This window comes from Novimethylophilus sp., from assembly GCF_036504375.1.
GTDB lineage: Bacteria > Pseudomonadota > Gammaproteobacteria > Burkholderiales > Methylophilaceae > Novimethylophilus.
In genome coordinates this window covers 1-41,770 of the sequence record NZ_DASXVH010000033.1, presented here as the reverse complement: position 1 = coordinate 41,770, position 41,770 = coordinate 1, and the positions used below count along the sequence as shown (strand labels likewise).

41 protein-coding genes, 1 tRNA gene and 1 pseudogene are annotated in these 41,770 nt (G+C 55.9%); 22 read left to right on the top strand and 21 right to left on the bottom strand.

Features of this window, described 5'->3' with window-relative positions:
• The 5 genes from VGK14_RS04425 to VGK14_RS04405 all read right to left on the bottom strand — a co-directional run.
• Positions 1-1,278 (bottom strand): DotA/TraY family protein (locus tag VGK14_RS04425; protein ID WP_331507717.1); only part of this gene is annotated, 1,278 nt, incomplete at its 3' end.
• On the bottom strand, positions 1,275-1,586 hold the full coding sequence (locus VGK14_RS04420) for a hypothetical protein (protein ID WP_331507716.1): 312 nt from the start codon (positions 1,584-1,586) through the stop codon (positions 1,275-1,277). The genes VGK14_RS04420 and VGK14_RS04425, both read right to left, overlap by 4 nt.
• The gene (locus VGK14_RS04415; RefSeq protein WP_331507715.1) at positions 1,583-1,942 is read right to left on the bottom strand and encodes a hypothetical protein; all 360 of its coding nucleotides are present in this window, start codon (positions 1,940-1,942) and stop codon (positions 1,583-1,585) included. Before VGK14_RS04415 ends, VGK14_RS04420 begins: the two co-directional genes overlap by 4 nt.
• Positions 1,943-1,974: 32 nt before the next feature.
• Positions 1,975-2,817 (bottom strand): hypothetical protein, encoded by an 843-nt coding sequence (locus VGK14_RS04410; protein ID WP_331507714.1) that lies wholly within the window; start codon positions 2,815-2,817, stop codon positions 1,975-1,977.
• 24 nt (positions 2,818-2,841) lie between these two features.
• The gene (locus tag VGK14_RS04405; protein ID WP_331507713.1) at positions 2,842-3,294 is read right to left on the bottom strand and encodes a hypothetical protein; all 453 of its coding nucleotides are present in this window, start codon (positions 3,292-3,294) and stop codon (positions 2,842-2,844) included.
• Between the two features lie 336 nt (positions 3,295-3,630).
• Between VGK14_RS04405 and VGK14_RS04400 the strand changes: the two genes are divergently transcribed.
• The gene (locus VGK14_RS04400) at positions 3,631-4,116 is read left to right on the top strand and encodes a helix-turn-helix transcriptional regulator (protein WP_331507712.1); all 486 of its coding nucleotides are present in this window, start codon (positions 3,631-3,633) and stop codon (positions 4,114-4,116) included.
• Positions 4,109-4,783 (top strand): nucleotidyl transferase AbiEii/AbiGii toxin family protein, encoded by a 675-nt coding sequence (locus VGK14_RS04395; protein WP_331507711.1) that lies wholly within the window; start codon positions 4,109-4,111, stop codon positions 4,781-4,783. The genes VGK14_RS04400 and VGK14_RS04395 overlap by 8 nt, the downstream gene beginning before the upstream one ends.
• Positions 4,784-4,908: 125 nt before the next feature.
• Here the strand turns inward: VGK14_RS04395 and VGK14_RS04390 are convergent, their stop codons facing one another.
• The gene (locus VGK14_RS04390) at positions 4,909-5,937 is read right to left on the bottom strand and encodes a site-specific integrase (protein WP_331507710.1); all 1,029 of its coding nucleotides are present in this window, start codon (positions 5,935-5,937) and stop codon (positions 4,909-4,911) included.
• A gap of 1,421 nt (positions 5,938-7,358) precedes the next feature.
• Here VGK14_RS04390 and hisC point away from each other — a divergent pair.
• The 9 genes from hisC to VGK14_RS04345 are packed head-to-tail and all read left to right on the top strand — an operon-like array spanning position 7,359 to position 17,359.
• A complete protein-coding gene (gene hisC / locus VGK14_RS04385) occupies positions 7,359-8,789 on the top strand; it encodes a histidinol-phosphate transaminase (RefSeq protein WP_331507709.1) in 1,431 nt (476 codons plus the stop codon).
• Between the two features lie 14 nt (positions 8,790-8,803).
• A complete protein-coding gene (locus VGK14_RS04380) occupies positions 8,804-9,787 on the top strand; it encodes a peptidase U32 family protein (RefSeq protein WP_331507708.1) in 984 nt (327 codons plus the stop codon).
• 27 nt (positions 9,788-9,814) lie between these two features.
• Positions 9,815-10,750 (top strand): peptidase U32 family protein, encoded by a 936-nt coding sequence (locus VGK14_RS04375; protein ID WP_331507707.1) that lies wholly within the window; start codon positions 9,815-9,817, stop codon positions 10,748-10,750.
• A 1-nt stretch (position 10,751) separates the two neighbouring features.
• Complete coding sequence (locus VGK14_RS04370) at positions 10,752-11,711, top strand: peptidase U32 family protein (protein ID WP_331507706.1); 960 nt, start codon at positions 10,752-10,754, stop codon at positions 11,709-11,711.
• Positions 11,701-12,627, top strand: a complete 927-nt coding sequence (locus VGK14_RS04365; RefSeq protein ID WP_331507705.1) for an ABC transporter substrate-binding protein — start codon at positions 11,701-11,703, stop codon at positions 12,625-12,627. The genes VGK14_RS04370 and VGK14_RS04365 overlap by 11 nt, the downstream gene beginning before the upstream one ends.
• Before the next feature lie 8 nt (positions 12,628-12,635).
• On the top strand, positions 12,636-13,589 hold the full coding sequence (locus VGK14_RS04360; RefSeq protein ID WP_331507704.1) for a peptidase U32 family protein: 954 nt from the start codon (positions 12,636-12,638) through the stop codon (positions 13,587-13,589).
• Positions 13,586-16,165 carry a PEP/pyruvate-binding domain-containing protein gene (locus VGK14_RS04355; protein ID WP_331507703.1) on the top strand — a complete coding sequence of 860 codons (2,580 nt, stop codon included), beginning with the start codon at positions 13,586-13,588 and terminating at the stop codon, positions 16,163-16,165. The genes VGK14_RS04360 and VGK14_RS04355 overlap by 4 nt, the downstream gene beginning before the upstream one ends.
• On the top strand, positions 16,140-16,967 hold the full coding sequence (locus tag VGK14_RS04350; RefSeq protein ID WP_331507702.1) for an SDR family oxidoreductase: 828 nt from the start codon (positions 16,140-16,142) through the stop codon (positions 16,965-16,967). Before VGK14_RS04355 ends, VGK14_RS04350 begins: the two co-directional genes overlap by 26 nt.
• 2 nt (positions 16,968-16,969) lie before the next feature.
• On the top strand, positions 16,970-17,359 hold the full coding sequence (locus VGK14_RS04345) for a tautomerase family protein (protein WP_331507701.1): 390 nt from the start codon (positions 16,970-16,972) through the stop codon (positions 17,357-17,359).
• Positions 17,360-17,374: 15 nt separating this feature from the next.
• Here VGK14_RS04345 and VGK14_RS04340 read toward each other — a convergent pair whose 3' ends face one another.
• Positions 17,375-17,776 carry a flagellar protein FlaG gene (locus VGK14_RS04340; RefSeq protein WP_331507700.1) on the bottom strand — a complete coding sequence of 134 codons (402 nt, stop codon included), beginning with the start codon at positions 17,774-17,776 and terminating at the stop codon, positions 17,375-17,377.
• A gap of 223 nt (positions 17,777-17,999) precedes the next feature.
• Between VGK14_RS04340 and rpiA the strand changes: the two genes are divergently transcribed.
• Positions 18,000-18,686 (top strand): ribose-5-phosphate isomerase RpiA, encoded by a 687-nt coding sequence (gene rpiA, locus VGK14_RS04335; RefSeq protein ID WP_331507699.1) that lies wholly within the window; start codon positions 18,000-18,002, stop codon positions 18,684-18,686.
• A gap of 12 nt (positions 18,687-18,698) precedes the next feature.
• Here the strand turns inward: rpiA and VGK14_RS04330 are convergent, their stop codons facing one another.
• Both VGK14_RS04330 and VGK14_RS04325 read right to left on the bottom strand, forming a co-directional pair.
• The gene (locus tag VGK14_RS04330; protein WP_331507698.1) at positions 18,699-20,303 is read right to left on the bottom strand and encodes a nitroreductase family protein; all 1,605 of its coding nucleotides are present in this window, start codon (positions 20,301-20,303) and stop codon (positions 18,699-18,701) included.
• 3 nt (positions 20,304-20,306) lie between these two features.
• Positions 20,307-21,530, bottom strand: a complete 1,224-nt coding sequence (locus VGK14_RS04325; RefSeq protein ID WP_331507697.1) for a GGDEF domain-containing protein — start codon at positions 21,528-21,530, stop codon at positions 20,307-20,309.
• Positions 21,531-21,652: 122 nt separating this feature from the next.
• On the opposite strand from VGK14_RS04325, the gene VGK14_RS04320 reads away from it, so the two are divergent.
• Positions 21,653-22,411 carry a DUF1223 domain-containing protein gene (locus VGK14_RS04320; protein WP_331507696.1) on the top strand — a complete coding sequence of 253 codons (759 nt, stop codon included), beginning with the start codon at positions 21,653-21,655 and terminating at the stop codon, positions 22,409-22,411.
• A 75-nt stretch (positions 22,412-22,486) separates the two neighbouring features.
• Complete coding sequence (locus tag VGK14_RS04315) at positions 22,487-23,497, top strand: Gfo/Idh/MocA family oxidoreductase (protein WP_331507695.1); 1,011 nt, start codon at positions 22,487-22,489, stop codon at positions 23,495-23,497.
• A gap of 101 nt (positions 23,498-23,598) precedes the next feature.
• Here the strand turns inward: VGK14_RS04315 and VGK14_RS04310 are convergent, their stop codons facing one another.
• The 3 genes from VGK14_RS04310 to VGK14_RS04300 form a co-directional block, all read right to left on the bottom strand.
• Positions 23,599-24,459 (bottom strand): PA4780 family RIO1-like protein kinase, encoded by an 861-nt coding sequence (locus VGK14_RS04310; protein WP_331507694.1) that lies wholly within the window; start codon positions 24,457-24,459, stop codon positions 23,599-23,601.
• A gap of 666 nt (positions 24,460-25,125) precedes the next feature.
• Positions 25,126-26,169, bottom strand: coding sequence for an IS481 family transposase (locus VGK14_RS04305; protein ID WP_331507693.1), 1,044 nt, complete (start codon positions 26,167-26,169; stop codon positions 25,126-25,128).
• A gap of 199 nt (positions 26,170-26,368) precedes the next feature.
• The gene (locus VGK14_RS04300) at positions 26,369-27,811 is read right to left on the bottom strand and encodes a P-loop ATPase, Sll1717 family (protein WP_331507692.1); all 1,443 of its coding nucleotides are present in this window, start codon (positions 27,809-27,811) and stop codon (positions 26,369-26,371) included.
• A gap of 491 nt (positions 27,812-28,302) precedes the next feature.
• Here VGK14_RS04300 and VGK14_RS04295 point away from each other — a divergent pair, with 491 nt between their 5' ends.
• Positions 28,303-28,578 carry a cupin domain-containing protein gene (locus VGK14_RS04295; RefSeq protein WP_331507691.1) on the top strand — a complete coding sequence of 92 codons (276 nt, stop codon included), beginning with the start codon at positions 28,303-28,305 and terminating at the stop codon, positions 28,576-28,578.
• Positions 28,579-28,771: 193 nt separating this feature from the next.
• Here VGK14_RS04295 and VGK14_RS04290 read toward each other — a convergent pair whose 3' ends face one another.
• From VGK14_RS04290 to VGK14_RS04270, 5 genes are all read right to left on the bottom strand, one after another.
• Positions 28,772-29,566, bottom strand: a complete 795-nt coding sequence (locus VGK14_RS04290; protein ID WP_331507690.1) for a hypothetical protein — start codon at positions 29,564-29,566, stop codon at positions 28,772-28,774.
• 26 nt (positions 29,567-29,592) lie between these two features.
• Positions 29,593-29,940 carry a hypothetical protein gene (locus VGK14_RS04285; RefSeq protein WP_331507689.1) on the bottom strand — a complete coding sequence of 116 codons (348 nt, stop codon included), beginning with the start codon at positions 29,938-29,940 and terminating at the stop codon, positions 29,593-29,595.
• 94 nt (positions 29,941-30,034) lie between these two features.
• Complete coding sequence (locus VGK14_RS04280) at positions 30,035-30,322, bottom strand: hypothetical protein (RefSeq protein ID WP_331507688.1); 288 nt, start codon at positions 30,320-30,322, stop codon at positions 30,035-30,037.
• A 134-nt stretch (positions 30,323-30,456) separates the two neighbouring features.
• On the bottom strand, positions 30,457-30,669 hold the full coding sequence (locus VGK14_RS04275; protein ID WP_414691702.1) for a glycine zipper 2TM domain-containing protein: 213 nt from the start codon (positions 30,667-30,669) through the stop codon (positions 30,457-30,459).
• 247 nt (positions 30,670-30,916) lie between these two features.
• On the bottom strand, positions 30,917-31,732 hold the full coding sequence (locus VGK14_RS04270; RefSeq protein WP_331507686.1) for a hypothetical protein: 816 nt from the start codon (positions 31,730-31,732) through the stop codon (positions 30,917-30,919).
• Between the two features lie 550 nt (positions 31,733-32,282).
• On the opposite strand from VGK14_RS04270, the gene VGK14_RS04265 reads away from it, so the two are divergent.
• The 3 genes from VGK14_RS04265 (at position 32,283) to VGK14_RS04255 (ending at position 33,791) form a co-directional block, all read left to right on the top strand.
• The gene (locus tag VGK14_RS04265) at positions 32,283-32,798 is read left to right on the top strand and encodes a GNAT family N-acetyltransferase (protein WP_331507685.1); all 516 of its coding nucleotides are present in this window, start codon (positions 32,283-32,285) and stop codon (positions 32,796-32,798) included.
• A 51-nt stretch (positions 32,799-32,849) separates the two neighbouring features.
• Positions 32,850-33,371, top strand: a complete 522-nt coding sequence (locus VGK14_RS04260) for a hypothetical protein (protein ID WP_331507684.1) — start codon at positions 32,850-32,852, stop codon at positions 33,369-33,371.
• A 156-nt stretch (positions 33,372-33,527) separates the two neighbouring features.
• Entirely contained in the window at positions 33,528-33,791 is a 264-nt protein-coding gene (locus tag VGK14_RS04255; protein ID WP_331507683.1) for a hypothetical protein, read from the top strand.
• A gap of 25 nt (positions 33,792-33,816) precedes the next feature.
• Here VGK14_RS04255 and VGK14_RS04250 read toward each other — a convergent pair whose 3' ends face one another.
• The 3 genes from VGK14_RS04250 to VGK14_RS04240 form a co-directional block, all read right to left on the bottom strand.
• Positions 33,817-34,524, bottom strand: a complete 708-nt coding sequence (locus tag VGK14_RS04250; protein ID WP_331507682.1) for a GNAT family N-acetyltransferase — start codon at positions 34,522-34,524, stop codon at positions 33,817-33,819.
• The gene (locus tag VGK14_RS04245) at positions 34,517-35,770 is read right to left on the bottom strand and encodes an adenylate/guanylate cyclase domain-containing protein (protein WP_331507681.1); all 1,254 of its coding nucleotides are present in this window, start codon (positions 35,768-35,770) and stop codon (positions 34,517-34,519) included. Before VGK14_RS04245 ends, VGK14_RS04250 begins: the two co-directional genes overlap by 8 nt.
• A gap of 148 nt (positions 35,771-35,918) precedes the next feature.
• A complete protein-coding gene (locus VGK14_RS04240; protein WP_331507680.1) occupies positions 35,919-36,467 on the bottom strand; it encodes a hypothetical protein in 549 nt (182 codons plus the stop codon).
• 191 nt (positions 36,468-36,658) lie between these two features.
• Here VGK14_RS04240 and VGK14_RS04235 point away from each other — a divergent pair.
• The 3 genes and pseudogenes from VGK14_RS04235 to VGK14_RS04225 form a co-directional block, all read left to right on the top strand.
• Positions 36,659-36,831: pseudogene (locus VGK14_RS04235) on the top strand (IS256 family transposase); the annotation flags it as partial.
• A gap of 49 nt (positions 36,832-36,880) precedes the next feature.
• Positions 36,881-38,935 (top strand): tetratricopeptide repeat protein, encoded by a 2,055-nt coding sequence (locus VGK14_RS04230; RefSeq protein ID WP_331507718.1) that lies wholly within the window; start codon positions 36,881-36,883, stop codon positions 38,933-38,935.
• Positions 38,936-38,983: 48 nt separating this feature from the next.
• Positions 38,984-40,030 carry a tetratricopeptide repeat protein gene (locus VGK14_RS04225; protein ID WP_331507679.1) on the top strand — a complete coding sequence of 349 codons (1,047 nt, stop codon included), beginning with the start codon at positions 38,984-38,986 and terminating at the stop codon, positions 40,028-40,030.
• 286 nt (positions 40,031-40,316) lie between these two features.
• Here the strand turns inward: VGK14_RS04225 and VGK14_RS04220 are convergent.
• A tRNA-Asn gene (locus VGK14_RS04220) sits at positions 40,317-40,392 on the bottom strand.
• Positions 40,393-40,457: 65 nt separating this feature from the next.
• Between VGK14_RS04220 and VGK14_RS04215 the strand changes: the two genes are divergently transcribed.
• Positions 40,458-41,770, top strand: a 1,313-nt coding sequence (locus VGK14_RS04215) for an AsmA-like C-terminal region-containing protein (protein WP_331507678.1), incomplete at its 3' end; no start/stop codon positions are given.

Here is a 41,770-nt window from a genome sequence, read left to right as displayed (position 1 = left end):
CGATACCCGGTTTTTGGCGTACTCATTCGCGACTGCCATGGCGTCCTGGTAGTTCTGCAGAGCCTCGGTCGTTTCCCGGCCGTCGCTGATCGAGATCGGGTCCGAGGTGGGCAGCGAGTTGAGTGTGGACTGCATGACGTCATTCATCTTGACGATATGGTTGTACCAGGTGCCGGCGAACAACCAACCACTGCTCTCTGCCGTTTTCAGGAAATCGGCGCGTGCCCGGTCATTGGTATTCTGTACCGCCGTCTTCGCGGCGTTACGCAAAGTGGTCAAATAATGTTCCGTGGCAGTCTCGATCGCGCCAGGCGCCGGTTTCTGACCGGCGACAATCTGTTGGGCTACCGGGCGCAGCTCGGTAATCATGGCTCGGACTGCTGCAGAGTGGGCCGCCAGGATAGGCTCCTTAATGACTTTGGTGTTGGCATTGCCCTCGCCCGACTCCCAAGACTCTTTCCATGAGATGCCGCCGCATACATCGGGATTGATGTAGGTATTGTCAGGATTGCCATTGCTGTCGACTGCCCGCCAGCGGTAATCGACGGTGGTATAACTGGCATTCGCATAATTCTTGATGGTGTCATACACCGCGACAGGCGGTAAGACGTCCAGCGGCGTCAGATTGCCCATATCCCCGAGATTGGTCACTTTGGCCGGCACGGCTACAGCCTGGATCCGCGTGCTACGCCCAGAGTCCGTGTATTGCTTGTTCATGGCGGCGGCACAGGTCTCAAAGCGGAGAATGTTCGCAGCCAGCGGCCGGGCATCGGGAATCACAGGATTGGAGATCATGTTGTTCTGCGCCACCATTTTGGTGGCCGCTGACCACATCACATCCGCGATGCCGACCCCCTGTAGTGCGAGCCATAGCACTGCGATCTGGATTAGCGAGTAACCGGACGGCAGGGGTAACAAAAACGCCGTGCCCCCCACGGTCCTTATAGGAACCCATATTTCCGACATACGTTTTCCCAGGATCTCGCCATCGTGGGCGCTGTTCACGGTTCCGGTAATGGTCGTATAGGCCACAAACACCATTCCGAGGAACAGCACGGCCGTATTGAAGACGGACATCATTGTGCCCAGCACATCCTTGTCCCCGATGGTCGTAGCATCCTGACCCGAGGCCATATTGACGATGCCGCCGAATACCTCATGGAGGAAATCCACGGAGGTATCGCCAGGTGGAGGCGTGAACTGATGGAGCCCGGAATCGGCAGCCAGGGCGATCGACGAGATCGACAACAGTGCAAGAAGTGTGAGCAGGCGTTTCATCTTTGGCTTCCCCAAATCGCTGATACGATCAGGATGAAATCCGCAGAAAGTAGTAGCGGGATGGGTGCAGCCATAATTAGCCATGCTTGCTGATGAAATAAATAGCTCGTGAATATCCCGAACAGGGCCAGGAATCCGCCTACTGGCCACCAATACCAGCCAGGGATTTTCAAAAAGAGTCTGTGCCATCCTGCAACGGGGAAAACGGCGCTTGCCCAGGCGAGCAACAAAGCGAGAATCGTCTTTAGAATGTTTATTCCAGCCTGGCCGACGGCTGGGGAAGCCATAAATCTGAACAGTGTTTTCATGGCTTCATGCTCCTAGCCTCTTCGTCGTTACATTCCAACTCGCCTTGTAGTATTGCTTGCTCTTCATCCTCGATGGCCTTCTGAAAATCGTTATCCAGAATTGTCGTGGCACTCACAGTGGCTTCGGCAACGATTTTTCCTTGACGGTCTTCCAGCCAGGCCAGACGCTTGTTGCTGTCCGGCTGCTCATACCTGCCCAGTCTCGCAGCATGATCTGCTAATGCCTTGTAAGCGAATATTGGAGAATCATTGGCAAAATCTTGCAGTCCAATTTCTGCCGAATAATCAGGTTCGGATTCCATGCCATCTCGCAATATATAGTGCTGTTGAATCGTCATAGCTGTTTGTTCTTCCATAGTTAATTCCTTTTTTGATAGTTGGCTGCCGGTCACGATGCTGCTGCGTCTGAAAGCCCAATTGCTGCACGTACGTTTTTCATATTGCGTGCCCAGGAGGCCTTACTGACTGCGGGATTTGGAGGCGAGGGGTTTTCCTTTTGGGATTCCTGCCGGAGATGAGCGATTTTTTGTCCTGCCGGCGTGGGAGTGACGCCTCTGGCAAGCATGCCCTGGAACCAGGCAAGTGGGTTCCCAAGGTCTCCCTTAGCTAGTCGAGCTGCCAATTCGTCTAGCGCAAGTTGTTGGGTTTCAAAATCTAGAAAAACCAATTCAGCCGCGATTGTTTTCTGGATTTTGGGATGAAGATTTTTGGGCCAGGACAAACAACTACCACTACTTTGCTCGCTATCTGAGGCGGGTTGTAGTTGTTTTTCTGGGTCAAGAGTCTGGGGTTGTGGGTTGGGTGCGGCAGCTGCTGCGGGGTTTCTGCACCCTTTTTTCGGGGTTTTTTCACCCTTTGAACCCTCAATCTGCACCGTTTCAGGAAAGGGTGCGACAGCTGCGCCTTTTCCTCTTTCCCGCGCCAGAGCTAGTTCTTCGATGAGGCTTGGATGCTTCAAAATCCAGCCAAGGTTGATTTTGAACTCGGTAGGACGACCCCGACCACCCCCTTCAGCGACCTTCTCAAGAAAGCCAGAATCCTCGAATTTTCGGAGATGAGTCTGCACTGTACGTTCTGATGTCCGCGAAAGCTTTGCGACACGGGCAACGGAAGGTCTCACGTTGGTCCCATCCGGATCGGCGGCATCGGCCAGCACGATCGCGATTGAGAGAGAAACGTGATCTCCGCCGGGGAAGTGTTCCAGAACAAGACCAAGGATTTTCGCGCTCATTTTTGGCCAGCTGCAGACTGAGGCTTATGCAGCGGCGGAACGTTGCATGGCAAGAACTTGGTCTGCTTTTGACCGGCGACCGCGCCGCTTGGGCGGTTGTGGTGGCTCCAACGGTTCCAACTTGACAGGAGGCGTAGCTGATTGCTCGCGGGCCTTAAGCCAATCTATGACTGTAGCGCGGAGCCAGATGGTCTTCATGCCCACTCGGATGAATGGCGGCAGAGTCCATGGCCGCCGCGTGATGTCTGCACGTATAGTCTCCGGCGAAAAGGAAAGCAACTCAGCGAGCTCAACGAAATTAAGTGTTTCTTTAAGCATTTTTTCTTTCATTAATTGACTCCAATTTTCACTGCCATGGCAGGATTTGGCAGTTGACGATTGAATAATGCATGCCAATGGCGTGAAAGAAGTGGCGTTGTGCGTATTGTTTGGCCCACCTTCACTGCGGTCTGTGAAAATCGTGAGGTTTTCTGGCACCTGCCTGTTTGTCTGTTTGTTTATATAAATACATACAGACAAACAAAACGTTTAGGGTCGTTTAAGTGATTGAATATGAATAATTAAACGGGACAAAGGTGAACGTTTATGGGGTAAAGGTGAAAGGATATGGGGTGAAAGGTGAACGTTTATGGGGCGTAAGGTGAATATTTATGGGGACCAAAGGCGAATGTTTATGGGGTGTAAGGTGAAAAGATATGGGGCAAAGGTGAATGTTTATGGGGGCAGGGAACTTGACACAGGCGGCCGCCACTCTAATGAGTAAAAAGTAAATCGTACTTTACATTTATTGATCGGTTGGCTATAGTTTTTGACATGGATATTTCTACGATCGGCGCAATCATCAAGAAGGAAAGGACGGCATGTGGCTTGAGTCAAAAAGCCCTGGCTGAGGCTTCGCACGTCTCAAGGGTGACTATCGTTAATCTAGAAAAGGGCAAGGTGGGCGATATCGGAGCCGTCAAGCTCGCGCAAATTGCCGAGAATGTGGGAACTCCGCTTTTCGCAACGGGCAAGAAGATGGACTTCTTCAAAATGACGTTGAACAACGTCAATACCAGCTACAAAAAGACCATGTCGATATCTGACTTGGAAAAGCTGATGCTGAGCGGCAAGATCCCACCTGGATTAGAGGGACAGGTGTTGCACCTGATCGATGAAACGCCTACTTCCCTGGTGGCTGGCGCGATCAAGCAGCTTGCTGCGAAGAAAAATATGCAGGCGAAACAGGTGTGGAAAAATCTGGCGCAGGTGGCAGCCCAGATTCAGACTCCTAACAAGTTCTGGAGTAGCGTTGGATAAAGCGTCACTCCATTTTCCTGATGGACCATGGCAAGAATTGCTTGTGCAGGCCTACAAGCTGCTAGATGACATCGCGAAAGATGGGACTCAGATTCCCAAATGGAGTCTCGGTGGCGGCACTGTTTTGATGTTCCACTATCAGCACCGCAAGAGTAAGGATATCGATATCTTCATCCCTGATCCGCAATTTCTCGGTTACGTTAACCCGAGATTGGGCGGCCCTGCCGAAGATGTCACCTCCGAATACACGGACGCTGCGGAGTACGTGAAGTTGTTTATGCCGCAGGGCGAAATCGATTTCGTGGCGGCCTCTACCTTGACAGTCAATCCATTCCAAGAGCATGTAGTGTTGGGCCGCCGCATCATTTTGGAAACGCCGGTAGAGATCGTTGCCAAGAAAATCTGGCATCGTGGCAATAGAGCAACACCGCGTGATTTGCTCGACCTTGCGCTGGTGATCGACAAGCACCATGGCGATATCCTGGCCAATCGGGAGATTTTCACGAAAAACATCGCAACTTTTATCGAGCAATGTGAGGCCAGAAAATCCATCATGGCGCCAGTCTTCGACGAGATCGAGAAAATCGATTTCAACCTGAGCTTCGATGAATGTTTGGAACGTGCTAAAAACCTCAAAGAGGATCTGCTCAATAGGCGTGTCGGGTGAGCGTGGGGTCGCCTTACCCACCGCCCCGGCGCTACGCGCCGCCTGATGGGCAAGTCCGCTCTTGCGTCACATAAGTATGCGGCGGACTTGTCCACAGGTGCGGGCCGTGGATAAGGCTGGCAGGGTCAGCCGAGCTTTTGAGCTAGCTTTTCCGCCTGCAAATGGGTGTAGCGCTTTAGCATTTGGAGCGTTTTATGGCCACTGACAGCAGCGAGCTCCAACACGGTGAAATCACCACGTTCCGCAAGGCGGGACAAAGCTTCATGGCGTAGATCATGGAATGTGAAATTCTTGACCTTGGCTCTGTCGCAGGCGTAGCGGAAAGCATGGTAGAGAGTTAGGCGCTCAACCGGTAGAACCACACCTGAAACAGCGCGGGGTAGGGCCTTGAAAACCTCAAGAGCGGTGCTCGATAGTGGGACCGCTCGTGGCTCTTCGTTCTTGATTTTCTCCGGATCTGTCAGCATAGCCAGCTTTCGCTTTATGTTCACCTGTGCCCAGGTGAGCGAGAGCAGTTCCCCCTGACGCATTGCCGTTTCGACGGCCAACTGAACCGCTGGCCAGAGCCAAGGATTACGCGAGGCTCGGCACTCGCTCTCAAAGGCCTGCCATTCCTCTGCTGTCAGTCGACGTTCCCGCCCCTTGCCATCGGACGGCTTACGGATCCGTTCGACCGGATTACCACGCGGTAGAACGATGCCTTTCTCTGTCTGTGCGAAACCAAGCACCTTAGAGAGCATGTAGAGTTCTTTCCTTACGGTCGATTCCGAGACCGCCGACCGATCCTTGTTGCCCTTGATTCTCCCGTCACGATAAGAGGCGATTAGTTTCTGATCGAGTGCGGCTAGGCTGTAATCGCCTAGCGCATCATCGAGGCGAGCGAGCTGGAAGCGCCAGGCCTCTTTCTCATCATCGCGTACACGATAGTGATGCGGCGCGAACTCTACCTTGAAGTCTTTGATCAAATCCCGAAGTGTTGTTCGCTCGGCATCGGCGGCGCTTGTGAATGTCCCGACATCCATGTCGCGTTCGGCTGCTCGTGCCCACTTCTCAGCATCCTCTCGGTACATGAAGGTTCTGGTCTGATTCGGATAGCCCTTGCGCCTGATCTGAACATGCCATTGGAAGTCGCCTTTTTTCCTGATCGTCGCCATTACCGGTTCCCCTATGGTGTGCCAGGATTGTGCCAATAAATGCCTAAATGGTCTACAACCCTTGTAACTGACACACTTCTTACTGGCCTGGAAAGCGTGTTTAGGCTAATAGCCTAACGCGGGTTCGAATCCCGCCCTCTCCGCCAGTAAATGATTTTGAGATGTTTCATACCGTCTCGAAAAGTTCCAGAAAACCCGCATGAATGCTTAATTCATGCGGGTCTTTTGCTATCTCACTTTGTGTCTTTACTTCTCGATTTCTTATGTATAGATTCATGTATAGCTCGATCCTATACATGGGAAATCTATATAAATGGCTCTCAACGACACTAAAATCAAGGCTTTACAGCCAAAGGACAAGTCCTATCAGGTAACCGATGGGGATGGGCTTGCGCTCAGGTCGAGCCTTCTGGCCGGAAGCTTTGGCGTTTCCGCTACGCTATTTTTTCGGATGGAGCCCCTTCCGGTTCATGAAAATCCTTAACCTTGATTCATGACTAACAGTAATGCTTTTATTGGGATATAAAATATAATGACATCCGCTTATCTGTATATCTCTTTGTAATCTCTCCTAGAGTAACTTTAATACCGTTCTGGTGTCACAACCACGAGCGGTTTTTTTTGTCCGTAATATTTGGTAGAGAAGACAATGGATCAAGTAGAGAATACATGTACATGCAGCGTGTGCGGAGTGGTGCAGGAAAAAACCAATAAAGGAAATTTGCCCAGATGGTGGGTTCGGGAGATGTCTGGCGGAGGTGTGGGAGAAGCCCGTTTGTTATGTGCGGATTGTGCCGCCGGTATCCCGATCAACGAACGCCCTGCGCAGAAGTCTTATACTTCCCATATTCCGCTGTTTACCCCTGTGCCGGCAGAGTACAAAAAAAAGAGGGCGCTGAAATAATGTGAAAGGATGGATCCTGGATGCGGGATCGCAAGAACCCTGAAAGCAGCGATGAAACGGAGCAGAATGCGCCTGTATGCAGGGAGTGCACCCATTATTACGTCACCTGGGACGATAGTTTTCCGTATGGGTGCCGGGCAATGGGATTCAAGAGCAGGCGCAATCCGCAACTCGATGTCCTGCGGGCAACGAATACTCATTGTGTGACGTTTGAATCCCGACTAAACAGCCGCTCTGCCTGAAGCTATGTTTTTAATCGGCATGATGGGCCGCTGGTGGCGGGCAGTGCGCCGGTGTTATCGATCGACCTGATATCCGCGCCGGCTAACCATGGGCAAGAAAGAGATGTCTTGGCCGCCAAATTTGAATTTGCAGGTTTTTCCATAAAATACAGCCGCTAAGGCCATCCTCTACCGTTCTGCCTAATGAAAATCATGAGGTGAAGATCATTTAAACCTTGATATACAACATGGATAATGTAGTTAAAATGATCCCGTTATCCTGTTGATGAGATTTTATGTACTTCGTCACTCCATATCTGGCGGTGGGCCGCCGTGCCGATGCAGAAGATGCGGAAAATCTTGCTGCGCACGGCATCAAGTCCATCCTGTCTTTGTGTGCGCTAGTCAGGCCGGACGGGATTGCCCGCCAGTTGAGCATGGACATCAAGGACCGGGCTGCTTTGCCGGCAGAGTTCATCGGCGAGGCCATGGGTTTTCTCAACGCGCAGATTCAGGCAGGGCGCAAGGTACTGGTGCATTGCGAAATGGGGATTTCACGTTCGGCGTCGATTGCGGTCGGCTATCTGCACGGGTTTCATGGCATGCCGCTGGAACAAGCGCTGGCCAAGGTGCGGGAAGCCAACCCGATGGCCGATCCGCATCCGCTGCTGCTGGAGTCGATGCGCAATTATTTTTACCGGCCGGCTGAAGCGGTCGATCTTTCCGGCAATGAAAATCCGCTGGGACCATCGACGCTGGCCGTGGCAGCCATCAACGGCGCCGTTGCCCGGTTGCATCGCTATCCGGACAAGGATGCGTCGGCGCTGCGCGACAAGCTCGCGGCCAGGCTTGGCGTAGCGGTGGAACAAATCATCCTGGGCAACGGCTCGTGCGAGCTGATCGATCATCTTGCCCGCGCCTGCCTGTCTCCCGGCGACGAAGCCATTATTCCGCTGCCGTCGTTTCCGGTTTACCGCTCGGCAACCAGGGCAGCCGGCGGCACGGTGGTTCCCGTTCCGATGCCGGAGGGCGCTTACTGCGTGGAAGGCATCCTGGAAAAAATAACTCCGCATACTAGGCTGGTAATGATCGGTTCCCCGAACAACCCGACCGGCACCATCCTCGGCGAAACCGAACTGCAGCAGTTGGTCGACGGGCTGCCCGAGCAGGTGTGGCTGCTGGTTGACGAAGCTTATCGCGACTATGTGGATGCGGCCGAGATAGCCGATGCCATGGCCTGGGTTGCCAAAGGCAAAAACGTCATCGTCATGCGTTCCTTTTCCAAGGCGTACGGACTGGCGGGGCTGCGCATCGGCTACGGCATCGCCCCGGCCTGGATTGCCAGGGCGATAGACCGGCTGCGCCAGAATTACAACACCAATTCCATGGCCCAGCTGGCCGCCGCCGCGGCGCTGGATGACGCCGCTCACTTGGCCCGCACCCGCGCCAACAATGCGTCCGAGCTGCAGCGCGTGCAGCGGCGGCTGAGCGAAATGGGCGCTTCCTATATTCCGTCCCGGGCAAATTTCGTGCTGGTGCAGGCCGAATCGGATATTGCCGAGCGTCTGGATCGGGCCGGCATCAAGGTCAAGGACATGGCGCGCTTCGGCGCGCCCGAATATTTCCGGGTGAGCATAGGCCTGCCCGAGGAAAACACCAGGTTTCTCGATGAATTCGAAAACATCCTGCAGGAATCCAGAGAAATTTCCCAACCAGTTTTTGCGTGAAAAGGAGAAGCGGCATGGTAATGATGATGGCTCCGGGAGGCACGCCGGAAATGGCGCGCGCCGTTCTGGATGAAGGCGCGGACGCGGTCTACGTGGGCGTGGTAGGCTGGAGCCGCCGCGGCGCCCAGGACGAGCTCAACGACGACGAGATTCGCCATACGATCGATTACGCCGCGACCAAGGGCAAGGAGGTGCGGGTGGTGGTGAATACCTTGCCGAGCTCGACCGAAATCCCGATGTTTCTCGAACATATCCAGCGCTACGCCAGCTGGGGCGCACGCGGTTTCATGATCAGCGATATCGGCGCCATCAAGCTGGCGCGCGAGATTCTGCCCGCGGACGTGGAAATCCATACCAGCGTCGGCTGCGGCATCACCAATTACGAGGACGTCAAGTTCCTGGGCGATGCCGGTGCGGATTACGTGGTGCTGCCATACCGGTTGACGGTAGAGGAAATCCGCCAGATTACGTCCGAAAACGACGTCGGTATCGAAGTGTTCCTGTTCAAGACGCCCTCCGGCGGCAAGATCTGCCCCGGCAAATGCATGATGAGCAGCTATTTCAGCTTCCGCCGCTGGCTGGACGCGAACGGCAAGGACCATTTCCACGGTTCGGCCTCGCGCGGCGGCGACTGCCTGCGCGTATGCCAGACCGACTGGAAATTCAATATCGGCCAGGTCGAGTTCGACGAGCCGATGACCATCAAGGAAAACCCCGCGTTGTGGCTGGAAGAGTTGCCGGAATATCTGGAGGCCGGCGTCGGCTGCCTCAAGGTGCCGGGGCGCGACCGTTCGCCCGAACTGGTGCGCAGCATTACCCGCGTCTACCGGCAGGCGGTGGACCAGATTCTCGGATCGGACAATCCCAACCTCGCCCAGTACGCCCAGGAACTGGAAACCTTGCGCAGCCGCTGGCGTACCGAGCGCTCCAAGCGCGACAACCGCCTGCTGACCGAAGCGGAAAAAGAATCGCGGCGTGCCATGGCGGCCACGCTTTAAGAAGCTGTTATGAACCAGGAGAACCCCATGTTTGAACTATCCACCGAAGCCTGCAACATCAAGGAACTGCGCGAAGGCGACTTTTCCCCTTACGACGCCACCTACCTCGGTGACTATTCCTGCCCGGAATATCCCAACAACTTCAGCTCCAACGTCGATCAGTTGAAGGCCGGGCTGGAGCTAGTGAAAGCGCGCGGCCAGAAGTGCTATCTGCGCATGTACGCGGTGCCCAGCAACCACGATCTGCCGTGGGTGGAAGACCTGATGGACGAGGCGCTGACGATGCCGTTCGACGGCTTCGAAGTGCACAACCTCGGTTTGCTGCGCATGCTCAAAACCAAGGGTTGCCAGGTGCCGGTGCACCTCGGCGTGTTCGGCAACCTGTATACCCACGAAACCGCCAAGGCGCTCAAGGATTACGGCGTCGCCCGCGTCTGCCCCAATCCCGAGCTATCGCTCAAGGAAATCGCCTACATTGCGGAAAACACGCCGATCCAGGTGCTGGTGCCGGTGCACGGCAAGATTCCGCTGGTGATCTCGGAAACCTGTTTCATCATGGAACACAGCGAAGAAGGCTGCGCCGACGACGGCAGCTGCACTTACGCTTGCGCCGACGAGCACTGGCTGAAGCGCGGCCGCAACGACGGCAGCCGTGCCGACTGGTCGCTCAAGGATACCGGCCGCATGACGCTGTCGGGCAAGGACCTGTGCATGGTGGAACACGCCCAGACGCTGGTGGAGATGGGCTTCAACGCCTTCTACGTGCAAAGCAAGGGCGAAGGCAAGGACTACGTCGGCCGGGTGGGGCGCATTTATCGGGAAGCCTTGGAGAAAGCTTTCGCCGGCGAAGCGGCGCTGGACTACGCACCGGTGATCGCCGACCTCGGCTCCTTCGCGCGCGAAGGATTGTGCAACGGCTATTACTTCGAAAGCGCCGGCCAGCGTTACTTCGGGAGATCCTGACATGGCGCAATTGCTGGCCCCCGGGGGCTCGGTGGAAATGGCGTGCACGGCGGTGGACGAGGGCGCCGACATCATTTATGTCGGCCCGCTGGGGTTCTCGCGCCGGCCTTACGAATCGGAGTTGACCGACGCGGAAATCCGCGAGGTGGTCGATTACGCCGCGGACCATGATCGCGAGGTGCGGGTGGTGCTCAACACCTATCCCAGCCCGTTCGAAATGGACGCGTTCCTGGCCAAGGCCAAGGCCTATGCCGATTGCGGCGTTTCCGGCTTCGTCGTCACCGATCCCGGCGCGATCCGCGTGCTGCGCCGGCTGATCCCCGACACCCTGATTCACGTCAGCATCGGCAGCGGCGTCAGCAACTGCCTGGATGCGGATTTCTACCGCGCGCTGGGCGCCGACGTCATCATCCTGCCTTACCGCTGGGATGTGGAAGAAATCGCCGCGGCCAAGCAGGCCAGCGACATCGGGTTGGAAGTGTTCCTGTTCGAGACCGTGCAGACCGGCAAGATCTGCCCCGGCAAATGCATCATGAGCAGCTACCTGCGCTTTCGCGAATGGCTGGATGTCGAGCAGAAAGTGAACTTTTACGGCAGCGCCAACCGCGGCGCCAAGGAATGCTACCGCGTATGCCAGGCGTCCTGGGAGTTCGGCACGCCGGACAGCCCGCAGCCGATCGAACTCAAGCTGCGCCGCGATGCCCGCCTGATGCTGGAGCAGTTGCCGGCCTTCATCGACCAGGGCGTGACCTGCTTTAAGCTGTCCGGCCGCGAGCGTCCGGTGGCGATGATCCGCGATCTGGTGCGCTTCTACCGCAAGGCCATCGATACCGTGCTTGCGGGTGAAACCAACCTTGATCGTTACGCCGGCGAACTCGCCGAACTGCGCGTGCGCTGGGTGCGCGAGAAAAGCAAGCGCGTCGACACGCTGATGGACCGAGCCAATAGCTATGCCGTCTGAAACAACAGCGCTGCCGGTGCTGCGGGCCTCGTTCGAGGCGACCGGCAGCGGACGCTGGCTGATGCAAACCATCGTCGAGCTGGAGCTGGACCGCAACAACGGCTTTGAGCTCGACCTGGCGTTGTCGGGCGATAGCGTCAAAGGCGCGCTGCAAGCCACCGAAGCCCGGCTTGCGGCGGGCGAGGTCGATTTCATCGATACCGACTGGCTGTCCATTGCCCGCTGCCGTCGCGCCGGCCTGCATGTCACCGGCGCGGTGCCTTACGGCGCGATTTTCGGCGGCATGGTGGCGCCTAACGCGGGCGAATTGCGGACCTTGGCCGACCTGCCGGGCATGACCATAGGCGTGGTGCGTCGTCAGGACAAGAACTGGCTGCTGTTGCGTGCGTACTGCAAGGCCGCGCTGGGTTTCGATCCGGCGCTGGTTTGCCAGTTGGTGGAAGCCGGCTCCAAAAGTGCGCTGCACGAACTCCTGTACGGCGGCGAGCTGGATGCGGCGCTGCTGTTCTGGCATCAGGTGCCTGCGCTGGTCGCTGGCGGCGATTTCTTCGAGGTCTGCGATTTGCTGGATCTGCTGCCGGAGCTGGGCGTGCGCTGCGTGCCTTCGACATTTTTCGTATTCCAGGATGCGCTGGTTGCAGCCCATCCAGAACTGGTGCGCGGCTTTGCCGCCGCGCTGCGTGCGGCCTACCGCGTGCTGCATGCTGATGCTGATGCCTGGCAGCAGGCGACCAATTGCCACCGGCCCGACTGGCAGGCACTACGCGGCAAGTGGCTCTCGCGCATGCAGCCCTATTGGCAGCCGGGCATGGCGGCGGACCTGGCCAAGCTGACCAATTATCTGGGCGCCTTCGATGCGGAGGCGCAATTCAATGGATTACCCGAGGGCACGCTCTCGGCGTCTTTTCTTCAGTGAGGAACAACATGACGGTACTGATGGCACCTGGAGGAACTCTGGACATGGCGCTCCGCGCTTTCGAACGCGGCGCCGATTCCGTATTCGTCGGCCCCAAAGGCTGGAGCCGACGCCCCGCCAGCGATGAATTGACCGATGCCGAAATCGGGGAGCTGATCCGCCAGGCCAAGTTGCAGGGCAAGGACGTGCGCATCGCGATCAACGTGATGCCGGCGCCCTCCGAGGTGGACGCTTTTCTCGCCAAGATCGAGCCTTACGCGGAATGGGGCGCCGGCGGCGTGATGGTGTGCGACCCCGGCTTGATTCCGCTGGTGCGCAAACGTTTTCCTCAGCTGGAAATCCACGTCAGCGTCACCGCCGGCGTGTTCAATACCGAAGACATCGGTTTCTACGACGAACTGGGCGCCGATTACGTGGTGCTGCCTTACCGCTGGGGCGTCGCCGAAGCGGAGGAAATCCGCCGCGCCAGCCCGATGAAGCTGGAAGCCTTCATGTTCCAGACCTCGCATCGCGGCCGCATCTGCCCGGGGCGCTGTTATTCCAGCAGCTATTTCCACGTCAAGCATTTCCGCGACGAGGACGCCAAGGATCACTTCGTCGGCTCCGCCTCGCGCGGGGGCAGCTGCTACCGCATCTGCCGCGTCGAATGGTCGCTGCGCTCCGGCGACTACCAACACCCGCAGGCGCCGACGCTGAAAAGCAGTCCGGAGTTGCTGCTGTGGGAGTTGCCGGAATACGTGGCGATGGGCGTGGAGCGTTTCAAGATTCCGGGGCGCGAGCGTTCCCCCGAACTGGTGGCGGATATCGTCGGCTTCTACCGCCGCGCGCTGGATCACGTGCTGGCCGGCAATCCGAATATGTGCGGCTTCGCTTCCGAGTGGGAGGATCTCAAGGCGCGCTGGACGGGAGAACGGACAGGTCGCGACGACGACCGCGTGGTCCGCGCAGAGCTGGCGGCGTGAGCGCCAAAGTGCTGGGCCTCGGCGAGATCGACGAGGCCGATGCCGCGTTGGTCGGCGGCAAGGCATTTCATCTGGCGCAACTGCTGCGTGCGGGTTTTCCAGTTCCGGCCGGGTTCTGCCTGACCACGGCGGCGACGGAAATCTGGAACGATGACGCCAGGCAGGCGCTGCTGGAAGCTTATCGCCGCATGGGCGGAGGCAGCGTCGCCGTGCGCAGTTCGGCGCCCGGAGAAGATGGCGAAAACGCGAGCTATGCCGGCATCTTTTGCAGCGTACTGGCGGTGGATGGCGAAGCAGCATTGATCGCAGCGGTCGAACGCTGCCTGGCTTCGCTGCATGCGCCGTCGGCACGCCGCTACCGCGACAATCTCGGCATTGCCGCAACACCGGCGATGGCGGTGCTGATTCTGCGCATGGTGGACGCGCGTGCGGCAGGCATCGCCTATACCTGTGCGCCGCTCGATCCCGCGCGCCGCCATATCCATGTCAACACCGTATGGGGTCTCGCCGAGCCGCTGGCTTCGGGGCGCGTGGAAGGGGACGGGTTTGTCGTCTCCCGTTCCGGTAAACTGTTGCACCGCAACTTGACCGACAAGCCTTTCCGGCTTACCGCCGCAGGCGAGCAGGCCGTCCCGGAACCCTTGCGCCAAGCCGCCAGCATGACGGATGCCGAGGCAAAACTGGTCGCCAGGCTGGCGATCAAGGCGGAAAAATTCTTCGGCAAGCCGCAGGATGTCGAGTTCGCGTTCGATGATGGCCAATTATGGCTGTTGCAGTCGCGTCCGATTGCGGTGAGTGCCGAAGATGCCGTCGAGGTGGAGCAATACCTGCGCCGCGAGCGCAGGCGCCTGGCGCGCAAATGCGCGGCGCTGCGGCGCAAGGGGGTCGTATCGGGCAGCGACATTGTCTACAGCAACGGCAATATCGGCGAGCTGCTGCCGACGCCGACGACGATGAGCTTCGGGCTGTTCCGGCGGATTTTCGCCGGCAAGCAGGGCAGCATCGTTACCGGACGCTTGCGGCTGGGGTATTGTTTTTCGCCTGATGTAGCCCACCACCTGTTCGAGCGCATCGCCGGTCAGCCGTATTTCAACCTGGAACTGGACGCCGCCACCTTCGACTACGGCGCGTCGCCGCCGATCCAGTTTTACCTCGATCAGGTATGCGTCAATCCGGCCCTCGCCAATTACCCCGAGGTCAACCTGTATTGCCAGCACTACGCCACGCCGGACGAAGCACATGCTTTTAGCGAACCCGTCGCGGCCAAGGCAGTCCGGCTTGCCGGCGTATTCCGCGCACATTTGGCCGGACATGCCCGCAAATTCCTGCCGCGCTTTCCCACCGAGATCGAGCCCAGGCTGGCACAGCCGGCGACACACGAGTGGCAAGCTTATGCCGCGCCGCAGGCGGTCGAGGCTGTCGGCGCCCTGATGCGGAATTTGCGCGCATTCGCCTGCGTCGAGTTCGTGGTGGCGGCGCGGCTGGGTTTCTATTTTGCCGCGCTGGCGCGCCGCCGTCTCAGCCGTCTGCTGGGTGCGGAAGGCGAAAACCTGTATGCGCTCCTGCTTTCGGGCCTGTCTGGTAGCCTCGTGACGCAGCAGACGCTGCACCTGGAACAGGTCGCGCGCGGCGAGCAGGATATGGCGGCGTTTCTGGATATGTACGGGCATACCGCGCGCAACGAGCTGGAAATCGCCGAGCCGCGCCTCGCCGAATCGCCGGCGATGCTGGAGTCCATGCTGCACGACCTGAAACATAGCGGGCGCAGTCCCGCCGAAGATTTCGCCCGCAAGCAGGCGCAGCGCTTAGAGGCCGAACAGGCGCTGATAGAAAGTCTGCACGCACGCGGCGTCGGCGACGAGGATAGGCGCGAACTGCTGGAAGACCTGGAGCTCGCCCAGCGTTTCCTGCCCTTGCGGGAGACGATCAAGCATTACTACACTGCGCGCTATGCCGAGATTCGCCGCGGTTTGCTGCGGCTGGAGCGCTTGCTGGGCTGGGAGCGCGACCTCATATTTCACCTTTACCCGGAAGAGCTGTCCCGTGCCGTGCGCGACCCGGCCGGTTTCGAGCGCCGTGCGACGGCCCGCAAGAAGGACTGGCTGCTGGCTGCCAAGGCGGTGCGCCAGCAAAGCCTGCCGGACGTCATCTTTGCCAGCAACCTGCAGGCGATGACAGGGCGGGCGGGCAGTCCGGACGATGGCGAAAATATGTTACAAGGCACGCCGTTATCGCCGGGCAGGATACAGGGCATCGCGCGCATCATCGACCCCGCCGACTTGGAGTCGCAGGAGTTTTCCGGCAACGACATCCTGGTTCTGCGCTCGGCCAATCTCGGCATTGCGCCCCTGCTGCGCGTCGTGGCCGGCATGGTGGTCGAAGTGGGCGGGCTGCTCGCGCATGGCGCCTGCCAGGCGCGTGAAGCCGGCGTGCCTGCGGTGGTGCTGCCGCAGGCGACGCATTTGATCGCCAACGGCGTCACATTGTGCCTGGACGGTAGCCTGGGCACGGTAGAGGTCGTCGTTGCGGAAGAGAAAAGAAAATCCAGCCATGAACGCGCCTGCGAAACTGTTTGATCTTACCGGCAAGGCCGTGCTGGTCACCGGCGCCGGCGCCAACGGCGGCATCGGCCATGCCCTGGCGCTGGGGTTCGCCCGCGCCGGCGCACAGCTGGCGATTGCCGATATCGACGCCGAAGGCCTGGCGCGGACGCATACCGAACTGGCCGCGCTGGGAGGCACGCCGGTCAGCGTGCTGTGCGATATTGCGGCGCCCGAACAGGTCGCTGCCTTGTATGAAGCCATCGATCTGGCTTTCGGCCGGGTCGATGTATTGGTCAACGTGCCGTTTTATTTTCCCAGGCGGGTCAAGCCGCACGAGCTGGAACTCGCCGATTGGGAGCGCATGCTGGCGGTCAACATGACCGGCTATTTCCTGTGCTGCCGACAGGCGCTCTCCCGCATGCTGGAGGCGGGCAGGGGCGCCATCATCAACATCGGCTCCAACGCCGGCGAGTTGGCGCTGGGGCGCGGGGCGTTTCCCTACAGCGCCACCAAGGCCGCGATTCACCAGATGACGCGCGAGCTGGCGGTGGAATACGGCGGTAACGGCATCCGCGTCAATGCGTTGCTGCCCGCGCAGACATTGACCCCTGGTTTGCGTGAACATCTGCAGACGCCGCGTTTTCGCGACCACGTATTGCCGCGCATCCTGATGGGTTTGCCGCAGGGCCGCCTCTTGGAGCCGGAAGATCTGGTCGGGCCGGCGCTGTTTCTGGCCTCGGACGCCGCTGCGGCGGTCAACGGCGTATTATTGCCGGTGGATGGCGGCAACCTGGCGCTGAATGCCGGCGGCAGCCACGCCTGGCCGGCTTCATAATCATGCCCTGCCTGCGTATCGAAACCACCCAGGGATGGCTGGAAGGGAGCAGCGAAGCACTATTCGACCGTATCGACGCGGTGCTGTGCCGGGTGCTCAAAGTCCCGCCCGACGATTCGCTGATACGCCTGAACGAATACCCCAGGGAGAAAATGCGCCTGCCGGCCAAGTCCGGCCAGCGTTATGTATTCATCGAAGTCGCATTGTTCGCCGGCAGGTCGCTGGAAACCAAGCGCGCGCTTTACGATGGGCTGACGCAGGTGATGGCGGATTTTGGCGCGGCAGCCGGGGATGTAACGATCGCGCTGCACGAAGTAGCGCTGGAGAACTGGGGAATCGAGGGCGGCAAACCCGCAAGCGACATCGCGTTCGGCTTTACGATCGCGATCTAGGGCATGCCTGCCTGATCAGACTTTATCGAGTATCAGCTGCCCGCGCCAGCCCTGCGGAACCTCGAGCGATTGCGCGAACGAGACGATTTCCTTCACCGGCAGCTGGCGCACCACTTCGTTGGTCTTCTTGTCCATTATCTTGAATACCGCGATGCCGGTGATCTGGTCTTTCTCTATAGCCGCGAAAAGGTTTTGCTGTTTTTTAGTAAATGCGTCGTTGACCTGCCGGACGGCTTTTTCGGTATCTCCGTGGGCATCATCCGCGGTTGTGGTCTGCTGCTCATGAGCAGCTTGGGTGGTTTTCTGGGTGGATGGCTCGTGATCTGAAGTGACGGCTCGGCCGGAACTCCTGGGCTTGCCCGTGTTCTGGCGATTGGGGGTGGTGATGGCTGGGGATGCTATCGCTGAAACGTCCACGCCGAATCCTCTCGTTTAACGGTTAACGCAACGCCTGGTTTTTGGTCACAGCTGGCTGCGCACAGCAACTGCCGGATATTCTACCCGCCAACAAAGCCGAAGAAAATAACCCTGGGCCAAACCCGATATTTTTTATCAACTTTACGCGACGATGGCTTAGCGTTTAAGCTAGTGCGAAACGTTGGCTTTGATCTTTTCCTGCCCGCAGCAAAAGGAGTACATCATGAACGATAAAGAACTCGTCGCCCGCCATGCGGCCGCACTGGTGCAGGACGGCATGCTTGTCGGGCTGGGCACCGGCTCGACCGCCAATTACTTTATCGACGAGCTGGCGCGCCGCCGCAACGAAGAAGGGCTTAAAGTGACCACGGCGGCAAGCTCGGTAGTGAGCACGATCAAGGCGCGGGAGCTCGGGCTGCCGCTCGTCTCCATCGAACACCTGAGCCGGCTCGACCTTTACGTCGACGGTGCCGATGAAGTCACTCCGGAAATGGTGCTGCTGAAAGGCCGCGGTTCCGACCTGGTGCGGGAAAAACTGATGGCGAAAGCCAGCGACAAATTCCTGGTGCTGGTCGACCAGAGCAAGCTGGTCGGCCGCATCGGAGAAAAATTTCCGATACCCGTAGAAGTGATGCCGTTCGCCTGGCAGTTGGCCAGGCGAACGCTCGAATCGCTGGGCGGGCGCGGCAGTCTGCGCCAGAACGCATCCAAGGACGGCCTCGCGGTCACCTCCCACGGCAGCCTGGTGCTGGATATGACCTTTGAGCCGACACTGGGCAGCAAGATGCTGGACGAAATGCTGAACGCCACGCCGGGCGTGGTCGAGCACGGCATATTCCGCGGGCTGGCCAGCGCGGTTTTCATCGCAGAAAACGGCCGGGTGCAGGAGCGCCTGGCTTCGGTTTACTAGTGTGAACATGCCCTAGATATTCCGCTGCAAATGCGCATAGGGCGGCAGCGTCTGTAAACGGGTATCCGTGAGCGCGCCGCCGACCGTGAAGTGATACATGCTCTGCAACGACAAATCCTTGATGCCCAGCAGTTCATGCACCGCATCGTCGAAATAGCAGCCGATACCGGTGCCGCGCACTCCCGCCGCTTCGGCTTCTAGATAGAACATCTGGCCGATGATGCCGGCTTCCCAGAATAGCTGGCGGTAAACCCAGGGTTTTTCGGTCAGGCTGACCTCGAATTCCGCCAGCATGCCGAGACTGAACGCGCCGTCGGCGGCGATCTCCTGATGGCAGGAAAGGGTTTGCGCCGCATCCCGCGCGTCGGCTGCCAGCAGGCGGTAAAGCGTTAAATGTTCCGGGCATCCTTGCGGTCGCAGCCACTCGAATTCGGGCATCAACACATCGCGCAGCTTTGGTTTGGCCTGCCCGTTGCGCAGCAATACGTAAAGCCCCGGCGCCAGGCCGTCTACGCGGTGCACGAACAGCGCCAGATGCACTCGCGCCTCCCAGCCGATTGCGTCGAACGGCGGCACGCCAGAGCGCGGCAGCGTCATGTCCAGCATGCGGTAGAACGCGGCGGCGGAAATCGAGGTGACGCCGTCGAAAGCCTGCGCGCTGCGGCGCTGCATGACGATGGTGGCGGCGGATTGTCCGCATGGGCTGGCGAGCGGCTCTGGCAGCGCCCGCGGCTGGCGGAAAAGCTCGTCGGTCGCGGGTTTGAGGCAAGCCTGCGCCGCTGCTTCGATCACCGGCCAGTCATCGAGGCGATACGGGGACAGCGCATTGGCGCGGCCTTGCCAGTGGCCGTTGCCGGCGGCTCGCACAATCGTTTCCGCAGCTACAGGCCCTATTGTCCCGGCTGTCACCAGCAGCATCGCGTCCGGGTGTTCGCGCTCGGCCTCGCCGAAATCCTGGTCCCGGTCCAGCCCCAGCGCGGCGGCGATTGCCGCGTCGCCCCACGAATCCAGCAGCCTGACCTGCCAGCCCAGCATCGCCGCGGCGATGCGCGCCGCCGCAATCGCATGGCCGGCATCGTGCTGGCAATAGCGGTAGGCGCGCTCGCCGTACTTCCAGGCTTCGCGCCAATGGATGGACGATATTCCCAGCAGGAAAGCATCCGGCGTCAGCGCGACGCTTGAGTGGCAGCGGTGCTCCAGCACGTGATCCCGGCTCAGGTAGTGATGTGCGCCATCTGCTATGCCATCGCAGCCGTTGGTAATCACATAAGCCTCGGTCGGGTGCAGGTTGCCGCTGGAAGGGTTGCAGCGCAGCGCCCAGCGGTTGTAGCCGTACTGTTTCCAGGCGGAAAGGCCGAAAGCGTAAGCGAGCAGGGCGGCGATATTGGCCTGTGTCAGCGCCTGCGCCGCAATCTTGCCGGGTTGGAACAGGCTGGTGTACAAAGGCGCGGCATCAAACGCAGGCAAGGGCAGCTCCAGTCGCGCGCAGCCTTCAAAGCTGCGGAAAGCATTGGGCTGACTACCCCAGTCCAGCCCATGCGGGCCAGCGGCATAACGGTACAGATGGTGCTTGGTGCGCTGGTGGTAGCCCAGCACGGTATCGAGAGCGGAATTCACCAATTACCGGTTGGCCAATGCCAGGGCCTGATCCGGTGCGGTATGGGGGCAATGCGATGGAATGGTCACGGTACGGTTGCGGCCGCCGCGCTTGGCCTGGTAAAGTGCCTTGTCGGCATCCTCGAGCATTCTGCTGCAATCGACCAGGCAGCTCTCGCACGCCGTCGGCAGCCATGCCGTCACGCCCAGGCTGATGGTCACCGGGATGCTGCCGTGGCCAATAGACAGTGGGATGGCTTCCACCGCGCGGCGCAGTTTCTCGGCAAGCGCAAGGGCGCCGGTTTCGTCGGTGGCGGGCAGCAGCACGCAAAACTCTTCGCCACCGTAGCGTCCGAGAGTGTCCTGCCGGCGCAACTGCGAACTCAGCAATGCAGTCACTTCCACCAGCACCGCATCCCCGGCGGAATGCCCATGCTCGTCGTTGATGCGCTTGAAAAGGTCGATGTCTATCATCAGCAGCGCCAATGGCAGGCGGCTGCGCTGCGCGGCCGCCATATCCTTTTCCGCATGCGCCATAAACGCGCGGCGGTTGAAAATCCCGGTTAGCGAATCGGTCATCGCCAGCGCGCGGATTTCGCGGTCGGCGCGCTCCTTGATCATCAGGATGAAGCCCAGGGACCCCAGCAGATCCAGCGCGGTCACGCAGACGAACACCGCCAGTTGCACCGGGTTGGGGGCGACGGAAGTATGCGGTGCGGCAAATACGTAGGCCCCCGTCAAGGCGGCAATGGAGCGCAGCGCCAACATCGGCAGCATCACCACGGCAGATCCGAAAATCAGCCACCATGCACGCCCCGTGCGCGATTCCATGTCGGTACGCAATACCTGAATAATCATCAGCAGCTGCACGGCATACACCAGGCTTCCATAGCCGATGCGGCTGCGGACATCTTCATACGGCAGGGAAGCGAAGAGCAATAATGACAGCAGAATAGGCAGCAGGCACTGCCAGCGCGGCCAGGCCCATTGGCGATATTCGTAAATGGCGGCGAGCTTCAGCGATTGCGCCGTCGCCATCAACAGGTTGGCGACGACGATCGAAAGTATATCGGGAATCATGCCGCGTGCCGCGATCAGCAGCCACACGACCGATTCCAGCGCCAGGGCTCCGGCCCATTTGCGCAACCCCTCACGCTCCCTTCGATGCGAAACGACAGCCAGGCTCAGCGCCATCAGGCCGCTGATCAGCATCAATGAAAACAGCAGGGTTCTATTATCCAGGAGCATGCGAGTGCTGGGCGAAGAAGTTAACCCATTGTAATTAAGCGATGGATGCTAGGCCAGCGGTAAACGGTAGTAAGGCAGAGGCTTTTCGCCCGACTAATCTCCAAACTCGACGGAGAACCGTAATGTCTCGACTACTAAATTCGCAACTGGCCGTCGTGCTGGCCTTATCGATGGCAACGCCAGCCTGGGCAGGCGCATGTAGCGTCGGCAGCGGGCCGGTCCGCGCCGCCTTGCTGGAGCTATACACCTCGGAAGGCTGCAGCAGCTGCCCGCCCGCCGACCGCTGGCTGGGCAGGCTGGCGGCGCAAGGCTTTTCAGCCAATCGCGTGGTTCCGCTGGCGCTGCACGTGGATTACTGGGATTACATCGGCTGGCAGGACCGTTTCGCCAAACCGGCATTTACCGCCCGCCAACGCGAGCAGGCCGCGATTGGTTTCGTCTATACGCCGCAGGTAATGCTCAACGGCCAGGATTTTCGCGGCTGGGGCAGTGCCGCGCGGTTTGAAGAAACCGTTGCGGCGATCAACCGCACGGCGCCGCGGGCCGATATCAGGCTATCGCTCAACCAGGCGCCGGGCAAACTGGAGGCCGATATCGTCGTCCAGCTTGCCAAACAGGAAGACGCCGCCGTTTATCTTGCACTTTACGAAAACGACTTGAGCACGCAGGTGAAAGCTGGCGAAAACAGCGGTACCACGCTGCACCATGATTATGTCGTGCGCGAATGGCTGGGGCCGTATGCCGCCAACGGCAAGCATATCAGGCAGACAATCGCACTCAAACCCGGGTGGAAAGCCAAGGACTCAGGCATCGTAGCCTTCGTGCAGAACCGCGGCAGCGGCGAAATATTGCAGGCGCTGGCGAGCAAATTGTGCGAGTAGCGCAGAATCCTAAGCTGACAACAGTGGAATTCCGCGATTATGATGTTCGACTTAATCGCGAAAAAGGTGAGCCCAATGAATAATCCAACCAAACTCCGCTGGGGCATACTCGGCGCAGCCCGCGTCAATGAGCGCCTGCTGCCTGCCATCGTCGAAGCGCCGAATTCCCAACTGGTCGCCATCGCCAGCCGCCGCCCCGATGCCGCAGCCGAAACGCTCAAGAAATACGCGCCCCAATTACAGGGCGTATGCACCCATGACACCCTTGAAGCCTTGCTCGACGACGACAACGTGCAGGCCGTCTATATTCCGCTCGCCAACCACGAGCATGCCGAATGGGCGCTCAAGGCTATCGGGCGCGGCAAGCACGTGCTTGTCGAAAAACCCATGGCGCTCACCGTCGCGGATATCGAAGCCATCGAGGCCGCGGCGCAACAGCACAACGTCAAGGTGATGGAAGGCTTTATGTACCGCTTCCACCCGCAGCATGCGCGCATGAAGGAAATCGTGCATTCCGGCCTCATCGGCGAAGTGCGCGCCGTGCGGACCAGCTACTCTTTCATGATGCGCCCGGCGCGCATGTACCGGCTCGAAAAAAGCTGGGAAAACGGCGGCGGCGCGATGTGGGATATCGGGCCTTATGCGATCCATTCGGCGCGCATGTGCTTCGACCACGATCCCATCGCCGTGACGGCCATCGCCAAATACGTCGAAAGCGGCGCGGATATCGCTACCAGCGGCGTGATCGACTTCGGCGACGGCAAGCACGCGCGTTTCGACGTGAGCTTCGAATGCTCGCGGCAATCCACCTACGAACTCATAGGCACCAAAGGCATCGTTACCTGCCACGCTGCCTGGCAACTGCCAGGCGATGTGCCCGTCATCTCATGGTCCACCGAAGACGGCCGCAGCGGCGTGGAACGCATGCCGCCCGCCAACCACTTCAACCTGGAAATCGAACATTTCAGCGCATGCGTGCTGCACGGCGATGCGCCGTTGCTGACCTTCAAGGATGCGAAAGCCAATTGCCGGACGATAGTGGCGGCGTTGCAGTCGGCGGCGGAGGGGAGGGTGGTGAAGTTGTGAGGTGTGATGTAGGGCGGATTAGGCGCTGGCCGTAATCCGCCGTATGTTTCATTTGGCGCAATACGCTTTGCTATTGCGCCCTTGCGAGCTGGCTTTACTTTTCAGCCCGGCCGGCCTTGCACATCTGCCTGACGCAACCGCCATTCGGCCTCTTCGGCGCGGGCATCGTCAATGACCCGGATGACGCTCTTCAGATCAACCGGCTTGGTGTTCTGCTTGAAGTGGCCGGTCAGTTCTACCTCCGGATGCAGGTCGCCATGCGCATAAAGCGACCAGATTTCCTTGCCATATTGGGTCGTGAGCAGCTCAGGCGCGAAACGCCCGAAATAGGCTGTCAGATTGCCCACATCCCGCTCCAGCATGCTGCTGGCGTGGTTGTTGCCGGCGGCATCCACGGCTTGCGGCAGATCGATAATGACCGGGCCTTCGCTGCCAAGCAGGATATTGAATTCGGAAAGATCGCCATGGACGATACCGGCGCACAACATGCGCACCACTTCCCCAAGCAAGGTGTGGTGGTGCGCGCGCGCCTCCGCTGCGGTAAATTCCACGTCGTTCAGCCTGGGGGCTGCGTTGCCGTGCTCGTCGGTCACCAACTCCATCAGCAACACGCCTTCGTGAAAATTATACGGCTTGGGCACACGCACGCCGGCAGCGGCAAGGCGGTACAAGGCATCGACTTCGGCGCTTTGCCAGGCTTCCTCCTGCGCTTTCCGCCCAAATTTGGAGCCTTTTCCCATGGCGCGCGCCAGGCGACTGTTTTTTACTTTGCGGCCCTCGGTGTAATCTACGCTCTGGCGAAAGCTGCGCTTGTTGGCCTCTTTGTAAACCTTGGCGCAACGCACCTCGTCCCCGCAGCGCACAACGAAGACCGTGGCCTCCTTGCCGCTCATGAGCTGGCGGATCACGTCATCGACCAAGCCATCTTCGATCAGCGGTTCAAGTCTTTTTGGGGTTTTCATAGGGCCGGATGATAGGGGATTTCTGCGTTCTGATTTGCATGCGATGGAAGCCGGTGTTTTTGATGCCTGGCTGTGGGCAAGTGTAACGGAAACGGACGGCTGGCGGATAGTCGTTGAGGATTTCCGCCTTCGTGCTTGGCCTGCTGCGTGCTGTGCCAGAAGGATGGGGCTTGCATTGTCAAGGCTATCTGACCTTGCGGTGCTGTAACCATGCGGTGCTGGTACATCGGTCGGTACGCGAGCGCATTTGCTCTGGCCTATGAATACTTTCGCCAGGCTGGCGTTCATTCCACCTTCATTGGGTGAAATGGTTTAACCTATGTGTTGTTCATAACCAGAATGCGAAGGGCGGTCCATTGGCAACACCTAACTATACGTTCGAAAAGCGCCAGCGAGATATCGCGAAGAAGCAGCGAAAAGAGGAAAAGCGCAAACGGAAATTGGAGCCTGGTGAGCTAACGACGGTTGCGAGCGTTACGCAGCCACCCGACGTCGAGAAAGTCGCCTCATAGCAAAACTCGGCAGGGAAATGGCGCGGCGGGGAAATCAGGCTAAATAGTTCGAGCCCGGTATGGCTCGCCAGTTCGGGCAAATCTGGTAACTTGTAGTAGTCGCGCCCCGATCTGACAGTTACCTGGTTTGACGGAAGTGACTGTCAGGTCAAATTCAGCTGTTCAATGTGGCGATTTTATCGTGCCACGCCTCCTTTCCGTCAATTAACGTTTGCATCGGTGTTCGCCCGCAACACATCTTGCCCTGATGGGTACGGTCGTTGTTGTAGGTCGCCAGCCAGTCATCCAGATCGGCCTGCAGTTCCTCGATGGACTGGTAAATCTTGCGCCGGAACGTCACCTGATAAAACTCCTGCAAAATGGTCTTGTGGAAGCGTTCGCAGATGCCGTTGGTCTGTGGGTGACGCACTTTGGTCTTGGTATGCTCGATGTCGTTCAAGGCCAGATAGGGCTGGTAGTCGTGCGTTTCCGGCTTGCCGCAATACTCGGTGCCACGGTCGGTCAGGATGCGGATCACGCCCATGCCCTGTTCCTCGAAGAACGGCAGCACCCGGTCGTTGAGCAGATCGGCGGCCGTGATCGGCGTCTTGGTGGTGTAGAGCTTGGCCGCCGCCCACTTGGAGTAGGTATCGACGAAGGTCTGCTGGTAAATCCGGCCAACGCCCTTGAGGGTGCCGACGTAAAACGTGTCCTGGCTGCCGAGGTAGCCAGGGTGGGCCGTCTCGATCTCGCCGAAGGCCACATCGTCTTCCTGTTTCTTCTCCAGCGCCTGCACCTGCGCCTCGGTCAGTACCTCACCGGTTTCCGCGACATGGCGCTCCAGGGATGACAGGCGTTTCTTGAACGATTCGAGATTGCGCCGTAGCCAGACCGAGCGGACGCCGGACGGGGAAACGAAGATGCCGCGCTTCCTGAGTTCGTTGGAGACGCGCACCTGACCAAACGCCGGCTGCTCAAGGGCAAAGCTGGCAACGGCAAACTCGGTGGCTTCCTCGACCCGGTTCTTGGGATTGGGCTTCCTGCGATTGGCATCGATCAGGGCTTCGACACCGCCATCCTCCATCGCCGACTGATAGCGGTAGAAGGTATCGCGGGAAAAGCCCATCACCTTGCAGGCGCGGGACACGTTGCCAAGCTCGGCCGCCAGATTCAGCAAGCCGACCTTGTGTTTGATGACGTTCTGTTGAACACTACTCATGGGGTTACTCCTTTGCGCTTACGCGCTTGGTTGATAAAGATTCGCACCTCTATCAAACCGGGTAACCCCACCCTTTGGCAAGATCTTACTGTCAGATCAAATCGGAACTACTACAGGTAACTGGATTATCACGGTTCTGATTTGATTTTGACGCCTCTAAAATCAAATTAGTAATTACCATATTCAATTACCCAGCAATTCAATCTGCACTAGGTTTCAGTTGGGTAAAAATATCGCTTATATGATCAGGTTGTAGCGCCCATCTATAGGCTGGGTGAATCTCCCAGTCAAAACCGAAATCAACAAATTTATGTGAGAGATACCGGCTTTCTTCAAAATATTGCCTTTCGATGGAAGCCCCTATTTCTTTTCGAGCAGTCAAAAAGTTTATCTTGTACATAAACGCTGCAATGTCCTTTGCATCAGCCACTTTCCCATTGGCAAATTTAAGCTGAACATTCTGCTGAATGTTTTGAATTTTTTTGAGCAATGAATCTGTATTGTAGACATAGCCAAGCTTTGCTCTTTTTTCTTCTTTGGATGGCTTCATGCCAAATAATAAGCGCTCAATATCTGGCAGTTCTGAGCGATATTCGTTTATCGTATCTTGGAGCCTCCCCTGTGAGTACTCCTCAAAAATATTCTCAAAACATTTGGTTCCAATTTTATCTTCCTTAATCGTTCTGGCGCTTCGTGCTGCCAGAGTACAAAGCTTAACCAAGTCTCTCGGCCTCTTTCGAATTAGTGACATTAGCATCCTGTATGTGGGAATGCTCTCCCAGTTGCCACGGCCATTAAACTCTGGGGCAAGTACGTCTTGCAAGTGTTTAGCCATTGCAGGCTGGCTTAATTTGAGTAAGCTTTCTGTTGAGGATTTCCTGCCGAAAAACTGATCAATCCTCTTAACGAGCAATGCGAGAATTTCATGATTTGTCCAAGAATACCAAATCACAGACCCTTCTATTTTGTCGGTCGACTCATCCGAAGTTCTTGCTAAATAGTACACATCAGAACGTAAACTTACTCTAAATGAAATTCCTTTACTTTCGGCCGCAATATCTCTAACGGCATTAAGAAGTGCGGAGATTTTTTTAATGTCATTTGGACGACCTTGCCATCCACGATCTAAATCATCAAGATAGACATATATTCTTCCTGATTTAAGGAATTCTTCAATTATGTGCCTCTTTGATTCTTGCAAGTTTGCGTAATCACTTGCTTTAAATGTTGCTTGTAAAAAATCAATTAATTTTCCACCGTACTCATTGAGCTTTGCCCGAACTCCATCAAATTGCAGGCCAAATGAGGTGAGTGCCTTTCTAGACACAATTTCAGTAATGCCGGACTTCCATTCCCTAATAAGCTTTAGGATGTCCGTTTCGCCATCTCCTATTCCAACAATATCATCCGGCTTAATAAGTATGGATAATTTCCCTTGTTGCCTTTCTTCCGCCATAGCAACATGAAATAGGGCCGACTTTCCAATACCTTTATGGCCAACTAATATTCTTAGCGGCAGGTCATTGGCTACTTGCTCAAATACGTTCCCCTTAAAGTAATAGCTTCTAAGACGATCTATATCTTCGTCTTCTGCCGCCTCATGGCCAAAAAGTGCTGCAATGTTTTCTTCTGTAAAGTCCATAAATGACCTTTGGTGTCTATGTTGTTAAGTTGTGCTTTGGGCCCCGTACATGTATCACGGGGGGGGGCTACGGATACATAACTACTCTCTACCTGAACTGCTAGAACAGGAGCAGTTAGGAAAGAGAGGTTTTTTTTAGAATAGAACGGCCAGACGTCATCATGGTCCGACATTTTCCATTCTTTGATGTTTTTGGTTATTCAGACGTGAATGTAGACCTTCAGTGATGAGTTTTCAAGAAAAACCCTTATCAAAATATAAGGTTTTTATGCCGGATGCATAAATTCGGCTTTTTCTTCCAAAAACCGATATTCGATAAGGAGCAGCCCAATGAATGCAGCTGAACTTATCGCTGTGGTGTTGTAACGTCGAACCGCGACGTAAAAATGATAGAATTGCGGGCCTTTGAAACGAGCCGTCTTTAAGATAAGCATTGATTATCTTGACGCTCGTTCAGTTTTTCGAAAAATCAAATCACTTTAGGATAAAGCATGAGTCAAATTACCATCGAACATAACCCCAGCGAAGAGCGTTTGAAGGAACTGGGCGTTTCCGGCTGGTCCATCTGGGAAAAGGAAATCTCCAAGTTCCCGCTGGATTTCGGCATCAAGGAAACCGCTTACGTGCTCGAAGGCGAGATCATCGTGACCCCTAAGGGTGGCGAGCCGGTGCGCATTGTTCCGGGCGACTTGGTGGTGTTCCCGGTTGGACTGAAGTCCAATTGGGAAGTGGTGAAGCCGCTGCGCAAGCACTACAAGCACGGTTAACCGGCAGCTTGCAGGCGATAAAAAGGCATCTTCGGATGCCTTTTTTGTTTTGGAGATGATCAGTCAAAACCGCTGGAGATCATGCCGGCACTGACTGTTGTCGCTTCTTTTGACTCTATCTATCCTGGCCATGATCCATAAAAAAGGCTTGCCGTTTGGCAAGCCCTTGAATTTACCAGAGTATCCTCTGGCGTTAAAACACATAGCTGACTAAAGCGCCTACACCATAATCCGGGCTGCCATCGGAAAACCCTCTAACCAGATAGCCCTGCGCTTTCCAGTTATTGGTGATCTTGTGGTTGATAAAAGCCGTCATTTCGCTTACTTTTGAGCCATTAGAAGTAATGGCGGGACGATAATCGTAAATTAACCCCGTGCTTGTGTTGGGAGCCAGCTTATAGATACCTCCCGCGGAGCCAAAGAATACGTTATCAAGCGGAGCGGCACTGGTATCACCATACACTCGATAACCCACTGTACCAAGGGCCGTAAAATCGCCAAAGCTCTTGTACAAATCAACTTGAGCTGAGTAGTCATTTTCGCCAGTACCCAGCCCCTTGTTTTCATCGGCCGTGCCAAACTTGATCTTACCAGTGAGGTCAATCATCGGCATGCTGTCGCTGCCACCATAAAGGTTATAAGCCACGCCGGCAACGATGTCCCCTAGCCCCGACTCTGTAGTGCGTTTAGTGGCGGTTGTATCTTTAAACTGTCCAACACCGGGCGACACATTACCCGGGCCAGTAATCGTTATATAAGGAATAGTCAGCTTGAGAACCCAGCGGTCAACCTCGTATTTGGCAATCACGGGAACAGAAGTGATATTCGTTTTCACATGGCTCCCATACTTGCCCGAGCTGTAGTCGACACCGGTAGTCAGGCTAAAGACGCCACTGTCATCAGCATATGCGGACGGGAAAAACAACCCGAGCAAGCCGACGCTGACGAGTATCGTACCGAGAGGGGGTATCTTCATGTTAGTTTTCATGGTTATGCTGGATTTTGATAAATTGATTATCGGCCTGGGCCAACCTTCTCGGGGCGCTCAACCTTCTCGGGGCGCTCAACCTTCTCGGGACGCTCGGCCTTCTCGGCACGCTCAACCTTCTCGGCACGCTCGGCACGCTTTACTTCAATACGTTCCTGATTTCTTTTCAGCTTTTCTGCGGCATTCTGCAGCCCTTTATTGTCGGAATCTTTTTTTAGGTTTTTATCCACGCTTTTGATGGCCTGATCCAAAGGTTGTTTCGCCACGCCGTTCGTCGTAGAGTTGGTCGTAGTGGCGGTGTCGGCATAAACGCCGGAAGCCGTCAGTGTTAATGCCGTTCCTAGCGCAGCTGCAATCTTATTGAGTGAAAACATTTTATTACTCCTAGGTTTAAAAATTAAGTGCCCTCCGGCAAAGCCGGGGATTTATCCGGTGAGTGCCTCAAAGGCACCTTTACACCCAATGCGGCTATCCTTGTCTGGATTTTACTTTATGTTTGCCCTTGTGGGTATGATCGATTGCCTTGCGCTCGGTGGCACGATTATGGCCTTTTTCCTGGCCGGCAGCCGGGCTATTGGCGTTGATGGTAGCCTCGTCGCTCATGTGGCTTTTGGCTTGGCTCTTATCGACGTGTGTTTGCGCATCGGTTTTGACGTCGGCATTGGTGCCCGCCGCTACATGCACGGGCTTGGCCAATACCAGTTGCGTAGTGCCCAGCAATAGCATGGCGGCTAATACGGAAGATAATTTACGCATTTTTTTCCTCTCGAAGTAGTGAATAAAAAGATCGTCGCAAGATTTTGTCTCCTATTGGCGACGAAATATGTGGATGTAGTAAGTTATTAATAAAAAACAATAGGATATGATGTCTCTAAATAATGACATTGGGTTCATTTCCTTCCGTCTACTCCGTGGCCGATGAGGCCGCCGATGGCGGCTCCGCCGACAGTCCCAAGCGCACTACCGTTGGTCAGTACCGCACCTGCGACCCCGCCGACTGCTGCACCGACTGCAGCATTCTTTTGACGAGTAGACATGCCTGCACACCCGGCCATCATAGTGACCATCAGCATAGCTATCGTGATGTTTTTCGCTGTATTCATGGCGCTCTCCTTCTTGACGTATAAAACGAGCGATGTGCCAAATGCACAGTTCTCATACCGCCATCAGCAAGTGGCGTGCCATGAAAATATTCAGTTTAGAATCAGTTGATTACTTTTATTTAGTAGACTTACTCCAAGGTCGGTGCCTTAAATCTGTCTCCGTATGATGACAATGCCGAAACTGGCCGGATAGCTGCAATAGAAAAGGCCGGCATCGCTGTCGGCCTTGTGCGCTGAATTGCGCGGCTTATCGGGCCGAAATTCCGCGCGGGCCGAAAAATTCCTGCAGCAAAAAATCTTCGAGCCCGTCGTTGTCCTGCAAGCGCGCCGAAAGGACGATCACGCGGCCGAGGCGCGGGGATTCCCAGTTGAAATCGCCGTTGTTGTAGCGGCGGATGATCTCGATCATCTTGCGCACCACGGCCCGTGCCACATCCCCATCCGGGCCGGCCTCAACTTCATAGACCTCGCGGTGGGAATAGCTGAACTCGTTCTTCCAGCCTCGGAACGCGAACTGGGCAGTGTGGGCATCCATGCTGAGGATCTTGAAAATGCCATTGGTGCCGGACGGCTGCAGATTGCGCTTGAGATTGGCCATCCTGACTTCGTCTTCCGACGGCCCGCGCTCCCGCGCGATGGCTTCCTCGTTGATGCGGTCGGCATCCTGCCCGGCTTGGTGGCGCTTCTCTTTCATTGCGTTTACGTAGGCGGCCATGTCGGCAAATTGCGAAGGATCCGGCGTTGTCGGCTTGGGCGATGCAGGAGCATGTTGTGCCGCAGGCGCGGGCTGCGGCGTGGGAGCCGGCTCGGCCTGTGCGGCGATATTTCTCGGCGTATCGGGGCGCGAAACCGGCGGAGGTTTGATTTGCGGTTTCCGTACCTGGCGAGATGGGGCGATAAGGGATGGTTGGGGAATGCTTGCCGGAGGCGCAGCCTCCGCCTGCGGCGGCATCCGCGGGTTTAACCGCACGACGATCGTCTGCTGCTGGGCTGCAACCGGCGAATGCTGGTTTAACAAGTCCTGGCGGCTTAAAAAGAACAGCAGCAGGGCATGCACCAGCAATGATGCGATAACCGCAATGCATATATTACGGTTTATGCGAATCTGGATGTAAGCATTGCCTCTTTTACTCAAACGTACACCTTGCGGCAAAGTGACAGGAACAATAAATCCGGCATAGGTTGGGCGGCCATTTCGAGGCTATTTTCGCGCGGAACCTCATGCGATTTGAAGAATTCGGGAGACTGGTCCGTAAAAATCTGCGGGTCTGATTGTAAATCATCTCCCCGCGTCCGGGCTTACGCGCTTGAGATTGTTTTGGCCTCGGCATTGATAATGCGTGTGCTTCGGTATGGAAGCTTTGCGCCCGGAAGCAGTGCAGTGCGTGGATTCAGAAGAAAATGAATTGCTTAAGATGTGGCGAGACAGTATCTGTACGCGGACGATTTTATGCGCGATTGGGCAGTATGGACACGCAATACGCTAGCGCGAAATCCCCCCATTACTCACCCAATTGCATCCTGCATTGCTCGGTAGTTGCATGGCGGTCATCAATTTTAAACTTTTGATACAAATCGACACATGGAATTTGTATCAAAAATGGTAGATTTTGATGATGGATCGTAAGAACGAAAGAATTAGAATTCGTAAAGGTAGGTTATTGGATATCCCTTTAGCCTACAACCTTATTTATGACGGCAGTGTTGAAGGCTCTTTTACGGATCGTAATTTGACTGGTAAAGGGCAGTTCAAACTATTTTTTCAGCTAATAAAATATTTACTGTCTCGGTTGCGATTTAGCAATTCTAAAAAAGCTAAAAAAGAATTTCTGGTGTTGGAGCATGAGGGTAAATCCATCGGTTTCGCGATATTAGAAACGCCTGATGATGGTTCTAATGTAATAGCATTGCTTTATGTTGCTATCAGTCCGGCATATCGCGGAAGGCAATTTGGCACTTTTATGGTTACTAATTTAATTAATATGTACCCTAGCGATAGAGAGTGGCAAGTAGCCTGCACAAAATATGCCAGAGCAATGCAGCATATTCTTAAGAAGCTCGGATTTATCAGAGAAAAAAAGAGTATTGCTTTAGGGCTTAATTTTTATTACTTTTTGAAAAAGTCCTAATCGCTCGGAACGGTCTAGTAAATTCGGGGCGATTCAGACATGAGATCCACGATGAAATTATTGGCTCCAATTATTGGTGTGCTGATGCTGGCGAACGCCGCCAACGCGGAATCGCCGCGCGTGCAGCTTAGGCAGATGGTCGAGCGGTTGCAGAAAAGCCCGGATGACAATACCCTGCGCGAGAAAATCATCAAGCTCGCCATGAAGATGAACCCGATGCCCGCTCTCCCTGAGGAGGCTCGCCAGCGCTTGGTGCAAGGGAGCAAGATGTTCGGTGCGGCGCAAAATCTTGAGGACTATCGGCGAGCTGAGAACGAATTCAAAAGGGCGATACTGATCGCACCTTGGTGGGCCGATGCCTACTGTCAATTGGGCGAGGCGCAAAGCAAGGCAGGAGAGCGGCCAGCGGCGATTTCGAGCTTCGAATCATGTGCTCTGGGCACTCCTCCGGGAGATATGCGGGAACGTAACCAAGCCAGATTCAAGTTGGAAAAGATGTTGCAAAAAGAGGACGAGAAAGCGTGTGGCAAAAACGGCGGACTGACTATCAGATGCGGAACGGGGCGGCGATGAATTCTCCGGTAGCCGCCATGCTTCTGCCGGTGCCGATAAAATCAGGGTAGAAATATTTAGCGGGATTCCCACTTATCAGACCTAGATACTATCTGAACAAATGGAGCCAGCTCTTGGATACGACGAACATATTCACTTTGTCTTAAGGTACACCCAATGACAGTTCAATGGTCGATCATATTTCTGCCGGTAGTGCTCGCGTCATTTCTGACGATTCACTTCTGCAAAGAAGATAATATCAAATGGAAGCTATGCAAGTTCATTGGGGTTCTGGCGGCGACGATTCCCATCATCGGGGTGATCCAGGTTTACTATGCGAGTTCCAGATCTAGGGGCTACTCCGTAGCTTGCGTTTGGCAGCTGTTAGCAGGCATCGTCGTTTATGCCTTGATGAACGGCGTGTTCCATCTGTTGGGGTGAGCCCATTATGCTTGCATCATCGCATCTACAAAAACCAATTTTCCGTATTGGATAACTGCCATTCAAAAGTTGACGGAGATTGCAGCAGCGCCTTCTCGAGCCGTTCAATCGTGCGATTCAGCTCTTCCGAAGGCGGATCGGCAACCTCTATTGTTTGCATGCCACCGAGCTGCTTTGCAATGATAGCCTTTGATGCGGGGTGACTTGGAGCAAACACCGAAACAGTAACGGGATCATGTACAACCTGTTTTTGCGCCAACCGGAAAGCTGCAAGGACGAGCGCAGTCCCGATTCCAGAACCACGCCAAGAAGGCTCTACCAGTAATCCCGCAATCCATAATCTGCAGTGTCGCCGCTCCAGTCGCATACGAAGGCCACCGATCAGCTTTCCTTGCGAACTGTCAGGATCAATGACATGGCAACCGATGCTGCGGCTTGGGCCGTAGCGGCTGATCCGTATCAAACCGGCGATAAGCCAGCCGACGGCGACAACGGTCAATGTCAGAGACAACATTTCAACCCACTGACTGGACAACACCTTCGGAACGAATCTCGCTGCAGCTAGAAGGATAATCGGAATACCTACGAAGAGGCCGAATTCTCCTGTCAGCAGCATCCGGGCCAAAGCTTGTGGTAGTTCGCGGGGACTGAAAAACCCCCGCACGACATAGCTCGACACATATTTTGCCGAAGCGGGTTCGAATACGATGACAAAGTGGTGGCGACTATTCACTGGATAAACGAGTCGACGAAGTCATTTCAAGCTTCTTGCCAATGAGAAGGTATGCCTCAACAAGTCCGATACCTTTGACATCAAGAGTGCCACGTGACTCAAAATCATAATGATCGCGCAGACGCTCCCATGTTGCTGCGCTGGCCTGAACTCGATTCGGCACGCCGTTCGATTCCATACGGCTGGCGAGATTTACCGTATCGCCCCAAAGATCGTAGATGAATTTCTTTAAACCGATTACGCCGGCGACAACCGGGCCTGTGTTGATGCCGATGCGGATTTGCAAGTTACTGCCAAATTCTCTGTTGTGTTCTTGAACGGTATCTCTCATGGCCAACGCCATGTCAGCGATAGCTTCAGCGTGATCTGGACGGGCCACAGGAACACCGGCACAGGCCATGTATGCGTCGCCGATAGTCTTGATTTTCTCCACGCCAAAACGGCTGGAAAGTTCGTCGAAACGCGAAAACAGCCGATTCAACAAGGCTACCAGCTGCTCTGGGCTTACTGTGGTCGACATTCGCGTGAAGCCAACGAGGTCAGCAAACAGAATTGTGGTCTCAGCATATCCATCGGCTATCGTCTGGTTACCTGACTTCAGCCGTTGGGCGATTGGAGAAGGAAGAATATTGAGCAAGAGGCTTTCCGACCGTTCCTGTTCGCGCTCGAGAGCAGATTGTGCCTTGTCGCGCTCGGCAACAAAAAAACGTAGCACAATGAACGCAAGTGATGATACGAGCAACACGTTTTCGCAATACAGCAATACTTGTTGTTGAGTTGCACCATAGGTTATGTCTCGAACTGCTGCGATAAGGACAAGCAGTGCATAAGCCCCAAACCACCACACGGCCATCCGGGCGCCAAGGAACACCAATGCGCACAAAGGCGCCAGCAGCGACCACAGCACGACGACGCCAGAGGCTTCAAATCCGCCCATCGTCCACTGAATGATAAATGGTGAAAGAAGAAGTCCAACTAGCTGCAGACCGGAGGCTATGGAGGTGCGCTTGGTCCGTAGCAGGTGTGCTAATGCAACAGCGGAAAGGAGAGAGTAACCGAGAGCTATGGCTGCTGGAACCTGCATGCCCTCGCCGGAAAGGTACTGCGCACCCCACGGAACGATGAAAATACCAGCCGCATTCAAGAAAATGAGCAGCGTTTTTCGCAGCCTGACGGGGGGTGGATCTTCGGTGAGAGTCGCTGCGTTATCGATTCGAGCGATTAGCCGGTTGATCAATTCAGACATACGCACAATGTATCCTGAAGGTCGGGCTTCTGTATTAGACGTCTTGGTGGATTGCGCTGAATCATAAGGCATCATTCAGCCTGTTCATGTAGTGATCTCTCTGGTGCAAGATGTTGATTGACGCCGTATTCGCTGATCGTGCATCTGGCTAGATTCTTTCATCCAGGATCCTCGTATCAAGCCGATCTGCCACATGCGGGTGCAACGCCTTGACCCACTGGAGCATTCGGCGACGCTTCATCGTGACAAGCTGGAAAGGTTCACCGCTTTCAAACTCAAACACCAGAATGTAGCGTGGTGGAATGCGGATCCGGCCTTCGTGAAACGAAACGGCGTACGTTTCTTCGGCAAACACCGCACGCACGCTACGCAACATCTCCATGGCATTGGTCAGCGAATCTTTATTGCCCGATATGAAACCAAGCTTGCCCTGTGGCGGGTCAAGCCAGACAGCCTGGGCATCTATGCCGCCATGTTCGTTCTTGAGTACGACAGCCGAGTTGGGGTTTCCCTGCCGAACCATCACGAGCTGTTGACCGACCAAGTGCCCAGCCTGCAACCGGGTCCACAGCCCCATGAGGTTCGGCAGGAAAAACACTAGCACGCCAATCGGCAGCAATAGAGCGAAGGCTTTGTGAACCGTCACAAGCAAGGCGCTCGCCAGAATTATCATAAAAGCGAGAAGCGCATAGCTCAAGTAAACGCTACCGCGTTGCTTACAGAGCATAGAACGTGTTCCTCATTTGCATTAGCTGCGGCGAATATATCACCAGATACCAGGAGAATGTCCCGAATTTTGTTTGGTAAAAGGGGTTACGATACTACTGCGGTATTGAGGGTGTAAGAAATTTTGTGTAAACGGTCATTCGGCAGGAAACTGCCGCAACTATGCAAGGAGTAGAAGTGACCGTAAACAACGAACCGATCGACAGCCTGCTGGCCGATTACAGACGCCCTGAAGACCTGATCGGCGAGCATGGCCTGCTCACAAGCAACTCACCAGGAAACTGGTAGAGTGTGCGCTGGAAGCCGAGATGGCCGAGCACCTTGGACACGACCGCAGTGATGAGCCAACGTAAATAGCCGGATAATAAGACGGGAGAAAAATTGATGCTCAGCCGTGAATACCTTCGCAACTCTGCAACCATCATGTTCTTGGCGTTGCTCTTCCTGGGTTCAACCGACCAGGCGTTGGGCCAGGATGCCATTGCAATAACGTCGCCAGGATTGCCAATTGTTTTCGTCGATCCCGAAAAGCCGTCTCCCGTGACCTCGCAAGGGCCTCGGCCTCAGCTAGACCTTTCCGCCAAGAAAAACTGGACAGCAGATGAAAGACAGCGAGTCACCGAACATTTCCGGCAACTTGGGGCGAAAGGGGCGGGCCTGTTGCGCCGCGCAACCGCCTATCGCCGACTCACTCTTTACAGAGCGAACTTTCCTTCGGGTGAGGGGCCTTTTGCCTTCGCCTCGTTGGGAGGCGCCAACAGCATTACTTTCGCCGACGCATATTTTTCTTCAGACCAGCCAACAACAACTCTCGCGCACGAACTAACCCACCTCGCCGATTATGGTCTGATGGACGCGGGCAGCCCGGAATGGAAGCGGCTCGCGGGACCGCCCTGCGAGCGCATTCGAAACAAGATTGCCGCGGAGCGAAACATTCGGCTGACCTACGCGCTTACAAATGATCAATGGCGCGATCTTGGTGCGGCATACGGCAGTTTCGCACGTCAGCAGGGTATGCCGTCTGTCTATGCCTGCGTCAATTTAGCCGACGCAATGGCCGAAGTCGTCGAGCTTGCCATGGCCGGCGACAGCATGCCGGATGCCCCCGCCATTGCGGCGTTTGTCCAGCAGCGATACCTGTCTCAGGGCTACAAGCCACAGCAGCGTTTTCAGGATTACTTTGATGCGATCGCGTTGGTCGAGTCAGGGAAACTGGATGAAGCGATTGCGGCGTTCACTCGACAACTTGCCGTATTCCCCGAATTTGACGAACTGTATTCTCAGCGGAGCCGCGCGCGACTAGTGAAAGGAGATAGGGGCGGCGCACTGGATGATCTCGACAAAGCCATCCAGGGTTCTTTGAAAATTAGCGACTCCTTTAATGCCGCACAGCGGTCTGCAGTCCGGGGAAATATACTGCTACGCCAGAAAGACTATCAGGGGGCTGAAGCGGCCTACACGCGGTCGATTGAATACTTACCTGGATGGATCGATTTTTTGTTCGAACGTGCGCGACTTCGTGAGGAAGACGTCAACGACTCGGATGGTGCAATAGCTGACTGCACAGAAATCCTTAAGTTGCGCCCGGAATCGGTGCCAGCCTTGCTGATGCGAGCTAAAGCTTTCGGCAAGAAAAAAGACTACGCGAAGATGGATGCCGACTTTAGCAGGGCCATTCAATTGGCCCCGGAGTTTGTGGAAGCCTACTTCGACCGTGCAACATCCCGCATGGAGCGCAGCATGTTCAAGGAGGCGGTCAGCGATTTCACGGCAGTCATCAATATCCAGGGCAGGAGTTCCACCCCTGATTATTGGTTCGATTACCAATCACTCTTCAATCGCGGTAAAGCCCAAGAAGAGTTGGGCCAATTTCTAGCAGCGATTGCCGATTACACAACATTGATACAGATGGCGAAGAAGTGGGCGGTGTTTCCGGTCGCGGCGTATCATGAGGCGCGTGGTATCGCCTATGTCAAGGCCGGAGAGTTCGCGAAGGGCTTGGAGGATCTCCGCATCGGACAACGCGACTCGAGTCGGGCGGCCGCGTTGGCACCTTGGATTCAGAAAGCGACAGGACAGGTCGCCGATCAGTATCGTAAAGCCGCTGAGCAAGGAGAGGCACAAGCGCAATTCAATCTGGGCTGGATGTACTACACAGGGCAAGGCGTTACCCAGGACTATCGACAGGCGGCAGATTGGTATCACAAAGCCGCTGAGCAAGGACTTTCGATAGCGCAATATAATTTGGGTTTGATGTACGGCACAGGACAAGGCGTTACCCAGGACTACATCGAAGCTCATAAATGGTGGAATATTGCTGGTAATGGCGGTAATGCAGGCGGAATAAAAAACCGTGAGATCGTTGAAAAAATGATGACGCCGGATCAAATTGCTGAAGCACAACAGCGCACAAGTGCCTGGATGAAAGCACATCATTGAGGGTTCTGCCAGATTAGCTAATTTATCAAGATAAAATGAAAATAAACCATGAAATCTAACTTATGGAAAGTGCTGCTTCTCTCTGTCGCCCTATTCGCGATACAGCCTGCATTTGCAGGTTTCGATGAGGGCCTCGCCGCTTATAAGAAAAACGACTATGCCGCGGCCTTAAAGGAATGGCGTCCGCTAGCGGCGCGGGGGGACGCACAAGCGCAAAACGGTCTGGGCTCAATGTATTACAGCGGGCTAGGGGTTACCCAGGACGATCAACAGGCTGTGATTTGGTTTCGCAAAGCCGCTGAGCAGGGGGTTGCGGAAGCGCAATTCAATCTGGGCGGGATGTATCTCGCCGGGCGGGGCGCTGCCCAGGACGATAGGCAAGCGGCAGATTGGTTTCGCAAGGCCGCCGAGAACGGGGTAGCACCAGCGCAAACCCAGCTTGGTCTGATGTATTACGGCGGAATGGGTGTTGCCGAGGACGTTAATCAAGCAGCAGCTTGGTTTCGCAAAGCCACGGAGCAAGGATTTACAGACCCACGAGCCAATCTGGAGCAGTTTGGGAAATGGTTTATCATGACTCTATCAACGGACGGTAAGCCAACAAGCACTGCAGTACTGACCGACGATCTGACCAAAAAAGTCCGCTATGCGGAATTTTCGGAGTTGGATGCCGCGCATAACTGCGATCTGACTAGTGTCGGCATCATAATGCTGTTCAAGGATGCGGCCGTCTCCAGTGCACTTCCGGATTCCGGCACCTTTACAATCGTGCTCAGCATGAACGGCAACAAAACGAGTTATGACATTCCGTACAAGACCGAAGGCAATGCTAGCTCACGTCTTATTTTTTTGAATGGCCCAAATTATGCAAACTTCCATAACTACATGTTCGGCGTTCTTGCCACAACCGCGAACGGCATAGGGGCAGAGGCGGACAAGCGCGAGCAGGAACTTGAGAAAAATTCATCGTTTTCTTTCAACTTCACGACCAAAGACGGAAATTCCCTGTCGCTGGTGTTTCCATTGGAAGGTGTGTCTGCGGCGGATCTCAGGCGCGTCGTCATCGCAGCAACGTGCGGCGAAAAACATAAATGACCAGAACATAAGGTTCCATTTGCAGTATTTTCCAGCGTTGATCTGGCGTCGCGCGTGCACGAGGAATCCTTTAAGTCTGGAAAGCTTCGAATAGTTTTCGTTTTGGTTCGATTAACGGGACTTAGCCTACGCATTGTAATGATTTCAGCACACTCGCGTAAGTTGAAAAGCACAATGTAGGAGGAGGAGGCGAGAGTAACCAATTATCCTGATTAGTCGGGGCTCAAATCTCAGGAATTGCGGACTGAAATAAAAAGGCCCGCATCGCTGCAGGCCTTTATTTGTTTGGCTCCCCGACCTGGGCTCGAACCAGGGACACACGGATTAACAGTCCGTTGCTCTACCGACTGAGCTATCGGGGAATTGAGAAAGGCGCAATAATAATGGCTCGCAGCCGTTTGGTCAACATTGTGACATCGAAATTAACATGAATTTAAAACGCCTCGCATTTGTCGCCGTTACCCTGCTCGTATTGTCGCTTGTCGTGCCGTTTTTCGTGCCGATGGGAGCATATCTGCCGCAGGTCGAGCGAACGGTTTCCGATAAAGTCGGTGTGCCGGTGACGATGAAATCGTTGCATGTGGCTATATTGCCTAGCCCTAGGGTGACAATAAAAGGCATCGTCATGGGCAGGGATGCGGAAATACGGGTGGAAGAAGTTTCCGCGGTACTGGATGTGCGGACCCTGCTGGATCCGGTCAAGGTGATTTCGCGTCTTGAGGTGAAGCGGCCGGTGGTCAAGAAATCCGCCTTGGAGCTGATTGGTCATTTGGCTCAGGCTGAAAACAAGCCGAATGAAGCCGCACCGGTGGCTATAAGGCGCATCGTGCTGCACGATGCCCGGCTGGACTGGCCGGGCATGAACCTGCCGACGCTGGACGGCGAGATCGGAATGCTGGCCGGAAACAAATTAGGGCAGGCAAAATTTACCAGCGCCGACGGTAAATTAAAAGTGGATGTATTACCCAGCAACGAAGGTTTCGATATTGCGCTGGGTGCGGAACAATGGATGCCTCCCGTCGGCCCGGCACTGCTGTTCGATAGCCTGAAAGTACGGGCGAAGCTGGAAGGCTCGCATCTTGATATTCCGTCGATTGATGCCAGGCTATACGAGGGCACGGTCGACGGCAGCGCATCTCTGGATTGGACCAAACTCTGGAAGTTTTCCGGCAAGGTTAAAGTGGCAGGCATGGAAGTGGGCAAACCTGCGAGGCTGTTTAGCAAGACGGTGCGGGTGAGCGGGAAGATGACGGGTAATGGCACGTTTGTCGCAAGCGCGGCAAAGCCGGATGAGATGCTGGATAATGCTGTGGCGGATTTCAAGTTCGACGTTGCACATGGCGTACTGCACGGGATGGATCTGGCCAAAGCGGCCAGCCTGTTTATCAAGCAGGGGCAGAGCGGCGGAGAAACGGAATTCGACGAACTTTCAGGCGTGTTGCATGCGGCAGGCAGGCAGTATGATCTGCGTGATCTGAAAGTGGCCTCCGGCCTGTTGGCGGCCAGCGGGCGAATGAAGGTTTCCCCCGCGAAAAGACTGGAGGGGCAGGTGGACGTGGAATTGAAAAAAGGCCTGGCTTTGGTAACGGTGCCATTGCAGATATCAGGCACCGTGGATGCGCCCGTGGTGATGCCTACCAAAGCCGCTGTGGCGGGTGCTGCAGCAGGTACTGCGGTGCTGGGGCCGTTGGGAACCGGCTTGGGGATGAAGGCCGGTTCCGCGTTGGACCGATGGTTTGG

What these genes read in the sequence shown, in the direction of transcription:
- VGK14_RS04410 (WP_331507714.1), bottom strand. Translation starts at nt 2,817, where the DNA reads ATGAGCGCGAAAATCCTTGGTCTTGTTCTGGAACACTTCCCCGGCGGA.
- rpiA (WP_331507699.1), top strand. Translation starts at nt 18,000, where the DNA reads ATGAACGATAAAGAACTCGTCGCCCGCCATGCGGCCGCACTGGTGCAG.
- VGK14_RS04230 (WP_331507718.1), top strand. Translation starts at nt 36,881, where the DNA reads ATGCTCAGCCGTGAATACCTTCGCAACTCTGCAACCATCATGTTCTTG.
- VGK14_RS04420 (WP_331507716.1), bottom strand. Translation starts at nt 1,586, where the DNA reads ATGAAAACACTGTTCAGATTTATGGCTTCCCCAGCCGTCGGCCAGGCT.
- VGK14_RS04325 (WP_331507697.1), bottom strand. Translation starts at nt 21,530, where the DNA reads ATGCTCCTGGATAATAGAACCCTGCTGTTTTCATTGATGCTGATCAGC.
- VGK14_RS04255 (WP_331507683.1), top strand. Translation starts at nt 33,528, where the DNA reads ATGACAGTTCAATGGTCGATCATATTTCTGCCGGTAGTGCTCGCGTCA.
- VGK14_RS04315 (WP_331507695.1), top strand. Translation starts at nt 22,487, where the DNA reads ATGAATAATCCAACCAAACTCCGCTGGGGCATACTCGGCGCAGCCCGC.
- VGK14_RS04390 (WP_331507710.1), bottom strand. Translation starts at nt 5,937, where the DNA reads ATGGCGACGATCAGGAAAAAAGGCGACTTCCAATGGCATGTTCAGATC.
- VGK14_RS04345 (WP_331507701.1), top strand. Translation starts at nt 16,970, where the DNA reads ATGCCCTGCCTGCGTATCGAAACCACCCAGGGATGGCTGGAAGGGAGC.
- hisC (WP_331507709.1), top strand. Translation starts at nt 7,359, where the DNA reads ATGTACTTCGTCACTCCATATCTGGCGGTGGGCCGCCGTGCCGATGCA.
- VGK14_RS04320 (WP_331507696.1), top strand. Translation starts at nt 21,653, where the DNA reads ATGTCTCGACTACTAAATTCGCAACTGGCCGTCGTGCTGGCCTTATCG.
- VGK14_RS04375 (WP_331507707.1), top strand. Translation starts at nt 9,815, where the DNA reads ATGTTTGAACTATCCACCGAAGCCTGCAACATCAAGGAACTGCGCGAA.
- VGK14_RS04370 (WP_331507706.1), top strand. Translation starts at nt 10,752, where the DNA reads ATGGCGCAATTGCTGGCCCCCGGGGGCTCGGTGGAAATGGCGTGCACG.
- VGK14_RS04275 (WP_414691702.1), bottom strand. Translation starts at nt 30,669, where the DNA reads ATGAATACAGCGAAAAACATCACGATAGCTATGCTGATGGTCACTATG.
- VGK14_RS04300 (WP_331507692.1), bottom strand. Translation starts at nt 27,811, where the DNA reads ATGGACTTTACAGAAGAAAACATTGCAGCACTTTTTGGCCATGAGGCG.
- VGK14_RS04310 (WP_331507694.1), bottom strand. Translation starts at nt 24,459, where the DNA reads ATGAAAACCCCAAAAAGACTTGAACCGCTGATCGAAGATGGCTTGGTC.
- VGK14_RS04380 (WP_331507708.1), top strand. Translation starts at nt 8,804, where the DNA reads ATGGTAATGATGATGGCTCCGGGAGGCACGCCGGAAATGGCGCGCGCC.
- VGK14_RS04415 (WP_331507715.1), bottom strand. Translation starts at nt 1,942, where the DNA reads ATGGAAGAACAAACAGCTATGACGATTCAACAGCACTATATATTGCGA.
- VGK14_RS04285 (WP_331507689.1), bottom strand. Translation starts at nt 29,940, where the DNA reads ATGTTTTCACTCAATAAGATTGCAGCTGCGCTAGGAACGGCATTAACA.
- VGK14_RS04225 (WP_331507679.1), top strand. Translation starts at nt 38,984, where the DNA reads ATGAAATCTAACTTATGGAAAGTGCTGCTTCTCTCTGTCGCCCTATTC.
- VGK14_RS04265 (WP_331507685.1), top strand. Translation starts at nt 32,283, where the DNA reads ATGATGGATCGTAAGAACGAAAGAATTAGAATTCGTAAAGGTAGGTTA.
- VGK14_RS04365 (WP_331507705.1), top strand. Translation starts at nt 11,701, where the DNA reads ATGCCGTCTGAAACAACAGCGCTGCCGGTGCTGCGGGCCTCGTTCGAG.
- VGK14_RS04360 (WP_331507704.1), top strand. Translation starts at nt 12,636, where the DNA reads ATGACGGTACTGATGGCACCTGGAGGAACTCTGGACATGGCGCTCCGC.
- VGK14_RS04280 (WP_331507688.1), bottom strand. Translation starts at nt 30,322, where the DNA reads ATGCGTAAATTATCTTCCGTATTAGCCGCCATGCTATTGCTGGGCACT.
- VGK14_RS04290 (WP_331507690.1), bottom strand. Translation starts at nt 29,566, where the DNA reads ATGAAAACTAACATGAAGATACCCCCTCTCGGTACGATACTCGTCAGC.
- VGK14_RS04305 (WP_331507693.1), bottom strand. Translation starts at nt 26,169, where the DNA reads ATGAGTAGTGTTCAACAGAACGTCATCAAACACAAGGTCGGCTTGCTG.
- VGK14_RS04295 (WP_331507691.1), top strand. Translation starts at nt 28,303, where the DNA reads ATGAGTCAAATTACCATCGAACATAACCCCAGCGAAGAGCGTTTGAAG.
- VGK14_RS04350 (WP_331507702.1), top strand. Translation starts at nt 16,140, where the DNA reads ATGAACGCGCCTGCGAAACTGTTTGATCTTACCGGCAAGGCCGTGCTG.
- VGK14_RS04400 (WP_331507712.1), top strand. Translation starts at nt 3,631, where the DNA reads ATGGATATTTCTACGATCGGCGCAATCATCAAGAAGGAAAGGACGGCA.
- VGK14_RS04260 (WP_331507684.1), top strand. Translation starts at nt 32,850, where the DNA reads ATGAAATTATTGGCTCCAATTATTGGTGTGCTGATGCTGGCGAACGCC.
- VGK14_RS04245 (WP_331507681.1), bottom strand. Translation starts at nt 35,770, where the DNA reads ATGTCTGAATTGATCAACCGGCTAATCGCTCGAATCGATAACGCAGCG.